The 57,076-nt window shown below is 63.8% G+C and carries 51 protein-coding genes; 32 read left to right on the top strand and 19 right to left on the bottom strand.

What is annotated here, in order from left to right:
• Positions 1-86 precede the first annotated feature (86 nt).
• The 4 genes from QHC67_RS07750 to QHC67_RS07735 are packed head-to-tail and all read right to left on the bottom strand — an operon-like array spanning position 87 to position 5,655.
• On the bottom strand, positions 87-1,607 hold the full coding sequence (locus QHC67_RS07750) for a Ppx/GppA family phosphatase (protein ID WP_319292921.1): 1,521 nt from the start codon (positions 1,605-1,607) through the stop codon (positions 87-89).
• A 3-nt stretch (positions 1,608-1,610) separates the two neighbouring features.
• Complete coding sequence (locus QHC67_RS07745) at positions 1,611-3,752, bottom strand: RNA degradosome polyphosphate kinase (protein ID WP_319292919.1); 2,142 nt, start codon at positions 3,750-3,752, stop codon at positions 1,611-1,613.
• A gap of 35 nt (positions 3,753-3,787) precedes the next feature.
• The gene (locus QHC67_RS07740; protein WP_319292917.1) at positions 3,788-4,420 is read right to left on the bottom strand and encodes an HdaA/DnaA family protein; all 633 of its coding nucleotides are present in this window, start codon (positions 4,418-4,420) and stop codon (positions 3,788-3,790) included.
• Positions 4,417-5,655, bottom strand: coding sequence for a heavy-metal-associated domain-containing protein (locus tag QHC67_RS07735; RefSeq protein WP_319292915.1), 1,239 nt, complete (start codon positions 5,653-5,655; stop codon positions 4,417-4,419). Before QHC67_RS07735 ends, QHC67_RS07740 begins: the two co-directional genes overlap by 4 nt.
• Before the next feature lie 84 nt (positions 5,656-5,739).
• On the opposite strand from QHC67_RS07735, the gene purM reads away from it, so the two are divergent.
• Together purM and purN are read left to right on the top strand one after the other, a co-directional pair.
• Complete coding sequence (gene purM / locus QHC67_RS07730; protein ID WP_319292913.1) at positions 5,740-6,834, top strand: phosphoribosylformylglycinamidine cyclo-ligase; 1,095 nt, start codon at positions 5,740-5,742, stop codon at positions 6,832-6,834.
• 27 nt (positions 6,835-6,861) lie between these two features.
• A complete protein-coding gene (gene purN, locus QHC67_RS07725; protein WP_319292911.1) occupies positions 6,862-7,815 on the top strand; it encodes a phosphoribosylglycinamide formyltransferase in 954 nt (317 codons plus the stop codon).
• Here the strand turns inward: purN and QHC67_RS07720 are convergent.
• The 4 genes from QHC67_RS07720 to QHC67_RS07705 form a co-directional block, all read right to left on the bottom strand.
• A complete protein-coding gene (locus QHC67_RS07720) occupies positions 7,812-8,351 on the bottom strand; it encodes an N-acetyltransferase (RefSeq protein WP_319292909.1) in 540 nt (179 codons plus the stop codon). The two genes, purN and QHC67_RS07720, sit on opposite strands and share 4 nt — an antisense overlap.
• Positions 8,352-8,353: 2 nt before the next feature.
• Complete coding sequence (gene ndk / locus QHC67_RS07715) at positions 8,354-8,776, bottom strand: nucleoside-diphosphate kinase (protein ID WP_319292907.1); 423 nt, start codon at positions 8,774-8,776, stop codon at positions 8,354-8,356.
• 96 nt (positions 8,777-8,872) lie between these two features.
• The gene (locus tag QHC67_RS07710) at positions 8,873-9,310 is read right to left on the bottom strand and encodes a DNA polymerase III subunit chi (protein WP_319292905.1); all 438 of its coding nucleotides are present in this window, start codon (positions 9,308-9,310) and stop codon (positions 8,873-8,875) included.
• On the bottom strand, positions 9,310-10,758 hold the full coding sequence (locus QHC67_RS07705) for a leucyl aminopeptidase (RefSeq protein ID WP_319292904.1): 1,449 nt from the start codon (positions 10,756-10,758) through the stop codon (positions 9,310-9,312). Before QHC67_RS07705 ends, QHC67_RS07710 begins: the two co-directional genes overlap by 1 nt.
• Positions 10,759-11,015: 257 nt before the next feature.
• On the opposite strand from QHC67_RS07705, the gene QHC67_RS07700 reads away from it, so the two are divergent.
• The 5 genes from QHC67_RS07700 to QHC67_RS07680 all read left to right on the top strand — a co-directional run bounded on the left by QHC67_RS07700 (position 11,016) and on the right by QHC67_RS07680 (position 17,401).
• On the top strand, positions 11,016-13,247 hold the full coding sequence (locus QHC67_RS07700; RefSeq protein ID WP_319293033.1) for an LPS-assembly protein LptD: 2,232 nt from the start codon (positions 11,016-11,018) through the stop codon (positions 13,245-13,247).
• Positions 13,248-13,380: 133 nt separating this feature from the next.
• Complete coding sequence (locus QHC67_RS07695; protein ID WP_319292902.1) at positions 13,381-14,754, top strand: peptidylprolyl isomerase; 1,374 nt, start codon at positions 13,381-13,383, stop codon at positions 14,752-14,754.
• A gap of 17 nt (positions 14,755-14,771) precedes the next feature.
• Positions 14,772-15,794, top strand: coding sequence for a 4-hydroxythreonine-4-phosphate dehydrogenase PdxA (gene pdxA, locus QHC67_RS07690; protein ID WP_319292900.1), 1,023 nt, complete (start codon positions 14,772-14,774; stop codon positions 15,792-15,794).
• A complete protein-coding gene (gene rsmA, locus QHC67_RS07685; RefSeq protein WP_319292898.1) occupies positions 15,794-16,618 on the top strand; it encodes a 16S rRNA (adenine(1518)-N(6)/adenine(1519)-N(6))-dimethyltransferase RsmA in 825 nt (274 codons plus the stop codon). Before pdxA ends, rsmA begins: the two co-directional genes overlap by 1 nt.
• A 537-nt stretch (positions 16,619-17,155) precedes the next feature.
• Positions 17,156-17,401, top strand: coding sequence for a hypothetical protein (locus QHC67_RS07680; protein ID WP_319292896.1), 246 nt, complete (start codon positions 17,156-17,158; stop codon positions 17,399-17,401).
• Between the two features lie 3 nt (positions 17,402-17,404).
• On the opposite strand, the gene QHC67_RS07675 is transcribed toward QHC67_RS07680, so the two are convergent.
• The 5 genes from QHC67_RS07675 to QHC67_RS07655 all read right to left on the bottom strand — a co-directional run bounded on the left by QHC67_RS07675 (position 17,405) and on the right by QHC67_RS07655 (position 23,668).
• Entirely contained in the window at positions 17,405-17,923 is a 519-nt protein-coding gene (locus QHC67_RS07675) for a tetratricopeptide repeat protein (RefSeq protein WP_319292894.1), read from the bottom strand.
• Positions 17,924-17,979: 56 nt separating this feature from the next.
• Positions 17,980-19,338 carry an RsmB/NOP family class I SAM-dependent RNA methyltransferase gene (locus tag QHC67_RS07670; RefSeq protein WP_319292892.1) on the bottom strand — a complete coding sequence of 453 codons (1,359 nt, stop codon included), beginning with the start codon at positions 19,336-19,338 and terminating at the stop codon, positions 17,980-17,982.
• Complete coding sequence (gene guaB / locus QHC67_RS07665) at positions 19,339-20,796, bottom strand: IMP dehydrogenase (protein ID WP_319292890.1); 1,458 nt, start codon at positions 20,794-20,796, stop codon at positions 19,339-19,341.
• 120 nt (positions 20,797-20,916) lie between these two features.
• Positions 20,917-22,884, bottom strand: coding sequence for a PAS domain S-box protein (locus tag QHC67_RS07660; protein WP_413818506.1), 1,968 nt, complete (start codon positions 22,882-22,884; stop codon positions 20,917-20,919).
• An 88-nt stretch (positions 22,885-22,972) separates the two neighbouring features.
• Positions 22,973-23,668 carry a PilZ domain-containing protein gene (locus QHC67_RS07655; RefSeq protein ID WP_319292886.1) on the bottom strand — a complete coding sequence of 232 codons (696 nt, stop codon included), beginning with the start codon at positions 23,666-23,668 and terminating at the stop codon, positions 22,973-22,975.
• A 240-nt stretch (positions 23,669-23,908) separates the two neighbouring features.
• Here QHC67_RS07655 and QHC67_RS07650 point away from each other — a divergent pair, with 240 nt between their 5' ends.
• The 10 genes from QHC67_RS07650 to QHC67_RS07605 all read left to right on the top strand — a co-directional run bounded on the left by QHC67_RS07650 (position 23,909) and on the right by QHC67_RS07605 (position 36,692).
• Positions 23,909-24,490 carry an ANTAR domain-containing response regulator gene (locus QHC67_RS07650; protein ID WP_319293031.1) on the top strand — a complete coding sequence of 194 codons (582 nt, stop codon included), beginning with the start codon at positions 23,909-23,911 and terminating at the stop codon, positions 24,488-24,490.
• Entirely contained in the window at positions 24,487-25,692 is a 1,206-nt protein-coding gene (locus QHC67_RS07645) for a CmpA/NrtA family ABC transporter substrate-binding protein (RefSeq protein WP_319292884.1), read from the top strand. Before QHC67_RS07650 ends, QHC67_RS07645 begins: the two co-directional genes overlap by 4 nt.
• Before the next feature lie 430 nt (positions 25,693-26,122).
• Positions 26,123-27,331 carry a nitrate/nitrite transporter gene (locus QHC67_RS07640; RefSeq protein WP_319292882.1) on the top strand — a complete coding sequence of 403 codons (1,209 nt, stop codon included), beginning with the start codon at positions 26,123-26,125 and terminating at the stop codon, positions 27,329-27,331.
• Positions 27,332-27,383: 52 nt separating this feature from the next.
• Positions 27,384-29,858: a nitrite reductase large subunit NirB gene (gene nirB, locus QHC67_RS07635; RefSeq protein WP_319292880.1), complete on the top strand. Its 2,475-nt coding sequence runs from the start codon at positions 27,384-27,386 to the stop codon at positions 29,856-29,858.
• A complete protein-coding gene (gene nirD / locus QHC67_RS07630) occupies positions 29,858-30,202 on the top strand; it encodes a nitrite reductase small subunit NirD (RefSeq protein ID WP_413818505.1) in 345 nt (114 codons plus the stop codon). Before nirB ends, nirD begins: the two co-directional genes overlap by 1 nt.
• Positions 30,203-30,332: 130 nt before the next feature.
• Positions 30,333-32,939: a molybdopterin-dependent oxidoreductase gene (locus QHC67_RS07625; RefSeq protein ID WP_319292876.1), complete on the top strand. Its 2,607-nt coding sequence runs from the start codon at positions 30,333-30,335 to the stop codon at positions 32,937-32,939.
• Positions 32,932-33,717, top strand: coding sequence for a uroporphyrinogen-III C-methyltransferase (cobA, locus tag QHC67_RS07620; RefSeq protein ID WP_319292874.1), 786 nt, complete (start codon positions 32,932-32,934; stop codon positions 33,715-33,717). Before QHC67_RS07625 ends, cobA begins: the two co-directional genes overlap by 8 nt.
• 36 nt (positions 33,718-33,753) lie before the next feature.
• Positions 33,754-35,250, top strand: a complete 1,497-nt coding sequence (locus QHC67_RS07615; RefSeq protein WP_319292872.1) for an integral membrane-like protein — start codon at positions 33,754-33,756, stop codon at positions 35,248-35,250.
• Positions 35,251-35,283: 33 nt separating this feature from the next.
• Positions 35,284-36,252: an SPFH domain-containing protein gene (locus QHC67_RS07610; protein WP_319292870.1), complete on the top strand. Its 969-nt coding sequence runs from the start codon at positions 35,284-35,286 to the stop codon at positions 36,250-36,252.
• Positions 36,252-36,692 carry an NfeD family protein gene (locus QHC67_RS07605; protein WP_319293029.1) on the top strand — a complete coding sequence of 147 codons (441 nt, stop codon included), beginning with the start codon at positions 36,252-36,254 and terminating at the stop codon, positions 36,690-36,692. Before QHC67_RS07610 ends, QHC67_RS07605 begins: the two co-directional genes overlap by 1 nt.
• Before the next feature lie 3 nt (positions 36,693-36,695).
• Here QHC67_RS07605 and QHC67_RS07600 read toward each other — a convergent pair whose 3' ends face one another.
• A complete protein-coding gene (locus QHC67_RS07600; protein WP_319292868.1) occupies positions 36,696-37,013 on the bottom strand; it encodes a hypothetical protein in 318 nt (105 codons plus the stop codon).
• 115 nt (positions 37,014-37,128) lie between these two features.
• On the bottom strand, positions 37,129-38,724 hold the full coding sequence (locus tag QHC67_RS07595; RefSeq protein ID WP_319292866.1) for a phosphoenolpyruvate carboxykinase: 1,596 nt from the start codon (positions 38,722-38,724) through the stop codon (positions 37,129-37,131).
• Between the two features lie 259 nt (positions 38,725-38,983).
• Here QHC67_RS07595 and QHC67_RS07590 point away from each other — a divergent pair, with 259 nt between their 5' ends.
• Genes QHC67_RS07590 through QHC67_RS07555 form a run of 8 tightly spaced genes read left to right on the top strand, consistent with a single transcriptional unit; the run spans position 38,984 to position 45,400 of the window.
• Entirely contained in the window at positions 38,984-39,700 is a 717-nt protein-coding gene (locus tag QHC67_RS07590) for a response regulator transcription factor (protein WP_319292864.1), read from the top strand.
• Positions 39,669-41,264, top strand: a complete 1,596-nt coding sequence (locus QHC67_RS07585) for a sensor histidine kinase (protein WP_319292862.1) — start codon at positions 39,669-39,671, stop codon at positions 41,262-41,264. The genes QHC67_RS07590 and QHC67_RS07585 overlap by 32 nt, the downstream gene beginning before the upstream one ends.
• Positions 41,261-41,719, top strand: coding sequence for an HPr kinase/phosphatase C-terminal domain-containing protein (locus QHC67_RS07580; RefSeq protein WP_319292860.1), 459 nt, complete (start codon positions 41,261-41,263; stop codon positions 41,717-41,719). The genes QHC67_RS07585 and QHC67_RS07580 overlap by 4 nt, the downstream gene beginning before the upstream one ends.
• Positions 41,697-42,635, top strand: coding sequence for an RNase adapter RapZ (rapZ, locus tag QHC67_RS07575; protein ID WP_319292858.1), 939 nt, complete (start codon positions 41,697-41,699; stop codon positions 42,633-42,635). Before QHC67_RS07580 ends, rapZ begins: the two co-directional genes overlap by 23 nt.
• 22 nt (positions 42,636-42,657) lie before the next feature.
• Positions 42,658-43,062: a PTS sugar transporter subunit IIA gene (locus tag QHC67_RS07570; RefSeq protein ID WP_319292856.1), complete on the top strand. Its 405-nt coding sequence runs from the start codon at positions 42,658-42,660 to the stop codon at positions 43,060-43,062.
• A complete protein-coding gene (locus tag QHC67_RS07565) occupies positions 43,059-43,331 on the top strand; it encodes an HPr family phosphocarrier protein (RefSeq protein ID WP_319292854.1) in 273 nt (90 codons plus the stop codon). The genes QHC67_RS07570 and QHC67_RS07565 overlap by 4 nt, the downstream gene beginning before the upstream one ends.
• A gap of 6 nt (positions 43,332-43,337) precedes the next feature.
• On the top strand, positions 43,338-44,138 hold the full coding sequence (locus tag QHC67_RS07560; protein ID WP_319292852.1) for an RNA methyltransferase: 801 nt from the start codon (positions 43,338-43,340) through the stop codon (positions 44,136-44,138).
• Positions 44,135-45,400: an MFS transporter gene (locus QHC67_RS07555; RefSeq protein WP_319292851.1), complete on the top strand. Its 1,266-nt coding sequence runs from the start codon at positions 44,135-44,137 to the stop codon at positions 45,398-45,400. The genes QHC67_RS07560 and QHC67_RS07555 overlap by 4 nt, the downstream gene beginning before the upstream one ends.
• Here QHC67_RS07555 and QHC67_RS07550 read toward each other — a convergent pair.
• Positions 45,397-46,062: a L,D-transpeptidase family protein gene (locus tag QHC67_RS07550; protein ID WP_319292849.1), complete on the bottom strand. Its 666-nt coding sequence runs from the start codon at positions 46,060-46,062 to the stop codon at positions 45,397-45,399. The two genes, QHC67_RS07555 and QHC67_RS07550, sit on opposite strands and share 4 nt — an antisense overlap.
• Positions 46,063-46,262: 200 nt before the next feature.
• Here QHC67_RS07550 and QHC67_RS07545 point away from each other — a divergent pair, with 200 nt between their 5' ends.
• Both QHC67_RS07545 and acs read left to right on the top strand, forming a co-directional pair.
• Positions 46,263-48,257: a TonB-dependent receptor gene (locus QHC67_RS07545; protein WP_319292847.1), complete on the top strand. Its 1,995-nt coding sequence runs from the start codon at positions 46,263-46,265 to the stop codon at positions 48,255-48,257.
• Positions 48,258-48,283: 26 nt separating this feature from the next.
• The gene (gene acs, locus QHC67_RS07540) at positions 48,284-50,233 is read left to right on the top strand and encodes an acetate--CoA ligase (protein ID WP_319292845.1); all 1,950 of its coding nucleotides are present in this window, start codon (positions 48,284-48,286) and stop codon (positions 50,231-50,233) included.
• A gap of 29 nt (positions 50,234-50,262) precedes the next feature.
• Here acs and QHC67_RS07535 read toward each other — a convergent pair whose 3' ends face one another.
• The 3 genes from QHC67_RS07535 to QHC67_RS07525 all read right to left on the bottom strand — a co-directional run bounded on the left by QHC67_RS07535 (position 50,263) and on the right by QHC67_RS07525 (position 52,602).
• The gene (locus tag QHC67_RS07535; protein ID WP_319292843.1) at positions 50,263-50,454 is read right to left on the bottom strand and encodes a hypothetical protein; all 192 of its coding nucleotides are present in this window, start codon (positions 50,452-50,454) and stop codon (positions 50,263-50,265) included.
• A gap of 131 nt (positions 50,455-50,585) precedes the next feature.
• Entirely contained in the window at positions 50,586-51,518 is a 933-nt protein-coding gene (locus QHC67_RS07530) for a rhodanese-related sulfurtransferase (RefSeq protein WP_319292840.1), read from the bottom strand.
• 31 nt (positions 51,519-51,549) lie between these two features.
• Complete coding sequence (locus QHC67_RS07525; protein WP_319292838.1) at positions 51,550-52,602, bottom strand: cellulase family glycosylhydrolase; 1,053 nt, start codon at positions 52,600-52,602, stop codon at positions 51,550-51,552.
• A 217-nt stretch (positions 52,603-52,819) separates the two neighbouring features.
• Here QHC67_RS07525 and QHC67_RS07520 point away from each other — a divergent pair, with 217 nt between their 5' ends.
• From QHC67_RS07520 to terL, 5 genes are all read left to right on the top strand, one after another.
• Positions 52,820-53,413: a hypothetical protein gene (locus tag QHC67_RS07520; RefSeq protein WP_319292836.1), complete on the top strand. Its 594-nt coding sequence runs from the start codon at positions 52,820-52,822 to the stop codon at positions 53,411-53,413.
• 455 nt (positions 53,414-53,868) lie between these two features.
• Entirely contained in the window at positions 53,869-54,519 is a 651-nt protein-coding gene (locus tag QHC67_RS07515; protein ID WP_319292834.1) for a ParB/Srx family N-terminal domain-containing protein, read from the top strand.
• A 60-nt stretch (positions 54,520-54,579) separates the two neighbouring features.
• Positions 54,580-55,254 carry a site-specific DNA-methyltransferase gene (locus QHC67_RS07510; RefSeq protein ID WP_319292832.1) on the top strand — a complete coding sequence of 225 codons (675 nt, stop codon included), beginning with the start codon at positions 54,580-54,582 and terminating at the stop codon, positions 55,252-55,254.
• Complete coding sequence (locus tag QHC67_RS07505; RefSeq protein WP_319292830.1) at positions 55,166-55,633, top strand: DUF5681 domain-containing protein; 468 nt, start codon at positions 55,166-55,168, stop codon at positions 55,631-55,633. The genes QHC67_RS07510 and QHC67_RS07505 overlap by 89 nt, the downstream gene beginning before the upstream one ends.
• On the top strand, positions 55,620-57,002 hold the full coding sequence (gene terL / locus QHC67_RS07500; protein WP_319292828.1) for a phage terminase large subunit: 1,383 nt from the start codon (positions 55,620-55,622) through the stop codon (positions 57,000-57,002). The genes QHC67_RS07505 and terL overlap by 14 nt, the downstream gene beginning before the upstream one ends.
• Positions 57,003-57,076 lie beyond the last annotated feature (74 nt).

The raw sequence follows: 57,076 nt of genomic DNA, 5'->3' as shown, positions 1-57,076 counted from the left end.
ACACCCGAAAACGCCCCAACCGGGGGGTGACGTAGTGTCACCTTTGTCACCTTCCGAGCCAAGAAAAGCTCTCAGCGCCTCGGCCGTTACGCCTCGACTTCCATCCGGTGCTTCAGCCCGAGCGCCTGAGCGAGGTTCCGCAGGCGACGCTCAACGGCCTCGCCATACAGGTTCGCATGGGGCTCGGCGAGCACCAGCGTCAGCGTCGCGCCATCCGCGTCCAGCCGCCCACCCTGCAACGGCCCCTCGACGCCGCCCGACAGCCGCTGCCCCAACCGGATCGCCATGCCCCACAAAGCCGCACGCCGCAGCGCCTCCGCCCCAGCGAGCCGCGTCAGTTCCTCGGGCACCTGCAAGCCGCCGCCGAAGTTGCTGTGCAGCGCCTGCGCCAGCATCGCCCGCCCCTCGACATCGATGCCGACCCAGTTGCCATGCAGCGCGATCTCCACACCCCGCTCCGACCGGAAGTCGGGGTTCGCGCGCCAGCCCACGTCCGCCAGCAGGCACGCCGCCCGCCTGATCCGCCGCCACTTCGCGCCATCCTCAAGGAACAGCGGCGCGATCCAGTTCTCGATGACGTCGCCATGCCCGGCAAAGCGTCCCTGCGCCTCGCCTTCCGCCTCTACCGCCGCCAGCAACGGATCTTCCTGCCGCACATCCCTGGGCAAAGCCTCGAACAGCAATCCCTCGCGCAGGCCATAGGCCGAGACGATCAACCGGCTGCTCTGCAACTGCCGCACCATCACTGACAGCAGCGCCGCCGCCCCCGGCAGCGTGGGGATGCGGCTGCCGGTGATCGCGGGCACGGCCTTCAGCGTCTCGCGGTGCATCTGGCTCGTCACGCGCACCAGATGCGCGGCCCTCGCCGCGGGCATTTCGTAGTGGTGGATCACCGGCAGCGCGAAGTGATTGAGGTGCATGTCCAGCCGCGCCAGCGACCGCCACGAGCCGCCCACCAGATAGAAAGGCAGGCCCGGCTCCACGCCGTCCCAGCCCGCCTTCTTAAGCAGCTTGGCAACATGCCGATCCAGTGCGCCACGCCCCTTGGCGCGCACCTCCGGAAGCCGCAGCACGCCGAGGGGCAGCGACGTGATCTCATGCACCTCGCCATCGCGGATGCGCACCAGCTCAAGGCTCCCGCCGCCCAGATCGCCGACGATGCCGTTCGCCTCGGGGATCGCCGACAGCACGCCATATCCCGAAGCGGCACCCTCCTGCGCGCCTGAAAGCAGCTCGACCTCCAGACCGACTGCCGCTGCCCGACGCAGCAACTCCGGTCCATTACTCGCATCCCGCACCGCTGCCGTGGCGACGCAGCGCAGCTTCGCCACGCCCATCTCCCCGCACAAATGCTTGTACCGGGCGAGCGCGGCCAATGTCCGCTTCATCGCCCCTGCCTCGATCGCGCCGGTCTTGCTCAGCGACGCGCCGAGGCCCGCCATGACCTTCTCGTTGAACAGGATGAAGGGAATGCGCTGCGGACCGTCATAGACGACCAGACGCACGCTGTTCGATCCGATGTCGATAATCGCCGAACGCGACGCGACCGCCGCCCCGGCAGCATCGCGAGTGGCTGCCGATCGCAGCAACGTAAGCATGGATGCCATGGATCAGCTACGCCGCCGCAGGCTGAGCGTCGGCACCGCATCGCTGCTCTGCATCGACGCGCCACGCCCGGAGAGCGACGGGTTGGTCATGAAGTAGCGATGCAGGTTGAACGGCCGCTCGCCGGGCTCCAGCCGATGGTAACGCCCCTCGCTGTCCAGTTCCCAGCTCTGCTCATTGTCGATCAGGTTCGCGACCATCACCTGATCGAGGATCTGGTCATGCACCGTCTCATTGTCGACCGGCAGCATATATTCGACGCGCCGATCGAAGTTACGCGGCATCCAGTCCGCCGAGCTGATGAACACCCGCGCCTCGTTATTGGGCAGCGGCTTGCCGTTCCCGAACACCGTGATGCGGCTATGCTCCAGAAAGCGGCCGACGACCGACTTCACGCGGATATTCTCCGACAGCCCCGGAACGCCCGGGCGCAGGCAGCAGATACCCCGCACCACCAGTTCGATATGCACGCCTGCATTGCTGGCGGCATACAGCTTCTCGATGATAGCGGGATCGACCAGCGAGTTCATCTTCGCCCAGATCGTGCCGGGCCGCCCCTCCCGCACATGCGCGACTTCCGCCTCGATCAGTTGGCACAGGCGGTCGCGCAGATCGCGCGGCGACATGATGAGCTTTTCCAGATGCTGCGGCTCGACATAGCCGGTGATGTAATTGAACAGCGACGCGGCATCGCGCCCCAATCGCGGATCGGCCGTGAAGAAGCTGAGATCAGTATAGATCCGCGCCGTAACCGGGTGATAATTGCCAGTGCCGAAATGGCAGTAGGTGCGGAACTGCTCGCCCTCACGCCGCACCACCATCGAAATCTTGGCGTGCGTCTTCCAGTCGATGAAGCCGTAGACGACCTGCACCCCCGCCCGCTCCAGCGCGCTTGCCCAGAGAAGGTTCTGCTCTTCGTCGAACCGGGCTTTCAGCTCGACTACCGCCGTCACCGACTTGCCCGCCTCGGCCGCATCGATCAGCGCGCGGATGACGGCGGACTGCTTGCCGGCGCGATAGAGCGTCTGCTTGATCGCCACCACGTCGGGATCGCCCGCCGCCTGCTTGAGGAAGGCGACCACCACGTCGAAGCTCTCATAAGGGTGGTGAACGACGATGTCCTTCGCCCGGATCGCCGCGAAACAATCGCCGCCATATTCGCGAATACGCTCGGGGAAGCGCGGCGCATAAGGCTCGAACTTGAGGTCGGGACGGTCTTCGTCGACGATGCCGGACAAGTCGCCGATGCCCACGAACCCGTCGATCTCGGCAATGATCGACTCGTGTCCCTGCAGCATGTCCTGCAACATATCCTCGACCGCTGCGGGAATGCCCTGCTCCACTTCCAGCCGGATCACGCGACCGCGACGCCGCCGCTTGATGGCGCTGCGGAAGTAGCGGACCAGATCCTCCGCCTCTTCCTCGATTTCGATGTCGCTGTCCCGGATGATACGGAACACGCCGCTGTCCTTGACCTTGTAGCCGGGGAACAGCTTGTCGCAGAAACGGCGGATCACTGCCTCCAGCGCCATATAGCGCGCCGGCTCGCCCGGAACGCGCACGAACCGGGCCAATGTCGCCGGGATCATCACGAGTTCGCGAATCGGCTGCTTGTCGGACAGGCGCACCAGATCGAAGACGATCGACAGGCCCTGATTGGGAATGAACGGGAAGGGATGCGCCGGGTCCAGAGCCTGCGGCGTCAATATAGGGAAGATCTGCGTCAGGAAATGGTTGGCGAGCCATTCGTCCGCCTTGGTGCCCATGCTGCCGTCGCTGCCGATGACCTCGATACCGACTTCGGCCAGTTCCTGGTTCAGCTTGTGCCAGACGCGCTGCTGCGCCGACATCAACCTGTCCGTTTCCTGCGCAATCGCGCCCAGCTGCTGCGCGGGCGTCAGCCCATCGGCAGAGCGCAGATCGACATCCTGCAGCTGTTGCCCCTTAAGGCCCGCCACTCGGACGGAAAAGAACTCATCGAGATTGGCGCCGGAAATCGACAGGAACCGCAGCCGCTCCAGCAAGGGATGCGCCGGGTTCATCGCTTCTTCCAGCACCCGCTGATTGAAGCTCAACCAGCTCAATTCGCGGTTGAAGTAGCGCTGCGGCGCTGGCGCCAGGCTTGTGGACAGATCGGCTTCGGCCACAAGGACTTCCTTTTGCGTTGCTGCAGGTTGCGGGCTCACGGTTCCGGATCGGCCCAGATTATAGGCAGAAATCCAGCATTTTGGAGAGCCTCTTTTGCGAATGGCACTGAAATCTTTCGCCCGCGTGACAATGCTGCGCTCTGCAGACAGCCGAGCACCTCGGCCACCGCGCCATAGCTCCGCTCGATCCGACGATACAGCCACTCCGGCACATCCGAAGCCCACAGCGCCCCACCTTCGACCAGTCCGCGTTCGATCAGCGCCTGAACCAGCGAGTCGTCCGGCTCTTCGATGCGAACATGCGGAACGGCGAGAAGCCGGGAGCGAAAGTCGGGAAGTGCCACCGTCCAGTCCTTCGGCGACGCCTGCGCGATCAGCAGCAGTGGCCGCCGCTCCAGCTGCGCGCGATTCCAGGCATGAAAGAGAAGCTCTTCCCCCACCCCTTCGGCGTCGTCGATGACGGTCCCACCTGACAGTTTCGCAAACTGGCGTCCCAGCGTGGACCGGCCGGATCGCGGCGGACCCGACAAGACGCTCACCTGCATCGGCCAGTCTCGCCATCCCTCAAGGTGCCTGACGGCCAGCTGATTGGCTTCACTGACGATAAAGCTGTCGCTGGCCGCGGCGCTATGGCCGCTCCAGTCGAAAGGCAGGCTGATCTGGCTCATGGCGCGGGTGCCGCAGTCGCTCCCCTGCGGCTGATCCGCAACGTGTTGCCCGCTGTGGTGACGGTATAGCCCCGGCCCTGCAGGGCGGTACGCAGAGCATCGACCGTGCCCAGATACGTCACGGACATGACGGAGGTTCCGCCAAGCGCAAGGCTGTTGGTGGCCGCGGACTGCACGCCAGGGATACCGCGCAAGGCCGCCTCGCTCTGGCTTACCGAAGCGACGTTGGGCGTGTCATATTGAACCTGGAAGGAGCCTACGCCGGGCACTGCCGGAGGCACGTCGAACGCGTCGACTGCGGCCTCGCTTCCATTCTCGATCGCAAGCGCATCTTCATCGACCGGCTCCTCGATGATCAGCGATGGATCGGGCCGCAATGTGCCTTCCAGCAGGGCCTGCGTGTAAAGGCCGTCCATGCGCTGGATCGCCTGATCGATCATCTGCGGTATCGCCGCTTCATTGGAAGCCCGAAGCGAAAAGCTGCCGATCAGTGCATTGTCCGGCCCATAGCGGGCGGTAAAGTGCCCGAGTGCAGGCCCACCGGGCCACTGCCGCTCGATACGCGCGATCGGAATCACCACGTCGGCCGCACCATATTGGTCGAGCAGCACGCGCCACCAGTTACGGCTCCGGCGGCCCGTCTGCGCCGCATTGAGCAGCAGCGGGTCTGCCGCCGTTCCTGCGACACGGACATAATCGATCGCGCTGTCCCCAGTACGAAAGCGCGCCCAGCCCTTCTGCCACTCATTGATAGTCTCATAAGACGTCGCCGTGCCGCCCTGCCACAGGATTGGGATCACCAGCAGCGGCGGCGAATGCATGGTCCGGCCCTGCACGCCCAGAATCTGCCCGGCCCTCGCGCGGTCGAACAGCACGCCCAGCGTCGCTATGTAGCGGGTAGGCCCCGCCTGTTCGGATTGCACCTCGATACCCGAGACGATGGCCTCAAGCTGCGAATCGGAGAGCGTGGGAACCCCCGTGCCGCCATTGGTGCGAGTCCAAAGCATCTTCCACGCCAGTCGCTGCGCCTGCCGCCAGCCTGCATAGCGCGCCGCATCGGCATTGGCTGCGGCAACATCGACCTTGACGCTGCTGACCTCGAAATCGCCGCCGCTCGCGATCGGCGGAACGCCCCGCTCGCCTTCGATCTGCGCCACGAGGATGGCCGCCGCCAGCCCCAGCAGCAGCACGATCACGAAATGAATGGGACGAATTTGGGGCAATGTCAGGGTCACGGCGTCCTTTTGGCGGCATTTGCCTGCGAAGCCAAGAGCCAAGTCCCTTGATAAAATCGGTGAGATCACTAGGCGCTGATGCCCATGAGCGACGACACATCCTATAGCTACGCCAAAGCAGGCGTCGATATTGCCGCGGGCAATGCCCTGGTGCGCGCGATCGCGCCGCTTGCGAAAGCGACCCGCCGCCCCGGAGCGGACGCTGAACTGGGCGGCTTCGGCGGCTTCTTCGACTTGAAGGCCGCTGGCTACAGCGATCCGTTGCTGGTCGCGGCCAATGACGGCGTGGGCACCAAGCTGAAGCTTGCCATCGATCACGACCGCCATGATGGCGTCGGGATCGACCTTGTCGCCATGTGCGCCAACGACCTCATCGTGCAGGGCGCGGAACCGCTGTTCTTCCTCGATTACTACGCCACCGGGAAGCTGGAGAGCGGCGTTGCGGAACGCGTCATCGCGGGCATAGCGGAAGGGTGCCGCATCGCCGGCTGCGCACTGATCGGCGGCGAGACCGCCGAGATGCCGGGCATGTATGCGCCGGGCGACTATGACCTCGCGGGCTTTTGTGTCGGGGCGGTCGAGCGGTCGCAGGCGCTGACGGGATCGCGGGTTGCGCCGGGCAATGTGCTGCTCGGGCTCGCGTCTTCCGGCGTGCATTCCAATGGCTTCTCGCTCGTCCGCCGCCTTGCTGCCGACAAAGGCTGGAAGCTCGACCGCCCGGCGCTGTTCGACAATGAGGTGATACTGATCGACGCGCTGATGGCGCCGACACGCATCTATGTGAAATCGCTGCTGCCGCTGGTGCGCTCGGGAAAGATCAATGCACTCGCCCATATCACTGGCGGCGGGCTGCTCGAAAACATTCCGCGCGTGTTGCCGGAAGGCAGTCATGCCGTGGTCGATGCGGATTCGTGGGCGCAATCGCGGCTGATGGCATTCCTCCAGGCGCAAGGGAATATTGAGCCCGAGGAAATGGCGCGTACCTTCAACTGCGGCATCGGCATGGTGCTCGCGGTGGATGAAGCCCAGGCAGACGCCGTCAAAGCGGAGCTCGAAGCAGAGAGCGAAACGGTACACCGGATCGGCCATATCGAGGCTGGCGAGAAGGGCTGTACCGTGCGCGGGGCAGTGGAGACGTGGAGCGCCAAGGCCGACTGGGTCGCGACGCACAAGGGCTGATCGCCTGCAAAGGGCGAGTGGGGGCACATGACCAAGGCCAAAGTTGCCATCCTGATATCCGGGCGCGGCTCCAACATGATGGCGCTGCTCTATGCCTCGCGTTTGCCGGACAGTCCCTATGAGGTCGTGCTGGTGGCGTCGAATGATCCCGATGCGCCGGGGCTTGCTCTGGCAGCAGCGGAAGGCGTCTCCACATTCGGGCATAGCCACAAAGGACTGGACCGGGCATCCTTCGATGCCATCATGGACGACCAGCTACGCGCCGCCCAAGCCGAGTATGTCGCGCTCGCAGGCTATATGCGCATCCTGTCGGCGGGGTTCGTGGCGCGATGGGAAGGCCGGATGCTCAACATCCATCCTTCGCTTCTACCCAGGTATAAGGGGCTCGACACGCACGCTCGCGCCATTGCCGCGGGTGACAGCCATGGAGGCTGCTCCGTCCATCTGGTGACGGCGGAATTGGATGATGGCCCTGTCCTCGGTCAGATACCCGTGACGATCACCCCCGGTGAAACAGCCGACAGCCTGGCCACCCGAATCATGTTCGCGGAGCATCAACTTTACCCCAAGGTTCTTGCCGAATTTGTCGGCAGGGAGCGCAATCCCGACTGGCTGTTGGGCAAGGTGCGCGAACTGGCGCTCGCGCTTCCGGATGCCGAAGAGAAGGCCTCGCATGGAAGCCCCGGTTTCTTCGTCACAGGCGGTAAGTTCTTCGCCTATTTTACTGCCAATCATCATCAGGACGGCACCATTGGGCTGTTGGTCAAGGCCAGCGGGGCGGAGGAGCAGGCGATGCTGATCGACCGTGATCCGGACCTCTATTACCGGCCCGCCTATCTCGGGCCGTTCAACTGGATCGGCATACGGCTCGACCAGGGCAACAACGACTGGGAGCATCTGGCCGAGTGGCTGAGCAAGAGCTGGCGACTCTCCGCGCCGAAGCGGCTGACGAAGATGCTGGATATAGCCGACGAGTTTTAGTCGAGTGGCCGCACCATGACCTTGTCGTGGAACAGCTGTCTGCCCACGACGAATTCGCGCTCGCCAATGATCTCGAACCCGGCTTTGCGATAGAAGGCAATGGCGCGGTGGTTCTCACCATAAACGCCAAGCAGCATCCTGCGCTTGCCCATCGCCTGCGCCGCCGCCGTGGCGACCTCCACCATGCGCCGGGCAAGGCCGCCGCCATGATAGCGCGAGAAGATGTAGATGCGCTTCAACTCGATGTCGCCCGGCTCTGCTTGCGGCAAGTCGGACGTGGTGAGCACCTGATAGCCCACCGGCGCGTCAGTCACTGGCAGTTCGGCAAGCCAGCACCGCGTCTCAGCGGTATCGGCGAGAAGCTTCTGATAATAAGCGACGCCGTGCGGCCCCTGTGCATGAGCCAGCAGATTCGCGGCATCGATGCTGTCACCAAAGGTCTCAAGAAACGTCGCGCCGCCGATCAGCGAGAGCATCGCTGCGTCGGCGGCGTTACAGGCCCTTATGCGGGGCGCGGTGTCAGTTGCGTCCAGCAAATTCAGCCGACGATTTCTTCCGGCTTGAAGAAATAAGCGATTTCAGTCGCGGCATTTTCTTCGCTGTCGGAGCCATGGACGGAATTGGCTTCGATCGATTCGGCCAGTTCCTTGCGGATCGTGCCGGGCTCGGCATTTTCCGGGTTGGTTGCGCCCATGATGTCGCGGTTGCGCTTCACGGCGTCTTCGCCTTCCAGGACCTGCACGACCACGGGGCCGGAGATCATGAAGGTCACGAGATCGTTGAAAAAGGGGCGTTCGCTATGGACGGCGTAGAAGCCCTCCGCCTGCTCCTTGGTCATCTGGATACGCTTGGAGGCGACGACGCGCAAGCCCGCTTCTTCCAGCATTTTGGTGACGGCGCCCGTCAGGTTGCGGCGCGTAGCGTCCGGCTTGATGATCGAGAAAGTACGGGTCGCGGCCATGGCGATGAAACTCCGAGAAATGCGGGAATGATAAGGTCGGCGCCCTTTAGCGGCGCAGAGCCGCCCCTGCAAGTTTGTTGATTCGAGCCAGTGAAATCAGGGTCCCTGCATCCACTTGCCGCCTTCCTGTCGCCAGAAACGCGGTTCGACATCGGGCTTGTCACGCAGCGCACGCCAGCTTTGCCGTGCGCCGTCGATGGTGAGATGGTCGAAGAAATAGAAGGCGCGGTCGAACGTCAGCGCCTCGTCCCGCCAAGTACCATCCGCGAGCGCGACAAACCGAGCATCATTGGCTGGCTTGCATTCGCCGGAAAGCAGGATCGGCTGTATCGCATCGTTCCCGACGCCAGCGAAGTCATGCGCCAGGAAACTCGCAGGATCCGTACTCCACAAGCCCTGCGAGATAGCTTCCCGCTGATCCATTTGCGCCGCAACCACCAGCAAGCGGCCGCCATTGGCGAGCACTTTTGCCGCGATGGCCGGGAGCACCCTGTCCACCGGATCGCGGCTGAGCTGGTAGAAGTCGACTTGCATCAGCCCTCGAACTTGTCCGCGACCAATCGGTCGAGCAGCCGCACGCCATAGCCGGTCGCGCCCTTGTCCCAAACCGGGCCAGGCTTGTCCGCCCAGACCATTCCGGCGATATCCAGATGCGCCCATTTCACGCCTTCGTCCACGAAGCGCTTGATGAACTGCGCCGCGGTGATCGATCCGGCAAAGCGGGGACCGATGTTCTTCATGTCGGCAATCGGGCTGTCGATCATCTTGTTATAGGCGTCGGACATCGGGAAGCGCCACAGCGTCTCGCCTGCCGCTTCACCAGCGGCGCTCAGGTCCGCCGCCAGCCCATCATCGTTCGCGAAAAGCCCGCCATGCTGATCGCCCAGCGCCACCATCATCGCGCCGGTCAGCGTTGCAAGGTCGACGATGATCTCTGGAGCGAAGGTCTTCTGCGTCCAGGTGATCACGTCGCACAACACCAGCCGACCCTCGGCATCGGTGTTCAGGACTTCGATGGTCTGCCCCGACATGGACGTCACGATATCGCCAGGACGCTGTGCATTGCCATCCGGCATGTTCTCGACAAGGCCACAGATGCCAACGACATGCGCCTTGGCTTTGCGTCCCGCCAGCGCCTTCATCGCACCCGCGACGGCGCCCGCACCGCCCATATCCCACTTCATGTCTTCCATGCCCGCGCCTGGCTTTAGCGAAATGCCGCCGGAGTCGAAGGTCACGCCTTTGCCGACGAACGCGACAGGTTTCGCCTGTGCGCCATTGGTTCCGTCCCAGCGCATCGCGATGATCCGCGGCTTGCGCGGAGAGCCCTGCGCAACGCCGAGCAGCGCACCCATGCCGAGTTCCGCCATCTGCGCTTCGTCCAGCACCGTGATTTCGACGCCGAGTTCGGTAAGGTGCTGGCACCGCTCCACGAAGCTCTCAGGGTACAGGATGTTCGCAGGCTCCGACACGAGTTCACGAGTGAACGCCACGCCATCGGCGACCGCGGCGAGCCGCTGCCATTCAGCGTTGCCTTCTCTGCTGACAACGGTGACGGCGTTCAGCGTCGGCTTGGCCTTTTCCGACTGGCGCGTGCGATAGCGATCGATCCGCCAGCCCCGCAGGCGCGCACCAAATGCCAGCCGCGCCGCCGAAATGCCGCTCGCGCCGAGAGGAAATTCCACAGCGGCATGAACGGCGCCCGAAGTCGAGAGCCGCGCGGTCAGCGCCCCGCCCGCTTTCTCCAGATCGCTTTCGCTTCCGTTGCCAGTGCCTAGCAGCACGACCCGAAGGACCGCACCCGCTTCATCCACAAAGCTTTCGAACGTCGTGCCAGCATCTCCGCTGAACCGCGCTGCCCGCGCGCCATCCACCAGCGTCCGGGACGCCGCGACGGGCAAAGTAGTCAAGCCGTCCTTGGGAATGGCGAACACCAGCGTGTCGGCGGCTGAAGGGCGAGACGGGCTGATCGCAATGTCCATAGGGATAAATCTTTCGAAGCGAACTAAGGAAGCCGGAAGCCGGCAAAAAGACAGTCCCCCTCGGGGGATTGCCTGCACAGATAGTGCGCATGATCGTCTCTGGCAAAGCGCTTCAACCAAAAATTCGGCGCTGCCGACACAGCGAAGGCGATTGCGGCGGACGCGAAGCAATGCAATAGGCTGCACTGCAGCGCCCCGGAAAGTCCGTTCTATATCGTATGAAAAGCCGTAATCGCCCTTTCGGTCCGCTGTTCGCGATGCACAGCCTGTCTTGGGCCCTCGCAATTCCGGCTGCTATCGTTCCGTTCTCCAGCGCAGTCGCGCAGACGCTCAACACCCCCGCCGCCCCTTTGGCGAGCGCCGATACTCCGACTCCGGCGAGCGATGAGGAGATCGCATTTTCGGCAGATCAGCTGGAATACAACTCGAACAGCGATGTCGTCACCGCCACGGGTAACGTCCAGATGGTTCGTGAAGGCAATCGCCTGCGCGCGGATGGCGTTACCTGGGAACGCAAGACCGGCAAGGTAGTCGCCAATGGCAGTGTTTCGATCACTGACCCTGAAGGAAACATCGCCTATGGTGACCGCGTCGATGTCACCGATACGCTGAAGGACGGTCTGGTCGATAACCTTCTGCTTGTTCTGGAAAGCGGCGGGCGGTTGGCTGCGGTCAAGGCATCGCGGGTTAACGGCGTCTACCGGCTGGATCGCGCCGCTTATACCGGTTGCTCGGTTCAAGACAGCGACGGCTGTCCCAAGGAACCAAGCTGGCAGATCAAGGCCGTCAGGGTCGTCTATGATCCCAATCGGGAGCGCGTGACGTACAAGAATGCGAAGATCGAGTTGTTCGGCCTGCCGCTTCTCCCTCTGCCGGGCTTTTCACACCCTGTCGGCGAAGGCGGAGGCAATGGCCTGCTGGTACCCGACCTTCGATATGATCGCGTGAACGGCCTTGAAGCCTCGCTGCCCTATTACATCCGGATTGCGCCGAACCGCGATTTGACGATCACGCCGCGGATATTCTCAGATGCCTTGCCGATGGTGGGCGCCAACTATCGTGCGCTGCTGGATAAGGGCGCTTATCAGATCACCGGCTACGCTACCTACGGCTCGCGCCTTCCTGCGTCGAACGTCAGCCCGACAGTCGATTCGCAAAAGGATTTGCGCGGCTATTTCGATGCGACTGGCCGGTTTCAGTTGACCCCGGAATGGAACGTGAACGGGTCGATCCGCGTCGCCAGCGATCGTACTTTCCTGCGACGCTACGACATCAGCCGCGACGACCGACTGCGCTCTACTCTGCAGGCCGAGCGTGTCGGGGAGAAAAGCTACTTCTCGCTTTCAGGCTGGGCGACGCAAACGCTCCGCGCGAATGATGATCAGGGGCAGGTGCCGATCGCGCTGCCCATTATCGACTATCGTCTTCGCCTGGCCGATCCCGTTCTTGGCGGTCGGATACAGTTGCAGGCCAACAGCCTAGCCATCACGCGCACGGACGGGCAGGACACGCAAAGAGCCTTTGCTGGCGCCGAGTGGAACCTGCGCAAGCTGACGGGCCTTGGTCAGGAAGTCACGTTTACCGGATATCTCCGCGGCGACGTCTATCACAGCGACGAGAACGCTTTGACGCAGACCGTCAGCTACAGGGGCGACTCCGGCTGGCAGGCGCGAGGCATCGCCGCAGCGGCCGTGGATGTCCGCTGGCCATTCATTGGAGAGGCTTTTGGCGGAACGCAGCGCATCACGCCGCGCGTTCAGATCGTCGCAGCGCCACGCCTCGCCAATCTTTCCGTCCCGAACGAAGACGCCCGCGCCGTCGATCTGGAAGACAGCAACCTGTTCGCTCTGAACCGCTTTTCGGGATACGACCGGTTCGAGGATTCGACGCGAATCACTTACGGCCTGGAATATCAACTCAACCGCAGCAAACTGTCGGTGAGCACCGTCATCGGGCAGAGCTATCGCCTTGATAAGCGCCCGATCCTTCTGCCGGATGGCACGGGGTTGTCGGAGAGAGTGTCCGATATCGTAGGGCGCACGACCGTTAAATTCACCGACTTCGTCAGCTTCACGCATCGTTACCGGCTGGACAAGGACAGCCTTGCAGTACGTCGCAACGAAGTCGACGCCACGGTCGGGACGCGCAAGACCTACGCGACGGTCGGCTATCTGCGATTGAACCGCAATGCTTCAGCGGCGCTTGAGGATCTGCAGGATCGACAGGAAATCCGCGTCGGCGGGCGGGTGCAGCTCACGCGGTTCTGGTCTGCGTTTGGCTCGACGGTCATCGATTTGACCGGCACGCGCGAGGACCCCATTTCCGCTGCGGACGGCTATCAGCCGGTACGGCATCGTATCGGCGTCGCCTATGCCGATGACTGCCTGGAGTTTGGCGTCACGTGGCGACGGGATTATCGTTCCACCGGCGATGCGCGTGAAGGGAACACTTTCCTGCTGCGGCTGGCTTTTCGCAATCTTGGCATATAAGGGATGAAGTGGATTTCGCCCGATCGGTGCTGCCCGGCCGCTGCATCTACTTGCTCAGGTCGTGTTAAGACGCATCATGCCATCGGAATCTTCGCCGGCATCTGCGGGTAAGAATGGAGAGTATGGTTCGCCGATGATACGTCCCGAGTTTGCCGCGCGCCGGCCCCGATCTTCCGCTCTGCGGGCCTCCGTTCTTGCCTTGGCTTTGGCGTCGGTCGGCGCATCATCTTTCGCGCAATCCGTGCCCGACGAAGGCAGTGCGCCCACGTCGACTCTGGACCTGCCGAAGGACATGACGATCTTCGGCAAGAGCGATCCTAACGTCCGCAAGGCGACGGCAGTCATCAACGGCGCGATCATCACTGGCACCGACATCGACCAGCGACTGGCTCTCATCATCACCGCCAATGGCGGCAAGGTGGCCGAAGAGGAAAAGGAACGCCTGCGCGTCCAGGTTCTGCGCAATCTGATCGACGAGACCCTGCAGATCCAGGAAGCCGCCGCCAACGACATCAAGGTGGACCGCGCCGAGATCGAACAAAGCTATGAGCGGGTTGCGGCGAACTTCCGCAAGAGCCCGAAGGATTTCGACGCCTATTTGCGCGAACAGGGCAGTTCTTCGGCCAGCATCAAGCGCCAGATCGAAGGCGAACTCGCGTGGAGCCGCCTGCTCCGCCGCAACGTACAGCCGTTCGTGAACGTCGGCGAGGACGAGGTGAAGTCGGTAGTGGATCGCCTGAACGCGGCAAAAGGCACGGACGAATTCCGGATCGGCGAAATCTACTTGTCCGCGACGCCGGAAAATGCCGAACAGATTACGGCCAACGCGCGCAACATCATCGATCAGATTCGCAAGGGCGGGTCGTTCGCCGCCTATGCGCGCCAGTTTTCGGAAGCGTCGACTGCGGCTGTCGGCGGCGACCTCGGCTGGGTACGGCCGGTTCAGTTGCCGGACGAACTCGCAAAGGCAGCGCAGGAAATGAGCGTCGGACAGATCGCCGGGCCGATCCCGGTTCCCGGCGGCATGTCGCTGCTGTACGTGATGGACAAGCGCAAGGTGCTGACCGCCGATCCGCGTGACGCTCTGCTCAGCCTCAAGCAGTTGTCGATTGCCTTCCCGAAGGGCACGACCAAGGAACAGGCTTCGGCCCGCGCGGCGGCTTTCGCTGCGGCGACGAAGTCGGTGCAGGGTTGCGGCGCGGCGAACGATGTCGGCACGAAGCTCGGCGCGGACGTGGTGGACAACGACAACGTCAAGGTACGCGACCTTCCTGCCCCTCTGCAGGAAATGCTGCTCGGCTTGCAGATCGGTCAGGCGACGCCGCCTTTCGGTTCGGTCGATGACGGCGTTCGCGTGCTGGTCCTGTGCGGTCGCGATGATGCCGCTGCTGCCGGAGAGCCATCCTATGAGCAGATCCAGGCGCAGATGGAAGAAGAGCGCGTCAACAAGCGCGCGCGCATCTACCTGCGCGATCTTCGCCGCGACGCGGTGATCGATTATAACTGATGGCTGAGGGTCAGGCGATGTCCTCCCCATCGTCAGTTCCATTCGCAATCTCGCTCGGCGATCCGGCTGGCGTGGGGCCGGAGGTCGTTGCAAAGGCGTGGACCATGCGGGAGGCGCGTGCGCTTCCCTGCTTCTTCGCCGTGGGCGATCCGGCTTCGATTGCTGCGGTGTGGAATGGCCCGTTGCGCGAGATCGCCGACCCTGAGGATGCACTAAAGGCTTTCCCCGATGCTCTTCCGTGCCTGCGCGTCACGGATGCGGGGCCCGTCACCCCCGGCGAGGCGAGCGTGGATGGCGCGCGCGCTGCGCTTCAGGCTCTGGAAGCCGTCGTGGGTCTCGCGCGATCGGGCTCCGCCGCCGGTATCGTCACGGCGCCCGTGGGAAAGACGCAGTTGTATGGCGTCGGGTTCTCGCATCCCGGCCAGACGGAGTTCATCGCCGAGCGGTGCGGCGTCTCGGCCGAAAACGCGGTGATGATGCTGGCTGGCCCTTCGCTGCGAGTCGTGCCGATCACCATCCATCTGCCGCTCGCCGATGTACCCGCAGCGCTGACGATCGACCTGATCCGCGCAAGGACGATCGCGACGGCCAGGGGCCTGCAGCGTAACTTCGGCATTGCCAAGCCGCGGCTGGTGATGACCGGCCTCAATCCTCACGCGGGCGAGCAAGGCGCGCTGGGACGCGAGGAAATCGACATCATCGCGCCTGCCATTGCCTCTCTTCGCGCCGAGGGCATAGACGTGACCGGTCCTCATGCCGCCGACGCGCTGTTCCATGCCCGCGCCCGCAAGACGTACGATGCGTGCCTGTGCATGTATCACGATCAGGCGCTGATCCCCGTCAAGACGCTGCATTTCGACGATGGCGTCAATATGACGCTGGGCCTGCCGATCATCCGCACGTCGCCCGATCACGGCACGGCCTTCGGCATCGCGGGCACCAATTCGGCCAATCCCGGCGCGATGATCGCTGCGATCCGGATGGCGGGGGACGCCGCGCTGCATCGCCGCAATCGCGACGCCGCTTCAGCCTGCGACTGATGTCTTATCCCAAACTGCCGCCGCTGCGGGAAGTGATCGCCGCGCACGGGTTGCAGGCGAGCAAGGCGCTGGGGCAGAACTTCCTGCTGGATGAGCAGTTGCTCGACCGGATCGCCGCCATACCCGGCAAGCTGGAGGGCGCGACCGCCTATGAAGTCGGACCGGGCCCCGGCGGGCTTACGCGTGCGTTGCTTCGGGCGGGAGCCCGCGTGGTGGCGGTCGAGCGGGACCGGCGGTGCCTGCCTGCTCTGGCCGAACTGGATGCGGCCTTCCCCGGACAGCTTACGGTCGTCGAGGGCGACGCGATGGCGATGGACGCCCGTGAACTGGCGGGCGAAGGGGCGCATATCGTCGCCAATCTCCCTTATAATGTCGGCACCGCACTGCTGGTCGGCTGGCTGTCGGCGGCGTGGCGGCCGTGGTGGGCCTCGCTGACGCTGATGTTCCAGCATGAAGTCGCCGAGCGGATCGTCGCGCAGCCCGATAGCGATCATTATGGCCGCCTTGCCGTGCTCAGCCAGTGGCGGTCCGCGCCCCGGATCGCGATGAAGGTCCACCGCAGCGCCTTCACCCCGCCGCCCAAGGTGATGTCGGCGGTGGTGCATATCGAGCCTGCCGATCAGCCCGAAGGCGTCGCGTTCAAACAATTGGAGCGCCTGACCGCCGCGGCTTTCGGTCAGCGGCGCAAGATGCTGCGGCAGAGCCTGAAGGGGCTTCCCGGAGGGCTGGCTGCGCTGGAAGCGGTCGGGATCGATGCGCAGCGGCGGGCGGAGACGCTCTCGGTCGCGGAGTTCGTGGCGGTCGCGCGCGTGCTCAGCGGGTGAAGTAAATCCTACGGCTTTCGGGTGTTTGGGGCTCGGAAGGTGACAAAGGTGACACTACGTCACCCCCCAGTCGGCTCCTTTTCGGCTGTTGGACCGGGTCCGCATTCTTGCTCCGATTGCGGCGAATGACGACGACCAGCTGTGCATATTGCCCTGACTTGCCGCTGCGAATGACCAAGGGAGATGTGCATGATGTCATTATCCTTGCGCCTTTCCGATACACGATCGCTCGCATGATCCGAAGCCAGCCTGATTTCTAGGCTCGGGATGTGTGTGCAGCCTCGAGGCGCTGCGGCCCGTTGTTCCTTGCCATGGTCGCCAGCGCGTCGCGGAAGCTGCGGGGCGTTCGGCTGTCCGACCGATCTGTCGCTGTCGGGCCGGGGCTGGCGGGGAATGCGTCCGGGGCTTCTTGCAGGGCGTCAGGGGTTGGACATAAGGTCATGCGTACCCGATGCGTCGCCGTGTAGGACAGGGGAAAATCGTGCCGCCAAACCCAGCCCGTGCCGCCGGGGCAATGCCATCTGCAAAGGCCAGCGCGTGAAGAGGGTTACGGCAGGGCTTTCGGCAGCGGTGATCCTGTCGATGGCCTTTGCCGAACATCATTTCCTTGGAACCCGCTATTCCGTTTTCCTGGCCGCAGGCTGCGGGTTGTGGCTGATCAGCAGGATCGACAATAGCTCAGGTGCGTTTGTCATGCTCGGCGTGCTGGTGCTGATCGCGGTCCTGGCCCTTGCCCTGTTATTGGCTGCCCTGGCGCTGGGCCACAGGCTGATGTCCGGATAAACGTCAGGGCCGTTCGGTGGGCACCACGGTTGGCGTGGGCGTGACCTCTTTCGCCGTCAGCACCGTGGGCGGCACGCCCTTCGCGATGGCGGCGGCCAGTTGCGTCGCGGCGGGGCAGTCGCTCTTGCAGAGGGTCTTCACCTGCGCGAGATTCTCCCGTGCTTTCGCCAGCGCGCCCTTTTCGACCATGGCCTGCCCTTGGCCCGCAAGCGCCTGAACATCGGTCGGATCGAGCAGCAGCGCCTCGCGATAATAGCGGATCGCCTTGCCCTGCAGGCCCTGCGCGCGGGCAACCTTGCCGAGCGAGAGATAGGCGCCACGATTGCGCGGGTCGATGGCCAGCGCCGTTTCCAGTGCGTCCGTAGCACCGTTCAGGTCGCCCGCCTGCTGCGCCGCTTCCCCCTTCTTCTGCCATTCGAGCGAGAGCGGCTCTATCTGCGCATCGGGCCGCTGGCTCACGCCCACGCTGGAGACGGTGGCGAACAGGGCAGCCAAAGCAATAGTCGCAGGCGTGAAACGCATGATAGTCTCCAGTGTCGAATGCTTAGGAGTTTCCCCGTTTCCTATATATTTGTCCATCAGCCTTTTTCCAGCACCGCCAGGAAAAAGCCGTCGGTGCCATCATGGTGCGGCGTCAGCAGCCGCCCCTGCCCCCAATTGCGCCCGGCGGGGGTGTCGACCGGAGCCGCCTTCCAGCCGGGGTGCCGCATCAGGAACGCATCGATCTGGTCGCGTCCCTCGCGGTCAGTCAGCGCACACACGGCATAGACCAGCCTTCCACCGTCTTTGACGAGCGGCGCGGCGATATCCACTATGCGGGCCTGCTCGGCGACCAGCCGCGTCAGGCGATCGGGGGTCAGCCGCCAGCGGGCCTCCGGGTTGCGCCGCCATGTCCCGGTGCCCGAACAGGGGGCGTCGACCAGCACGATGTCGGCCTTGCCTTCATAGGTGCCGAGCGTCGTGGCTTCACGGCCCTGATCGAGCAGGATTGTCTGGATGAAGCCTGCGCCTGCCCGCTCGGCGCGCGGGGTGAGGCGTTGCAGGCGCGAGCGGACGGTGTCGGCGGCGATCAGCGTGCCTTGGCCCTCCATCGCGGCGGCGAGCGCGAGGGTCTTGCCGCCAGCGCCAGCGCAGAGGTCGATCACCGTCATGCCGGGCCTTGCGGCGCAGGCGGCGGCGATGATCTGGCTTCCGGCGTCCTGGACTTCGAGGAGGCCCTGTTCCCAGGCTTGGGTTTTTTCGAGGGGGTAGCCTTCGGGGAGGCGCAGGGCGTCGGGGAGGTTCGGGATGGGGGTGATTTCCCCCTTTCCGTTCGGGCTGCCCCCTACCCCGTTCGGGCTGAGCTTGTCGAAGCCTTCTCCTGAACGAAGTGAAGGGGCTTCGGTGCTTGGTAGGGGGGCTTCGGCGGGCTCAGCCTGGCCCTTCGACAAGCTCAGGGCGAACGGGGGGAGAGAGTCGTGGTCGCCCTTTGGTATTAGAATGGGTTCTGGGCCGGAGGTGTCCAGCACCGCCTTCAGCCGATTCACGCGCGCATCCAAGGGCGCGCGTGCCAGCAGCGCGGTGCGTTCGCGGGCGTCGATCAGGTCGGAGAGGAGCGGCAATATCCAGCGGGGGACAGCGCGGGCAGGCGTAGCGGGTTCGCCTTCGCCGATCGCAGCGGGACCGTGTGGCGAACCATCGAAGGACGCCGCGAGATCCGGCTGATCCTTCACCAGCCCCAGCATCGCCGCGCGACCGCTCTCCGGGCGCTCGCCGGCGCGGCGGATCGCGTCGTAGACCAGATCGCGGACGGCGCGGCGGTCCTTCGACCCGGCATAGCGCCGCGTCTTGAAATAGCGCGCGATCAGCGTGTCGGCGGCGGGTCCGCCATCGCGCGCCGAAAGCACCACTTCGTCGAGCAAGTCGATCGCGGCCTGCACCCGCGCTGCGGGCGTCATTTACCGCGTCGGATAATTGGGGGCTTCGCGGGTGATCGTGACGTCATGGACATGGCTTTCGGAAAGGCCCGCATTGGTAATCTGCACGAAGCGGGCCCGCTCGCGAAGGTCGGGGATGGTCCGGCTGCCGGTATAGCCCATCGCGGCCTTCACCCCGCCGACAAGCTGATGGATGACGTCCTTGGCGGGTCCCTTGAAGGGCACCTGACCCTCGATGCCTTCGGGCACCAGCTTCATCTGGTCCTTGATGTCCTGCTGGAAATAGCGGTCGGCGCTGCCACGCGCCATCGCGCCGACGCTGCCCATGCCGCGATAGCTCTTGTACGCACGGCCCTGATACAGGAAGGTTTCGCCGGGGGCTTCCTCGGTGCCCGCGAGCAGCGAGCCGACCATGACGCAGCTTGCGCCCGCCGCGAGCGCCTTGGCAACGTCGCCGCTGGTGCGGACGCCGCCGTCGGCGATGACCGGGACGCCGGATTTAAACGCTTCCTCGGCGGAGTCCATGACGGCGGTAAGCTGGGGAACGCCGACGCCCGCCACTACGCGCGTGGTGCAGATCGAGCCGGGACCGATGCCTACCTTCACGCAATCCGCGCCCGCGTCGATCAGGGCGCGAGTCGCTTCGGCGGTGGCCACGTTGCCCGCGACGACCTGCACCGAGTTGGAGAGGCGCTTGATGCGTTCGACGGCGGCGGAGACCTGCTTGCTGTGGCCGTGCGCGGTGTCGAGGACGATGAGGTCGCATTCGGCGTCGATCAAGGCTTCGGTGCGTTCGAAGCCGGTGTCGCCTACCGTGGTGGCGGCGGCGACGCGCAGGCGGCCGGTGTCGTCCTTCGTCGCCTGCGGATAATTGACGGCCTTTTCCATGTCCTTGACGGTGATCAGGCCGACGCAGTGATAGTCGTTGTCCACCACCAGCAGCTTCTCGATCCGGCGCTGATGGAGCATGCGGCGGGCATCGTCCTGCGTGACGCCGGCGGGCACTACCGCGAGGTTATCCTTCGTCATCAGTTCGCTGACCGGCTGCTTGGGGTTCTCCGCAAAGCGGGTGTCGCGATGCGTGAGGATGCCGACCAGCTTGCCCGTCGCCTCGACCACCGGGATGCCGGAAATGCGGTGCCGCGCCATCAGCATCTGGGCGTCGGCCAGCGTCGCGTCGGGCGTGATGGTGATCGGGTTGACCACCATGCCGCTCTCGAAGCGCTTGACCGCGCGTACCGCCGCCGCCTGCTGCTCTATGGTGAGGTTGCGGTGGAGCACGCCGATGCCGCCAAGCTGCGCCATGACGATCGCCATGTCCGCTTCGGTGACGGTGTCCATGGCGGAGGAGAGGACCGGGATGTTGAGCTTGATGCTCTTGGTAATGTGCGTGCTGGTGTCGACCTGGCTCGGCATGACGTCCGATTCCCCCGGCTGCAGGAGAACGTCGTCGAAGGTCAGGCCAAGGCGGATATCCATGGAATAAGCCACTTTCTGTGCAAGCGCGCGGCGGGCAGGCCCACGCGCCGGGGGATCATGTGGCGGTCCATGTAACCATTAAGGGGGCAGCGGGCTAGTGCGTCGGGATATTTTGTTGCGTCAGGCGCGCCGGTCGGCAAGCACGTCCTCTATGGCACGCGAGAGCTCCTGCGCGCGGAAGGGCTTGCCGAGCTTCAGCAGGACCTTGGCGCCCTCGGGCGGCGGCTCGGCATAGCCCGACACCAGCAATACCGGCAGGTCCGGCCGCAGCTTCTGCGCCGCCTCGGCAAGCTGAAGTCCGGTCATGCCGGGCATCGCGAAGTCGGTCAGCAGCAGGTCCACCTGCTGTTCGCCGAGAACCGCGAGCGCATCGCTGCCGCAGCTGGCCTGAACTACGTGGTGGCCCAGATCCTCCAGCATTGCGGAGGTATTCGTCAGCACCAGCAAGTCGTCATCGACGGCAAGGACCCTGAGCGATCCGCAGGCCGCCACGCCATCAATGGCTTGAGCGAGAGGCGCGGCCTGCTCTGCTCCGTCCCCGGCGACGGGTATCCACAGTTCGGCCGTCGTGCCCTCGCCCGGCCTGCTCCTGAGCAGCAGCCTGCCGCCACATTGTTCGGCAAATCCGTGCACCATCGACAGACCTAGGCCCGTACCCTTGCCGACATCCTTGGTCGTGAAGAACGGTTCCATGGCGCGCGTGAGCGTGTCGCTGTCCATGCCCTCCCCCTCATCCGTCACGGAGAGACAGATGTAACGGCCAGGCGAAAGCTGCGACGCGACCTGCTGGCGGACGACTTCCTCGCGCGCCGCTATGACGATGGAACCGCCGTCAGGCATCGCATCACGGGCATTCACGGCAAGGTTCAGGATCGCAAGCTCAAGCTGGCCTGCGTCCGCATGGACACAGTCGAGCACCGGCGGAAACCGGGTGTCCACCGACACGCCCGCGCCAAGCGTGTGGTGCAGCAGTTCCGCCATGCCGCGCACCAGCAGCACAGCGTCGACGGTTTCGAGCTTCAGTTCCTGGCGGCGGGCAAAGGCGAGCATCCGTTGCGTCAGCGTCGCGCCGCGTTCCGCCGCTGTCCGTGCGTTTTCGAGGAAACGCGTGATGTCGCCCCCCTGCTCCAGCCGACGCTGTGCAAGTTCCAGGCTCCCCAGCACAACCGCCAGCAGATTGTTGAAGTCGTGGGCGACGCCGCCGGTCAGCTTGCCGATGGCATCCATCTTCTGCGACTGGAAGAATGCCTCCTGCGCCTGCTCCAGCGCTTCCTGCGCCTGCTTGCGTTCGGTGAGGTCGCGCGTGATCTTCGCATAGCCGACCAGCGTGCCGGTAGAATCGCGCACCGTGTCGATGACGACGCTGGCCCAGAACCGGCTGCCATCCTTGCGCAGGCGCCATCCTTCCGACTCGAACTTGCCCGTGCTCGTTGCCGTGGCAAGCGCGGCGCGGGGCATATTCGCGGCGCGATCCTCATCGGTGTAGAAGCGGGAGAAATGCTGGCCGATGATTTCTTCCGCCGCATAGCCCTTGAAGCGTTGCGCGCCGGGGTTCCAGCTCGCGACCTTGCCATCGAGGTCCAGCATGTAAATGGCGTAGTCGGTGACGCTCTGGACGAGCAGGCGGAACCGCTCCTCGCTCCGTCGCAGCGCCTCTTCCGTCGCCCGGCGCTGGGTGAGGTCGCGCGTGATCTTGGCGTAGCCGAGGATCGCGCCCGCGGAATCGCGAATGGGGTCGATGACGACATGCGCCCAGAATTGCGATCCGTCCTTGCGAACGCGCCACCCTTCCGACTCATAGCGTCCTTCATCAACCGCCGTCTGGAGCGCTATTGCCGGAAGGCCCCGATCGCGGTCGGCGTCGGTGTAGAACTGCGAGAAGTGGCTGCCGACTATCTCGTCCGCCGTGTACCCTTTGAACCGTTGGGCACCCGCGTTCCAGCTGGAGACGATGCCCGTCGGATCGAGCATGTAAATCGCATAGTCCGTAATGCTCTGCACAAGCAGCTCGAAGCGATTACTCACATCTGGCGCAGCCTCGTCTTGACGATCTATCAGTCCCCGCACCGTAACCGGACGTCCCCTCATCATAGCCAACCTGTTTCAACGCAGCATGAAACCCCTGGTTCCTTATCAACCTAGATTAAGTTTGCGAGCCTAATAATGATGGGTGCACTCAGTCGTTCGGCGGAGCATCCTGGCTCAACCTGTGGCGAAGATCCTGCATTCCTACCGTCCCCAATGCCGCCCTTGCGTCTTCCGCACGCAGCAAAGTGGCGAGGTGCGCGAGGGTTTGGCACGCAAGGTCGAAGTTCTGGAGCGTCGTCGGATGACCTTCCACCACGGCCGGGACCTCGCTCAGTTGACTGCCCATGTTTTCGAGCATGTCCCTGATCGCGACCAATTCCGCCGCGATCCTCCGGTCGAGCGCGCGCCGGGTCACTCTGTCGCGCGCCTGCTTTTCGGCGTCGCTTTCCGCCAGCGTTCCGGCACGTGCAGCGGCCTGTATGCTGTCGGCACGCGCCTGATCGCTCGACACCACCGGCGCGATCCAGTTACCCTCTCGCCAGCCGGCTACGGAGATCGTTCCATCGAAGCTGATGCCGCAGCGCCCGTTTTCCGACCAGACGACGCGCGCCGCCATCTCCATCTGCAGACGCCGCAGCACCAGCGGATCGCCGACAGCGGGCAATGCCGCGCCCTCCAAAAGTGCGCCGGTTTCGGAGAGGTTCCTGATCCTCACGGGCGCCTTGATGCCCGGCGCCTCTATCGTGCCCGACAAGAGCAGGTTGGTGCGGGAAGACCTGCCTTGTCGTGTCTCGCCACTGCCCTCATGGAGCGACGGATATCCTTGCGATGCTTCATGGCTCACCGGGCTGGTTCCTCACGTTGATCGTCCCTGCAGCTGCCGTCAATGAACGTCGGCCTTACTAACACACGGAAGCTGAACGGTTTCTGGCTGCGTCGGTTGCGCACGCGGAACCATTCCCCGACACATCGGGGGGAACCGGGTCGATCGCGCGCCGAGGTGATTTCGTGGCGCGCGCAATTTCGCTGGAGTTGTCGTCCGCAGGATTGTAGCTGGCTCGACGCGCTCACATGGGAGGTCCCTCTGAAGATTGCGGTGGTCGACGAAAGCCCTGCCCGCGCGGCGGTGATCGAGGAAGGGCTGCGCGATGCGGGCTATTCCGACATTCACCTGCTGCTGGAGCGCAAGGCGCTGGTCGCGCGGCTGCACGATCTGGCGCCGGACGTGGTGCTGATCAACCTTGAAAATCCGCGGCGCGACGTGCTGGAGGAAAGCTTCGCGCTGTCCCGTGCGCTCTCGCGGCCGATCGCCATGTTCGTCGATCAGTCGGACGAGCGCTCCATCTCCGAAGCGGTGGACGCGGGCATATCCGCCTATGTCGTGGACGGAATGCGCAAGGAGCGGATCAAGCCCATCCTGGAACTGGCCGTGCGCCGCTTCAATGCCTTCACGCGATTGCAGGGGGAACTGCACGAAGCCAAGTCGGCGCTGGCCGAGCGCAAGCTGATCGACCGCGCCAAGGCGCTGTTGATGAAGAAGCGGGGCATAGATGAACCCGCCGCCTATGCCCTGCTGCGCAAGCAGGCGATGGATAGCGGCCGCAGGATCGGCGAAGTCGCCGACGCGCTGGTGACGGCACAGGCATTGCTGGGAGACGATGAATGAGCCTGTTGCGGATCGGTTTCCTGCCATTGGTGGACGCGGTTCTGCCTATCGTCGCGCATGAATATGGGCTGGCAGAGAAGCAGGGCCTGAAGCTTGAGCTGCATCGCGACACCAGCTGGGCGACGGTGCGCGACCGGCTGATCTATGGGCAGACGGACGCTGCGCATCTGCTCGCGCCGCTGGCTCTGGCGACATCGCTGGGGCTGGACCGGCCCGCCGTGCCTTTGGCTGCGCCGTTCATGCTGGGGCTGAACGGGAATACGGTGAATGTCTCTTCCCGAGTCGCGGCGTTGCTGGGGGACCTTGGCGGCGACGTGGCGGAGACCGGGCGCACGCTTGCGGCGCTGGCGAAATCGGAAGCGGCGGCGGGGCGGAAGCTGCGCATCGCGGTGGTGCACCGCTACTCCAGCCACAATTACATGCTGCGCTACTGGCTCGGCGCTTCAGGCTGCAACCCCGACAGTGACGTGGACATCGTGACGGTGCCCCCGCCCTTCATTGCGGAAGCCTTTGCTTTGGGCGAGATCGATGGCTCCTGCGTCGGCGAACCTTGGAACAGCGTGGCGGCGGAGCGCGGCGATGCCGTGACCATCGCGGCGACCAGCCAGCTCTGGAATCGTGGCGTGGAAAAGCTGCTCGCCTGCCGCCTCCAGACGCTTGACGAGCGGCGGGAGGAGATGATTGCGCTGGTCCGCGCGCTTCATGCGGCGGGCAGCATCGCGGAGAGCCGCGAACATCGCGACGACGTGGCCGAGTTGCTCTCCCGCCCAGAATATGTGGGCCAGCCAGCGTCGCTGATCGCGCGGGCGCTCTCCAGCAGCATTGCCACGCGTCCGGACACGCCGCCGGTCCGTGACTTCCTCGTGCTGCACAGGGAAGCGGCGAACTTTCCGTGGCGCAGTCAGGCGATGTGGCTCTATTCGCAAATGGCGCGCTGGGGGCATGCTCCGCTGGAGGCCGAGGGCTTCGTCAAGGCGGCCGCCGTGTTCCGCCCGGACATCTACCGCGCCGCTCTCGCCGGCACGGGCGCGATCCTGCCGAACGCCAGCGCGAAGGTGGAAGGCGCAATCGCGCAGCCGCTCGGCGTGGGGTCGGCCAGCGGGCGTCTGATCATGGGGCCTGACCGCTTTTTCGACGGCCGCCTGTTCGATCCGGACAAGGCCATGGAGTATCTGGCGGAGCTGTCGCCGACCGCCAGATGATTGCAAATGTTGCAACGCAAAAAAAAGAGGCTTGCGGGGAAAGCGAATCAGTGACAGTCTGATGACATCCGGACGATGAAGTGCGGATTACATAAACAGCCCCGGCCAATGATGGTCAGGACTGCCGCCACGGCTCCGCAACGCGGATGCCAAGGCACCGAGGCAACGACGCCGCCCGAACCAGTCACCGACTGGCTTTCGAGGCGGCTTTTTTCATGTCCGAAAAGGATCGAACCGTGCGGGATCATTACGGCCACAGGAATGGAACAAGGAGTGCAATTTTGCGCGCCGGCCCCCCCTCTCCCGGTTCCCGCGCACAACGGCACATCACCAACGGCCGAGGTAAAACGCAGTGCCTGCACCCCCTGCGCCGAAAAGCGCATGCAGCCGCCGCGCCCAGCCTCTCCACTCCATCTTATCGGGGGATATCATGAACAAGGGTTTCTGGAACGCCGGCCACCGGCCGACATTATTCGCCGCATTCCTCTATTTCGACCTGGCCTTCATGGTCTGGGTGCTGCTCGGCCCGCTCGCCCCGATGATTTCGGCGGACCTGGGGCTTAACGCCGCGCAGAAGGGCTTCATGGTTGCAGTGCCGACGCTCGCGGGCGCGGTGCTGCGGCTCGTCAACGGGCTGCTGGTCGACCGGGTCGGACCCAAGCGCACCGGCGCCATCGGCCAGATCATCGTGATGGTCGGGCTGCTCAGTGCCTATATCATGGGCGTGCATAGCTTCGGTGGCACCATTGCCCTTGGCGTCATCCTCGGTTTCGCAGGCGCAAGCTTCGCCGTCGCCCTGCCGCTCGCCAGCCGCTGGTATGGCCCCGAGCATCAGGGAACCGCGATGGGCATTGCGGGCATGGGCAATTCGGGCACCGTGCTCGCCTCGCTCTTCGCGCCGCTGCTCGCCAAGGCTTTCGGCTGGAATGCGGTGCTCGGCCTCGCCGTGATCCCGCTCGCGATCACTTTCGTCATCTACATGGCGCTCGCGAAGGACGCGCCCAACCCGCCGGCGCCCAAGTCGATCTTCGCCTATCTGGAGCCGCTCAAGAAGGCCGACGCCTGGTGGTTCATGCTGTTCTACGCCGTGACGTTCGGCGGGTTCGTGGGGCTGGCCGCGTCGCTCTCGATCTACTTCACCGATCAGTTCGGCCTGACGCCAGTGATGGCAGGCTATTGCACCGCGGGCTGCGTGTTTGCCGGGTCGCTGGTCCGTCCGATGGGCGGCGCGCTGTCCGACCGCATCGGCGGGACCAAGACGCTGATGGCCGTGTACCTTATCGCCGCCGCCGCGCTGGTCGCGATCAGCACTGGCCCGGCGACCGTCGCCATGGCGCTTGGCCTCTTCGTCGTCGCCATGCTGGCGCTGGGCGCAGGCAATGGCGCGGTGTTCCAGCTGGTGCCGCAGCGGTTCAAGGAAGAGATCGGCGTCATGACGGGTCTTGTTGGCTTCGCTGGCGGCGTCGGCGGCTTCTATCTCGCCTCCTCGCTCGGCATCGCCAAGCAGCTGACCGGCAGCCCGCAGATGGGCTTCCTGATCTTCGCCGCCCTGGCGCTGATCGCCTTTGCCAGCCTCGCGGGGGTGAAGGGCCGGTGGCGCTCGACATGGCCGACGGCGCTGGCGGGCGCGCGGATTTAAGCCGCGCCTCCCCCACTCATCCGACACTCGAATACACGCTTCAAGGAGGCCAATGATGTCCCCCAGCATCTCCACCCGCGAACATCTCGTCGTCATCGGTAACGGCATGGCCGGATGCCGCGCCGTCGAGGAAATCATCGCCCGCGACCCGCACCGCTACAAGGTCACGATCTTCGGCGCGGAGCCGCATGTGAACTACAACCGGATCATGCTCTCTCCGGTGCTCGCGGGCGAAAAGAGCTTCGAGGAGATCGTGATCAACGACCGCAGCTGGTATGCCGATCATGGCATAGAGCTGATCGTCAGCGATCCGGTGAGCGTCATAGACCGGGAGGCGAAGACCGTCACGTCGAAGTCCGGCAAGGTCGTCGCCTATGACAAGCTGATCCTGGCGACCGGCTCCGACCCCTTCATCATCCCAGTGCCCGGCAAGGACCTGCCCGGCGTGGTGACGTTCCGCGACATGGCGGACGTGGATTTCATGGTTCACGCGGCATCCCTGGGGGGGGAAGCCGTCGTGATAGGCGGTGGCCTTCTTGGTCTGGAGGCGGCCCATGGGCTTACCCTCCGGGGCATGAAGGTCACTGTCCTTCATATCATGCCTACTCTTATGGAGCGCCAGCTTGACGAGTCCGCCGCCTGGCTGCTCAAATCCGCACTGGAGGCGCGGGGCCAGACGGTCCTGACCGGCGCCGATACCGCGGAAATCTTTGGAGAGGGGAAAGTCGAAGGAGTCAGGCTCAAGGACGGGAAAGAAATCCCCGCCAGCCTGGTGGTGATGGCAGTGGGCATTCGCCCCAATGTCGGACTTGGCCGGGAGGCGGGTCTAGCCGTGGGACGCGGCATCCATGTGGACGATCACATGGTCACGTCCGATCCCGACATCCTCGGCGTCGGCGAGTGCGTGGAACATGACGGCAATGTCTATGGACTTGTCGCGCCCATCTGGGACATGTGCCGCGCGCTCGCCGATGGTCTGACCGAAAAGCATTCGGGCTATCGCGGATCGGTGACGTCCACCAAGCTCAAGGTCGCGGGGCTCGACGTGTTCTCCGCAGGCGACTTCTCCGGCGGCGACGGCGCGGAGGACATCGTGATGCGCGACGCCTCGCGCGGCGTCTATAAGCGAGTCATCGTGAAGGGCGACCGCGTGGTCGGCGCGGTGCTCTATGGCGACACCGGCGATGGCGGCTGGTATTTCGATTTGCTCAAGAAGGGCGAGGACATTGCTCCCATCCGCGACGCGCTGATCTTCGGCCAAGCTTTCGCCTCCGGAGGGGGGCAAACGGACCCTAATGCGGCCGTTGCAGCACTCTCGGACGATGCCGAGATTTGCGGCTGCAACGGCGTCAGCAAGGGCAAGGTCGTCGCCTGCATCAACGCAGGATCGCAGACGCTGGACGCAGTGCGCGCCACCTGCAAGGCTTCGGCCAGCTGCGGATCGTGCACCAACATCGTCGAAAGCCTGCTTGCACTGACGCTGGGCGATGAGTTCTCGGGCGACCGCGCGGTCAAGACGATGTGCAAATGTACGAGCTTCGGCCATGACGACGTGCGGGCGTTGATCCTGGAGAAGAACCTCAAGGCCATCCCCCAGGTCATGCAGGAACTGCATTGGGCGACGCCGGATGGTTGTTCGTCCTGCCGCCCTGCCCTCAATTACTATCTGCTCTGCGCATGGCCCGGAGACTATGTTGACGATCAGCAAAGCCGCTTCGTCAACGAGCGCATGCACGCCAATATTCAGAAGGACGGCACCTATTCGGTCGTGCCGCGCATGTGGGGCGGGCTCACGAATCCGACCGAACTGCGCGCCATCGCCGATGTCGTCGAGAAATACGACGCGCCGATGGTGAAGGTGACGGGCGGCCAACGCCTCGACATCTTCGGCATCAAGAAGGAAGATCTGCCCGCGGTCTGGGCCGACCTGAATGCTGCGGGCATGGTCTCGGGCCATGCTTATGGCAAGGCGCTGCGCACGGTGAAGACCTGTGTGGGTTCGGAATGGTGCCGCTTCGGCACGCAGGATTCGACGGGCCTCGGCGTCAAGCTGGAGCGCAAGTTCTGGGGAAGCTGGATGCCCCACAAGTTCAAGATGGCGGTTTCCGGCTGCCCGCGCAATTGCGCCGAAGCGACGATCAAGGACTTCGGTGTCATCTGCGTCGACTCAGGCTATGAGTTGCATGTCGGCGGCAATGGCGGCATCCACCTGCGCGGCACGGACCTGCTGTGCAAGGTCGCGAGCGAGAAGGAAGCCATCCACATGGCTGCCGCCTATGTGCAGCTCTATCGCGAGGAAGCCCGCTATCTGGAGCGCACCGCGCCCTGGATCGAGCGGGTCGGCCTCACCTATGTCAAGGCGCGGATCGTGGATGACGTGGAAATGCGCGACGCTCTTGCGGCTCGCTTCTGGATCGCGCAAAGCTATTCGCAGGACGATCCATGGGCGGATCGGGCCGCCGGCGCGGACCGCAACCTGCACCGCCCCCTAGCCGCCGTCCGCCCGCTTGCAGGAGCCTTCGCATGATGTTCGATACGCCCCAATGGCTCGATGTCGGCGCGGTTGCGGACATTCCGCCGCGTGGCGCGCGCACCGTCGCGGTGGAGGGCGCGGACGAGATCGCCATCTTCCGCACCAGCGGCGACCGCATCTACGCGCTCGTCAATCGCTGCCCGCACAAGAAGGGGCCGCTCAGCCAGGGCATCGTCCATGGCGATAGCGTGGCGTGCCCGCTGCACAATTGGATCATCAGCCTCGCGACGGGCGAGGCGCAGGGCGAGGACAAGGGCTGCACGCCGACGATCCCGGTGAAGATCGATGCGGGGCGGATTTTGCTGTGCCGGTCCACGACGTTGCAGATGGCGGCGTAGGCGTAATGCGCGCCGCCCTTCCCCCGTTCGCCCTGAGCCTGTCGAAGGGTTCCGCTGAACGCAGTGAAGCGCCTTCGCCTTCGCTCAGTTTGGCCCTTCGAGAGGCTCAGGGCGAACGAGTGGCAGGGGAATGACCGCCATCCGCACCACTTGCGCCTATTGCGGCGTCGGCTGCGGCATCGTGGCGCAGCCGGGGGAAGATCGCGCCGTCACCATAGAGGGCGACACCCGCCACCCCGCCAATCGGGGCAAGCTCTGCTCCAAGGGTACGCATCTGGGCGAGACGGTCGGACTGGAGGGTCGCCTCCTCCATCCCGAGATCAACGGCAAGCGCGCGACATGGGATCGAGCAATCGCGCATGTCGCCAAGAAGTTCGCCGACACCATTGCTAAACACGGTCCCGACAGCGTCGCCTTCTACGTCTCCGGCCAATTGCTGACCGAGGATTATTACGTCGCCAACAAGCTGATGAAGGGCTTCATCGGATCGTCGAACATCGACACAAATTCGCGGCTCTGCATGTCGAGCGCGGTCGCGGGGCATCTGCGCGCCTTCGGTGAGGATGTCGTGCCCGCAACCTATGACGATCTCGATACGGCCGACCTCATCATTCTCGTCGGCTCCAACACCGCATGGTGCCACCCGGTCGTCTATCAGCGGATCATGGCCGCGCGCGCGGAACATGGCACCAAGCTCGTCGTCATCGACCCGCGCCGCACCGAAACCTGCGAGGATGCCGACCTCCACCTCGCCATCCGCCCCGGAACGGACGTGGCGCTGATGAACGGCCTGCTCGCCCATTGCGTCCGTGCGCGGATCATCGACCGCGATTATTGCGACCGTCATGTGGCTGTGCCCGAAGGCTTCTGGGACGCGATGGCGGACGGCGCGAACGATCTCTGGTCGACCGCGCGCACCTGCGACATCACGCCGGTTGCGCTGCAACGCTTCTACGATCTATTCACGGCCAATCCACGCACCGTCACCTTGTTCAGCCAGGGCATCAACCAATCGGTGCGCGGCACGGATCAGGTGAACGCGATCATCAACGTCCACCTCGCTACTGGCCGCATCGGAAAGCCCGGCGCGGCGCCCTTCTCCATCACTGGCCAGCCCAATGCGATGGGCGGGCGGGAAGTCGGCGGCCTTGCCTCCACGCTCGCCGCGCACATGGACTTCGCACCGGAGAACGTCGCCCGCGTCGGCCGCTTCTGGGCCGCGCCGAACATGGCGACAAAGCCGGGCCTGAAAGCCGTCGACCTGTTCCGCAACATCACCGAAGGCCGGATCAAGGCGCTATGGGTGATGGCGACCAATCCGGCCGTGTCAATGCCGGACGCCAACGCCGTGCGCGAGGCAATGTCCGCCTGCCCCTTCGTCGTCGTGTCCGACTGCATCGCCGACACGGATACTGCACGCTATGCCCATGTGAAGCTGCCCGCTGCGGCATGGGGCGAGAAGGACGGCACCGTCACCAACAGCGACCGCATCGTCAGCCGCCAGCGCGCGCTGTTCCCCCTGCCTGCCGAGGTGAAGCCCGACTGGTGGATCGTGACGCAGGTCGCCCGCGCCATGGGCTGGCGCGACCAGTTCGTCTATGACCGGCCAGCGGACATCTACCGCGAACATGCGCGTCTCTCGAGCTATCAGAACGATGGCGCGCGGCTGTTCAACCTGCGCGCAAACGCCGCGCTTTCCAACCCGGCCTATGAGGGTATGACGCCGTGGCGCTGGGGCGGCACGCCGTTCGTGGACGGGCAGTTTTCCACGCCGGACGGCAAGGCGCGGCTGGTGCCGGTGAGGCAGATGGAATTGCCCGGTCCGCTGGCGCAATGGCCGATGACGCTCAACACCGGCCGCTATCGCGACCAGTGGCACACGATGACGCGCACCGGCCTTTCGCCGAAGCTCTCCGCGCATCGGCAGGAGCCGCTCGTCGAAATCCATCCCCGCGACGCCGAATTGCTGGAGATTGCGGATGGCGATCTGGCGCGCGTATCGACGGCGCAGGGCGACAGCATCTTCCGCGTGGCCTTCAACGAAGGCCAGCGCCGGGGCGAAGTCTTCACGCCGATCCACTGGACCGACCGGCAATCCACCGGAGGACGAACCGGACTGCTCCCGCGGCCCAATGTGGACCCGCATTCAGGCCAGCCGGGCTTCAAGTCGACGCCCGTCCGGGTGGAAAAGCTCGATGTGGAATGGACCGGCTTCGTGGTCACGCGCGATGCACCGGACGCCATTGATGCCTTGTGGGCGACCCGCGTCCGCGTGCCGCAAGGCTGGCTGATCGAACTCGCGGGCACAGGCGACCCTGCCCGCCTGCTGGCTTCGCTGCTGCCCAAGGGCGACCGCATCGAAACCAGTGACGCGGCGCGCGGCCAGTATCGCAGCGCCGTGCTCACCAATGGCACGCTGATCGCCGCCGCCTATGTATCACGCACCGGCGGCCTGCCGAAGCGTGAATGGCTGGTCGCACAATTGCAGGCGGCGAGCGCTGCGTCCGCCATGGAGTTGCTGGCCGGCCGATCCGCCACGCCGCAGGAGGATCGCGGCCCGATCGTCTGCGTCTGCTTCGACATCGGCATGAAGACGATCCTCGCCGCCATCGGTGAAAAGCAGCTTTCCTCGGTCGAAGCGGTCGGGGCCGCACTCAGTGCAGGCACCAATTGCGGTTCCTGCCGCCCCGCCATCCAGCGCCTGCTCAAGGACGCGAAGGAGCCTGTCCATGCCTGACGACCGCGATCTCATCCCGCCTGGTACGGTCTGGCTCGTCGGCGCAGGTCCGGGCGATCCCGACCTCCTGACGCGGAAGGCCGAGCGCCTGATCCGCGCCGCGACCGTGGTGTTCTACGATGCGCTCGTAGGCCCCGGCGTCCTGGACCTGATCCCGGACAATGTCCGGCGCGTTCCTGTTGGAAAGCGCTCGGGCAGACATTCCAAGCATCAGAACGATATCAACACGTTACTATTGAATGCTGCGATGGCAGGCGAACGCGTGGTTCGCCTGAAAGGGGGCGATCCCAGCATCTTCGGCCGCTCTGGCGAAGAGACCGAAATGCTTTCCAGTCATCAAGTTCCCATTCTGGTTTGCCCCGGCATCACCACGGCCAGCGCCGCCGCCGCGAGCGCAGGCATCTCGCTTTCGCTCCGCGGCGTCGCCCGCCGCATCCAGTTCGTCACGGCGCACGCACAGGCAGGCGAACCGCTCGACCTCGACTGGGCGTCGCTGGCCAGTGCAGACAACAGCCTCGCCTTCTACATGGGGCGCGCCGCCGCGCCGGAGATCAGCCGCAACCTGATCGCCCACGGCCTCTCGCCCGAAACGCCCGTGGTGCTCGCCTGCGACGTTTCGCTGCCGGAGGAACAGTTGCTCCACACGCAACTCGGTCTCCTGCCTCTGGTAGCGCGCGCCATAGCCCCATCCCGCCCTGCGCTGATCCTGATCGGCGAAGCCGTGCGCCGCAGGACGATCAGCGCAGTCGCAGGCCATGTCCAGGCGGCGCTGACGTAGCGCTTTCAATCGCCGCGCCCCATGCTATGAGCAGCCATGCGGTGGTGGGCTTGGTTACTGGTGGTGGCAGCGGCAATCGTCGCGCCCAGTGTCGTTCTGGGGCCAGGCCCGTCCCATTCGGGCAATTACAACTTCGTCTGGACCAGCCAGTTCGGCGACGCGATCCGATCCGGCATATTCTATCCCCGCTGGTTGCCTCACAGCTTCGAGGGTCTGGGCAGCCCCACTTTCTTCTTCTACCCGCCGATAGCCTATTGGATCAGCGGCGGGTTCAATGCCCTTGGGCTGCCGGTGCTTCAGGCGATCAACGCTGCGGCCTTCCTGATGTTGTTCCTGTCTGGCGTGACGATGCATTGGTGGTTGAAGGAGCGCAGCGCCTATCCGCTGCTGGGCGCCATCTGCTACATGGTCGCGCCTTATCATCTGCTCGATTTCGGCGTGCGCGGCGCCTTGGCGGAGTTCGCTTCATTCATTTGGTTGCCGCTGATCGCCATGGGAATCGAATGGCTGCCGCGGCGCAAAGGTGTGCTGCTTCTAGGGTTGTCGTTCGCAGCCTTGATCCTGACGCATCTGCCCATGGCGACGCTGGCCGGCGTCTTCCTGATCGCGCCGCTGGTGTTGTGGCGCGCTCGAACGGAGCGGGTCATCCTGATCCCGGCGATTGGCGCGGGGCTGCTCGCAATGGGGTTGGCCGCGTTCTATCTTCTGCCGGCAATGACGCTTCAGCGCTATATCTGGGCGGACGCATTGTGGCGGCCTTATTTCAATCCGGCGCAGTGGAACTTCTTCTGGCGGCCCGATCCGACGCTGGGCAATCTCCAACTCCTTGGCCTTGGCCTGATCGCCCTGGCCATTCCCGCCCGGTCGCGATGGACCACGATAACCGCCTGCACATCCATTGCAGCCATCGGCGTCGTTCCCTTCCTCTGGCTCCTACCGCCACTCGATAAGGTGCAATTCCCGTGGCGGCTGCTGGGCGTCACGGAATTTGCCGCCGTCACGGCACTGTTCACCAGCCGTTTCAAAGTCCGGCCGATATTCCTGGCCGTGGGACTGGCGATGCTCGCCGTTCCTTATGTGCTCCTGGTTCAACAAGTCGCCCGCCAGTTGAAGGAAAAGCCTGACTATAGCTTGCTCGCCACGCACATGCCGGAACCGCTCGAGTATCTGCCCGGCGGCTACTTCGACTCCTCGCTGGTCAACCGGGAAAGCCACGTGTTGAACCTTGAGGCGTTCAAGACATTGCCGCGTGGAAGGATCGTCAAAGTCGACAGGCCCGGCATCGTCACACTTGGCCGCTGGGCTTTCCCGATCTGGGGCGTAGAGCGTGACGGCAAAGCTGTTCCCTCCACTGGCCCGCTCATCCATTTCCGCGCGGAGCCGGGCACTTATCGTGTGGTTCGGATATGGCTTTGGCCGGAAATAGTGGGTGCAGCGTTAAGTGCGGCGGCCCTTCTTGTGGCGCTATCGCTCCTCTGGCGCAGGCGCGACGCTGTTCAAATGACTTCCCCGGTTAACGCTTTGGGAGCATAACGGCGTCTATCGGTCTGCGGGGAGGCTCAATTCATGCTCACGACATTTGCTCTGGCGGCGGCGCTGCTCGTCTTCATCTACCTCGCCGCAAGCATCAAGATCGTCCGGCAGGGCTATCAATATACGATCGAGCGCTTTGGCCGCTTCACCGAAGTCGCCCGCCCCGGCCTCAATTTCTACCCCGCCTTCTTCTATAATGTTGGCCGCAAGATCAACATGATGGAGCAGGTTGTCGACATTCCAGGGCAGGAGATCATCACCAAGGACAATGCCATGGTGTCGGTCGACGGCGTGGTGTTCTTTCAGGTGCTGGACGCGGCCAAGGCGGCTTACGAAGTCTCCGAACTCTATGTCGCGATCATGCAGCTGGCGACGACAAACCTGCGCACCGTCATGGGGTCGATGGATCTCGACGAAACCCTGTCCAAGCGCGACGAGATCAATGCGCGGCTGCTGTCCGTTGTGGATCATGCGACGGGAAGCTGGGGCGTGAAGATCACGCGTGTCGAGCTGAAGGACATCCGCCCGCCCGCCGATATCGTCAACGCCATGGGTCGACAGATGAAGGCGGAGCGTGAGAAGCGCGCCAACATCCTAGATGCCGAAGGTGCCCGGGCGTCGGAAATCCTGCGCGCCGAGGGCGAAAAAGCGGGCCAGATCCTGCAAGCCGAAGGCCGTCGCGAAGCCGCGTTCCGCGACGCCGAAGCGCGTGAACGAGAGGCGGAGGCGGAAGCCAAGGCGACACAGATGGTGTCGGAGGCTATATCCGCGGGCAATCCGCAGGCCCTCAACTACTTCATCGCGCAGAAATATGTGGAGGCGGTTTCGGGATTCGCGACATCGCCCAACGCCAAGACGATCCTGTTCCCGGTCGAGGCGACGCAGCTTATCGGCACTTTGGGCGGCATCGGCGAGCTGGCGCGGGCGACGTTCGGCGATGTGCCGACCGTCACCGACCCGACGCCGCCACGACGGCGCGGGCCATTCGAGCAGGGCGCGTGATGATCGACATGCAGGCGCTTGAGCCGCATTGGATCTGGCTGATCCTGGCGGTGATCTTCGGCATCGGCGAGATCGTGCTGCCCGGTGTGTTCCTGCTGTGGATCGCTATCGCGGCGGCGCTGACGGGCGGTGTTACCATGATGCTCGGGATCGGTGTCCCGGCGCAGGTGATCCTGTTCGCGATCCTGTGCCTGGTCGCCACTTACGCTGGGCGGCGCTGGTACAGGAACAATCCAGTGGAATCGCAGGATCCGCTGCTCAATGACCGCGCAGCGCGGCTGATCGGCGAGACGGTGACAGTCGTGGAGGCGATCCGTGGCGGCCATGGTCGCGTAAAGGTGGGCGACGGCGTGTGGTCCTGCCGCGGCGCGGACGCGACTGAGGGCTCGCTGGTGCGGGTCGTCGGCATCTCCGGCAACGACCTGCTCGTGGAGCCCTGAGCCTTAGCCGAACAGCCCTTTTGCAAGGCCGCTCAGCTCGTTCAACGGATTGCCATCGCCATCCCTGTCCAGAAACCCCGTGGCGCTGCCCAGAATACCCGCCGGTCCACCCAGACCGGCGAGCGCCTCCTGCAGCGCGTCGGCGGATACGCCGTGCGCAGCAGCAGTTTCGGCAAGTGCCGTGACGCCAGGCTTGCCCGATCCGATATCGGCGGCGAGTTGCTCCAGCAATGCAGGGATCGACTCTGCGGGCATGCCAAGCTTGGCTGCGAGTTCGTCGAGACTGCCGAGATTACCCAAGATGCCGTCGAACATAGCCATGATCCGATACTCCGTTGATCGATCAGCAATAGCAGCTTTGACGTGCCGCGTAACGAAAAAGGCGGGCCGGCATGTCCTGCCGGCCCGCCTTTCAGGCATCAGGTTTCGGGGGCGATCAGGCCGCGGTTAGCGCTGCCTGCCGCACGGACGCATCGACATGCTCCTCGAATTGCGCGAAGTTGTCGACGAACTGCTTGACCAGCTTGGCGGCGGTTGCGTCATATTCTGCGCCGTCCGCCCAGGTCTGACGCGGATCGAGGATCTTGGCATCGACGCCAGCCACTGCGACCGGCACTTCGAAGCCGAAGTTCGGGTCAGCGCGGAACGCCACATCATTGAGGCTGCCGTCCAGCGCTGCGTTCAGCAGTGCGCGGGTGACGCGGATCGGCATACGGCTGCCGACGCCGTATTTCCCGCCGGTCCAGCCGGTGTTGACCAGCCAGCAGGTGACTCCGCCCTTGGCGATGCGATCCTTCAGCAGGTTGCCGTAGATCGAAGGATGACGCGGCATGAACGGGGCGCCGAAGCAGGTCGAGAAGGTCGCGGTCGGCTCGGTGACGCCAATCTCGGTGCCTGCAACGCGCGCAGTGTAGCCCGAGAGGAAGTGATACATTGCCTGCTCGGGCGTCAGCCGCGAGATCGGAGGGAGTACGCCATAAGCGTCCGCGGTCAGGAAGATGATCGTCTTTGGGACAGGCCCAAGATTGTCCTTCGACGCATTGGGAATGAAGTCGATCGGGTAGGAACCGCGGCTGTTTTCCGCGAGACTGTTGTCGTTGAAGTCGAGTTCGCGAGTCTCCTTGTCGATCACCACATTCTCAAGCACGGTGCCGAAGCGCTTCGTCGTCGCGAAGATTTCCGGCTCGGCTTCGGGCGAGAGATTGATCATCTTGGCATAGCAGCCGCCCTCGAAATTGAAGACCGCCGTGTCCGACCAGCCATGCTCATCGTCGCCGATCAGCGTGCGGCTGGCATCGGCCGAAAGCGTCGTCTTGCCAGTGCCGGACAGGCCGAAGAACACCGCCGTATCGCCGTTCGGGCCGATATTGGCGGAGCAGTGCATCGGCATCACGCCCTTCACCGGGAGCAGATAGTTGAGGATGCCGAACACCGACTTCTTCATCTCGCCCGCATAAGCGGTGCCGCCGATCAGGATCAGCTTTTCGCTGAAGTTGACTGCGACCACGGTTTCGGTGCGGCTGCCATGACGCGCAGGATCGGCGCGGAAGCTCGGCAAGTCGATGATGGTATATTCCGGCGTGAACCCCGTCAGTTCCTCAGCCGTAGGCCGAACGAGCAGCGTCCGGATGAAGAGGTTGTGCCAGGCGAATTCGTTGATGATGCGCACGTTTACGCGATGCTCGGGCTGCGATCCGCCGAAGAGGTCAGCGACGTACAGCTTGTCCTTCTCACCCAATGCAGCGAAGAAATCCGCCTTCAATGCGGCGAAATGCTCCGGCGTCATGGGAACGTTGGTGCTGCCCCACCACACGGTGCTTTCGGTCTCGGCGTCGCGGACGATGAACTTGTCCTTGGCGGAACGGCCGGTGTGCTTGCCGGTTTCGACAACCAGCGGGCCGTCCTTGGCCAATATGCCTTCGCCATTGGCGAGCGCTGCTTCTACGAGGGGTGCGGTGCCCAGATTCCAATATTGGTCAGCACGAGTTTGGATGCCCTGATTTTCCAGGGTGAACGAGGATATCGCCTGCACGCGCTTGCTCCTAAAATGTCAATGTTCAGCCTTAAAGGCTGTGGCTTTGGAAATGCGGGTCATTGATACGCCCACGTTATCTTCTGCCGGCCGAATCCGCATAAGCGTTTGACCATTGGGCGTCAAATCCGGGTACGGAAGCTTGATCCATGTTGATACATTCTTTCAGGGAGGCATCGGGTGCCTCTGTCGACTTCCTTGCTCAGCCACATTGCATCGGCTAGGTCGATCGAGTGATACAGCAGCCGGAACGCAAAAGATGAGCGCGAGCCACACCCCGACGATCGCGCTGGTGGACGATGATCGCAACATTTTAACCTCGGTATCGATAGCCTTGCAGTCCGAAGGGTTCGTAACGAGGCTCTACTCCGATCCGGAAGTCGCGCTGAAGGCGCTGATCGAGAACCCGGCGGACCTGGCCGTGTGCGACATCAAGATGCCTAAGATGGATGGCATAGAGCTTCTGCGCCGGCTGCGCGAAAAAAGTGCAATGCCCGTCATCTTCCTGACCAGCAAAAGCGACGAACTGGACGAAGCGCTCGGCCTGGCGATGGGCGCGGACGATTATATCTCCAAGCCGTTTTCGCAGCGGCTGCTGATTGCGCGGATCCGGGCGATCCTGCGCCGTTCGGAACTCACGCAACCCTCGGCGGACAATAACGAGCCGGCAGCGGAGCCCATCGTGCGCGGCCGGCTGGAAATGGACCCCGCCCGCCATCGCGTGAAGTGGAAGGGGCAGGATGTGACGCTAACCGTCACCGAATTCCTCATCCTGGAGACATTGGCGGCCCGCCCCGGTGTGGTGAAGAACCGCAATCAGCTGATGGATGCGGCCTATCAGGACGACGTGTATGTCGATGACCGCACCATCGACAGCCACATCAAGCGCCTGCGCCGCAAGTTCCGGGAGACCGATCCCGATTTCAACGCAATCGACACGTTATATGGCGCCGGATACCGATTCTCCGAGGAGTGAGGAAAGCGACGTCGCGCTCCGCTGGTCGGGGCGCCTGTCGCTTACGCGCCGCATTCTGGCGGTCAATATCTTTGCGCTCGCGCTGCTGGCCGGCGGGTTCTTCTATCTCGACAGCTACCGGACTCGGGTCGTCGACGCGCGGCTGGAAGGCTCATTGCGAGAGCTTCAGTTGCTCGGCATCGCGCTGGAAAGCACGCCCGAGAGCCAGCACAACGGACTGATCGCAGCCTTCGCACGCAAGACCGGAAGCCGCATCCGGCAATATGACGGCGATGGCCGCCTGCGCACCGACAGCTTCGCAGTGACCGGACCCAGCTACATCCTGCGCGATCCGGCGACCGAGGAATGGGAGCGGCATGTCGCGCGGTTCCTCGATCGCGTGGTCGATCGCATCGTGTTTGCGCCGCCGACGCCCCGGTTTGCAGAGCCCGCGGTGGACGGCGCCCAAGCCTGGCCGGAAGTGATCGCGGCAAGGCACAGCGGACGAGGCGAAGTGATGAACCGCTATGCGCCCGATCGCACCCCAGTCGTTTCCGCCGCAATGCCTCTGCGCAATGGAGAGGCGTTGCTGGCCACGGAAAATGCGCGGGACATCACGCGCGTCGTGCGGGCTGAGCGCCTCAGGCTTGGACTGGTGTTGGCCGTGGCGTTGCTAGGATCGACTCTGCTGTCCCTGTTCCTGGCTCGCACGATCGTTTTGCCGCTCAGGAGACTGGCGCGAGCGGCGGTACGGGTGCGACTGGGGCGCGCGCGCGAAGTCATGGTGCCGCGCCTGCCCGAGAGGCGCGACGAGATAGGCATGCTGGCGCGTGCCCTGTCGGACATGAGCCACGCGCTGCGCAAGCGGATCGATGCGACCGACGCCTTTGCGGCGGATGTCAGCCACGAGTTGAAGAACCCGATCGCGTCGCTGCGGTCCGCGCTGGACGGGCTGGAAACGGTGGAAAAGCCGGCGTTTCGCACACAGTTGCTTGCCATTGCCAAGGACGATGTGCGGCGGCTGGACCGGCTGGTCACGGACATCGCCGAAGCCTCGCGAGTCGATGCGCAGCTTTCCCGCACCCGCTTCGAGCCGATAGATCTGGGGCATCTGATCGAAGAGCTGATCGTCGCCCGCGAAGCGCGAGGGATTGAGCGCGACGTTCGTATTGCGTTCGCGCGCCCGCGGAAGGACGTTGCGGTCGTGCTCGGCGAAAAGCAGCGGCTGGCGCGCGTGCTGGAGAACCTGCTCGACAATGCGATTTCCTTCTCGCCCCCCGGTGGGCTGGTGCAGATCGTGGCGACCGTCGCGGACGGCGAAGTGCTGGTCAGCGTCGAGGATGAAGGCCCCGGCGTGCCGCCGACCGAGCGCGAGACCGTATTCCGCCGCTTCCACAGCGTCCGCCCCGAAGGCGAGCAGTTCGGCAAGCACAGCGGTCTCGGCCTCGCCATCGCACGCAGCATATTGGAAGCCCATCAGGGCCGCATCAGCATCGGCGATCGCGATGACGCGCGGTCGGGCGCAAGCTTCATCGTCCGCCTGCCGATGGCGCATCTCGCCGATCCCGGCATGACATCGGAATGAACGGCCAGAGCGAGACGCTTCATGGCACGACTGTAGCGCTCGACGGACGCGCCGTGCTGCTCATCGGCCCGAGCGGCAGCGGAAAATCCGACCTTGCGCTCAGGCTGACCGACCGGGGCGCCGATCTCGTTAGCGACGATTATACGGTGATCCTACGCAAAGGAGACACCCTGATCGCATCCGCTCCGGAAAACATTGCCGGAAAGATGGAGGTGCGCGGCATCGGGATCGTGGAAATGCCGGCCGTACGGGATGCGCCGCTGGCATTGATCCTCGACCTTGCGGCCCCTGTCCAACGCTATCCTGACGTGCCCGCCACGAAGGAAATAGCGGGGATCAGCGTCCCTCTCCTGCCCCTCTCCCCCTTCGAGGCCAGTGCGCCGATCAAAGTCGCGCTTGCGTTGAGGGCCTATGGACTGGCAACACGTGCCGATGACCTCCCCGCAGCATCCTAAGCACATCCTGCTCGTGTCCGGACTTTCCGGCGCGGGGAAGACGACGGCGCTCAAGACGCTGGAGGATATGGGCTGGGAAGTGGTGGACAATCTGCCGCTGCTGTTGCTCGACCGGCTGCTGCAGACGCCGCTCCCGGCCGGTCATGCCGAAGAAGAACGACCGCTCGCCATCGGCATCGATGCGCGGACGCGCGGGTTCGACGCCAATGGAATCGTCCAGCGCATCAAGGCGCTGCGCGAGAAATATGATCATGACATAGAGACGCTGTTCCTCGATTGCAGCGGTGCTGAGCTGGAGCGGCGATTCTCCGAGACGCGCAGGCGGCATCCGCTGGCGCAGGACCGCCAGGCGGCGGATGGCATAGCCCGCGAGCGCGAATTGCTGGAGCCGCTGCGCCGCTGGTCGACGAACGTGCTCGATACGACCACATTCAACAGCAACAGCCTGCAGCAGGAAATCCGCAACCGATATAGCCGCGAGCGCCTGTCGGATCCGGTCCTCACGATCCTGTCCTTCGGCTTTTCCCGCGGCTTGCCGCGCAACGCCGATCTCGTGTTCGACATGCGGTTCCTGCGCAATCCGCATTGGGACGACCGGCTACGTCCCCGTACCGGGCAGGACGCCGAAGTCGCCGCCTATATCGCCGAAGACCCGGCCTATGAGACTGCGGTTTCCCAGATCGAGCAGTTGCTAATGACGCTGCTTCCGCGCTACACGGAGGAAGGCAAAGCCTATGTCACCGTGGCATTTGGCTGTACCGGCGGGAGACATCGCTCGGTTCATGTCGCCGAGCGGGTCGCCTCAGCCTTGCGTAACGCCGGATTTTCCCCCACGGTCTCGCACCGCAACATGGAATCGGCACCCCAGGACGCTCTGGAGAAGCGCCGGGCCGGAGGGCCGGAACCTAAGCAATGACGCAAATGGGCTGCATTATTTTATGATCGGACTGGTTCTGGTAACGCATGGTCGACTGGCGGCGGAGTTCGTCGTGGCCATGGAACATGTCGTGGGGCCGCAGCAGGCGATCGAACCGATCTGCATCGGTCCCGAAGACGACATGGAATTGCGCCGGGCCGACATTTCCGCGGCTGTCGATCGCGTGAATGATGGCAGCGGCGTCATCCTGCTGACCGACCTCTTCGGGGGCACGCCCTCCAATCTCGCCATTTCGCTGCTGAAGGCAGGAGAAATCGAAGTCATCGCTGGAGTCAATTTGCCTATGCTCATTCGCCTGGAAAGCGCGCGCAAGGCGATGGACGTGCGCATGGCCGTCGCCGCTGCGCGGGAAGCGGGTCAGAAATATATCAGCGTCGCTTCCGAGCTGCTGGGAAGCGCTTCATGAGCGACATCAGGCGCGAAGTCCGCATCACCAACCGCCGCGGCCTGCATGCGCGCGCCAGTGCCAAGTTCGTGACCATCGCCAGCGGCCTGCCCGCACAGATCACCGTCGCCAAGGACGGATCGGAAGTGACCGGCACGTCGATCATGGGCCTGATGATGCTGGGTGCGGCGATGGGAGACAGTATCGTCATCACCGCCGCCGGCGACGAAGCCGAAGAATCGCTGGGCAAGCTCGTGAGCCTTGTCGAGGACAAGTTCGGCGAAGAGTGACCGTAGGTGGCGCGTGAAATCACCGGCTTTTCCAACCCGCTGGTGAAGCGGGTGCGGTCGCTGCGGGAAAAGAAGTTCCGCAAGGCCGAGGGGCTGTTCCTGGCCGAAGGACTGCGTATCCTGACCGAAGCCCGGGAGGCGAGCATGCTACCCGAGATGCTGTTTCATGCCGGGGCCGATCACCCCCTCGCCCGCGACCTGATCGACGCGATGGAAGCGGCTGGCGGGGACGTCATCGAGACATCGGCGGATATCCTGTCCAAGATCAGCGGGAAGGACAATCCGCAGGCAGTGGTCGGCGTGTATCGCGACCGGCTGACACCGCTGGAGCAAGTCGACCGGGGAAGCGCCGACATCTGGATCGTGGCGCAGTCCCTGCGCGATCCGGGGAATTTGGGCACGATCCTGCGGACAGGCGATGCAGTCGGCGCGGGCGGGCTGATCCTGATCGACGATTGCGTCGACCCCTTTTCGGTGGAGGCCGTGCGGGCCTCCATGGGCGCATTGTTCACGCAGAAGATCGTCGCGGCGCGGTGGGAAGAGTTCATCGACTGGCTGCGGCAGGGCGCGGGGCAGTTGGTCGGCACGAGCCTCAACACGACGAAAGACTATCAGGAAGTGGAGTATCGGGAGCCGGTGTTCCTGCTTGTTGGAAATGAGGCGCAGGGGCTGCCCGAAGCCTATGAGGCGGCGTGCGACATGCTGGTCAAGATCCCGATGCTGGGCAAGGCGGACAGCCTGAACGTCGCGGTGGCAACGGCGGTGATGGCCTATGAAGTGCTGAACCAGAGGCGTCGGCGCGCATGAGCGGCATGGAAGCGATGTGGCGCCACAAGCGCGTGCTGTCCGCGAGCGTGATCGGCACGGCGGTCGAGTTCTACGACTTCTACATCTACGCGACGGCCGCGAGCCTCGTGTTCGGGCCGCTGTTCTTTCCCGCCACCTCGCCTTCCGCGCAGTTGTTGGCGGCATATGCAAGCTTTGCGCTCGCGTTCGTCGCGCGGCCTTTGGGCGCGGCGGTGTTCGGCCATTATGGCGACCGGATCGGGCGCAAGTCCACGCTCGTCTATTCGCTGATGCTGATGGGCGGATCGACTCTGCTGATCGCGTTCCTGCCGACCTATCAGTCGATCGGCTGGATCGCGCCGCTGCTGCTGTGTGTGCTGCGCTTCGGACAGGGCTTCGGCCTTGGCGGAGAATGGGGCGGCGCAGCGCTGCTGGCGGTCGAAAATGCGCCGCAGGGCTGGAGGGCGCGGTTCGGCATGTTCCCGCAGCTGGGCGCGCCTGTCGGGTTCATCGCGGCGAACGGCTTGTTCCTGTTGCTGGGCGCATTCCTCAGCGAAGAGCAGTTCCTGGAATGGGGCTGGCGTCTGCCGTTCCTGGCCAGCGCGATCCTCGTCATCCTTGGCCTGTGGGTGCGGCTGAAGCTGACCGAAACGCCCGAGTTTGCCGCCGCCATGGAGGAAGCGCCGCCCCCTGCCCTTCCGATTGCCGACTTGCTGCGCGGGCATCTGCGCGCAGCGCTCGCGGGGACGTTCGCGGTCGTGGCGTGCTTTGCGATCTTCTACATCGCGACGGCCTTCGCGCTGGGCTATGGCACTGCGACGCTGAAGATAGGGCGCGAGACGTTCCTCGGCCTGCAACTCGGCGCGATCCTGTTCATGGCGCTCGGCATCGTTCTTTCCGGCTGGTGGGCGGACAAGACGAGCCCCCGCCGCGTGCTGATCATCGGCTGCCTGGGCACTGTGCCGATGGGAATGATCTTCGGCACGGCGATGGGCAGCGGATCGTTGCTGGCGATCTTCCTGATCCTCGCGCTCGCGCTGTTCCTGATGGGCTTCGTCTACGGGCCGCTCGGCGCATTCCTGCCCGCCCTGTTCCCGACACAGTTGCGTTACACCGGCGCGTCGTTCGGCTTCAATCTGGGCGGGATCATCGGCGGGGCGCTGGCGCCCATCGTCGCGCAATATCTGGTGGCGACGCAGGGCATTGAGTTGGTCGGCCTCTATATGTCCGCCGCGGCGGCCCTGAGCCTGATGGGGTTGTGGCGACCGCGCTCCGCCGGCTAAGCCTTCGGTGCCGCCGCACCAAGATCCATCATCTTGCCATCGGTGATGATCACCTTGTCACCCAATTTCACTTGCCCGAACAGCAGCTTGGCGAAGGCCGTTGGCACGCCGATGCAACCATGGGTGGCGTTGCCCCATTGCACGTCGCTGCCATGGATCGCGACACCATCGCCCGTCAGGCGCAGCATGTAGGGCATCGGCGCGTCATAGAGCGTCGAGACATGATCGGCGTCCTTCTCGCTAATGGGGAAGGTGCCGACCGGCGATGGCTTGTCGTTCGCGCCATAGATCACGACCGCCGCGCCGATCTCATATCCATTGCGGAAGACCGAGAGCGTCTGCGCCTTGAGGTCCACGGTGATGACGACCGGCCCCGCCGGAACGCCCTCGTCGTCCCAGACATAGTCGCCATGACGAAAAGGTCCGTCGATCTGGAGCACCCTTTTCACGGTGAAGGGGCTTTCCACGGGTTCGGGCACAGGCTGGGCAGCAGGCTTGTTTGGCAGAGCCGATTTCGCGGGGGTTGCGGCGCTCGATGCCGGTTTGAAGATGCCGTTGGGCATTCCCGCGACCTGCATCGCCGTCGCCACCAGCGCTACGCCGAGGCCGCCACGGATGACCTGGCGCACGGTAACGGCTTTGATTTTGTCTACGATCTTCATGGCTTGGGATTCTCCAGGCCCTGTGCTTAGCCAATCACGCGAGGAAGACCAGATGGCCATTTCCGCTGTGCCGCATCGGGACGCCCCACGGATGAAGGCTTAAAGGCATGACAATAAGTCGGCGCTTGACCGCGCTCCGTCACGCTAACATTAGGCATGGGCGTTATCGTCCCGATCAAGGGCACAGCGAAGGAACATCGATGCGTCGTGCCGCTCTGCTACTCCTGCCTGCTGCCCTCTCTGCTCCGGCCTTTGCGCAGACGCAGGACCCGCCGCCGATCGTCGTCCGTGGACAGGGCCTGCCCCTGCCGCCCGGTACGCCGGCCTATGGTTCGGTGATCATCACGCGCGAGCGGCTGGAGACGGTGGCGTCGGGCAGGCTGGAAAGCGCGCTGGGCGATGTGGCAGGGTTCCAGCAATTCCGCCGTTCCGACAGCCGCTCGGCCAATCCCTCCGCGCAAGGGGCTACGTTGCGGGCGCTGGGGGGCAACGCGTCGAGCCGGACGCTTGTGTTGCTGGACGGGGTGCCGATGGCCGATCCGTTCTTCGGCTATATCCCTTTCAGCGCCATCGTGCCGGAGCGGCTGGCGGGCATCCGTGTCACGCGAGGCGGCGGCGTCGGTGCGTTCGGAGCGGGCGCGGTGGCCGGAACCATCGAACTGGAAAGCGCCACCCGCGCAGACCTCCCGCAGATGAGCGGTGCCGCGGCCTATGGCAGCCGGGATGCGACCGAGCTTTCCGCCAGCGTCTCGCCCGATCTTGGTTCGGGCTATGTGTCGCTGTCGGGGCGGTGGGATCGCGGCGACGGCTTCTACACGTCGCCCGAGACGCAGCGCACCATTGCCGATGTTCCGGCGCGATATGATGGCTGGTCCGCGAATCTGCGCGCGGTCGCGCCGGTAAGCGACACGGTGGAACTTCAGGCGCGTGCCCTGGTCTTCGACGACGACCGGACGTTGCGCTTCGCCGGGGCGGACAGCAACAGCGAGGGGCAGGACGCGAGCATCCGGCTGGTGGCGCGGGGAGCATGGCAAGTCGACGCGCTGGCCTATGTGCAGGCGCGCAACTTCAGCAATGTCGTCATCAGTTCGACCAGCTTTCGCAAGACGCTGGATCAGCGCAACACGCCATCGACCGGCATCGGCGGCAAGGTCGAAGTGCGGCCGCCGGTCGGCCCGGATCATGTGCTGCGGCTGGGAGCGGACACGCGCATTTCCAGCGGCAACATGTTCGAGGACGCCTATAATGCCACCAGTGGTGTTGTAACAGCGCGGCGTCATGCCTTTGGGCGGCAGAGCACATCCGGCTTGTTCGTGGAAGACGACTGGACGCTGGGCAAGCTGATCCTGACCGGCGGCGCGCGCGTGGATCGCTGGACGATCAGCGACGGGCAGTTCGAGATTCGCAACGCAGCGGGTGGGCTGACGTCGGAAACGATCTATCCGGATCGCGACGGGTGGAAGTTCAGCGGCCGGGCTGGCGCTCTTTTCTACGCAAGCGATGCGATTGCGCTCAGGGCGGCGGGCTATACGGGGTTCCGGTTGCCGACGTTGAATGAGTTGTATCGGCCGTTCGCGGTATTCCCGGTGACGACGCAAGCCAATGCGGCGCTCGGCCTTGAAAAACTCAAGGGGGCCGAAGTTGGGGCAGACCTGACGCCGGTCGCGGGCGTGACGCTGAGCGCCACCGCCTTCTACAACCGGCTCGGCAATGCGGTTGCCAATGTGACGATCGGAACGAACCTGCGGCAGCGGCAGAATGTCGCGGCGATCATCGCCAAGGGCTTTGAACTGACTGCCGATATGCGGACCGGGCAATGGTCGCTCCTCGCCTCCTATGCCTATAGCCATGCTGAAGTGGAGGCACCCGGCAAAGCTTTCGACGGCCTGACACCCGCGCAGAGCCCCCGCCACGCGGCCAGCGCGACGGTGGCATGGCAGCCCGCCAAGGGGGCCACGCTATCCTCCACCTTACGCTATGTTTCGCGGCAATATGAGGACGACCTGCAAACCGACGCGCTGCCCGGCGCCGTCACCGTCGACGCATTTGCACGCTTGCCAATCGGCGCACGACTGGCGATCATCGGGCGGGCTGAGAACATCTTTGACAAGGACGTGGTCACTCGTAACGCGGGTGGATCGATCGACCTTGGCACGCCCCGGACGTTCTGGATCGGCATCCGGTTCGCGGGATAAGAACGAAGAGAAGAGGACAATCGCCAGTGACCGAAGACCTGTTTCCGGTTCCTTCCAACTGGGCCGCGAGCGCCCTGCGCAATGCAGAAAGCCGCGCGGCGGAACATGCACGATCATTGACCGATTCTACGGCTTACTGGCTGGAGCAGGCGAAGCGGCTGGACTGGATCACGCCGCCCACGCTTGCGGACGAGAGCAGCTTTGCGGAAGGCGATTTCGGCGTGCGCTGGTTTGGCGACGGGGTGCTGAACGTCTCGGTCAACTGCATCGACCGCCATCTGGCCGATCAGGCGGACGCGACAGCAATCATCTGGGAATCCGACGATCCCAAGGAAGAGCCGCGCCGCTACACCTATGCGCAATTGCATGAGCAAGTGTGCCGCTTTGCCAATGTGCTGAAGAGCGCGGGTGCGAAGAAGGGCGACCGGGTGACCGTCTACATGCCGATGATCCCGGAAGCGGCGTTCGCGTTGCTGGCCTGCGCGCGCATCGGGGCCGTCCATAGCGTCGTCTTCGGCGGCTTTTCACCCGAGGCGCTGGCGGGCCGCATCACAGATTGCGACTCCAATATCGTCATCACCGCAGACGAAGGCCGCCGCGGCGGCAAGCCGGTCGCGCTGAAGGCCAATGTCGACAAGGCGCTGGAGATCACTCGCAGCGCGAAGACAGTCATCGTGGTAAAGGCGACCGGCGGCGACGTGGCGATGCAGCCGGGCCGCGACATCTGGTATCATGAAGCCGCGTCGTCGGTAGCGGCCGATTGCCCGCCCGAGCCGATGGACGCGGAGGACCCGCTGTTCATCCTCTACACTTCCGGATCGACGGGCAAGCCAAAGGGCGTGCTGCACACCACCGGCGGCTATCTGCTTTGGGTCAGCCTGACGCACGAGCTGTGCTTCGACTATCGGAAAGGCAGCATCTACTGGTGCGCTGCCGATATCGGCTGGGTGACGGGGCACAGCTATATCGTCTACGGGCCGCTCGCCAATGGCGCGACAACGCTGATGTACGAAGGGCTGCCCAACTGGCCGACGCCCTCGCGCATCTGGGAAGTCATCGACCGGCATCAGGTGGAGACGGTATTTACCGCGCCGACCGTGCTGCGTGCGCTGATGAAGGAAGGTGACGGCTATGTCACCGCGACCAGCCGTGCTTCACTCCGGTTGCTGGGCACGGTGGGCGAGCCGATCAACCCCGAGGCGTGGCGCTGGTATCATAGCGTCGTCGGCGAAGGCCGCTGCCCGATCATAGACACATGGTGGCAGACCGAGACGGGCGGCGCGATGATCGCGCCGATGCCGGGCGCTACGGACCTAAAGCCCGGCTCGGCCACGCTTCCGATGCCCGGCGTCGAGCCGCAGATCGTCGACGCGGAAGGCAATGTGCTGGAGGGCGCGTGCGAAGGCAATCTGCTCATCGCCCGCTCCTGGCCGGGACAGATGCGAACGGTGTGGGGCGACCATGAGCGCTTCTTCCAGACCTACTTCACCACCTATCCCGGCAAATATACGACCGGCGATGGCGCGCGGCGGGACGAGGACGGCTATTACTGGATCACGGGCCGCGTGGACGACGTCATCAACGTCTCGGGCCACCGCATGGGCACCGCGGAAGTCGAAAGCGCGCTGGTGCTGCACCCCAAGGTCGCCGAAGCCGCTGTCGTCGGCATGCCGCACGATATCAAGGGACAGGGCATCTACGCCTATATCACGCTGAACGCTGGCGAGGAGCCTTCGGACGATCTGCGCAAGGATCTGGTGAAATGGGTCCGCACCGAAATCGGCCCGATCGCCACGCCCGACGCCATACAGTTCGCGCCGGGCCTGCCCAAGACACGCTCGGGCAAGATCATGCGCCGCATCCTGCGCAAGATCGCGGAGGGCGAAGTATCGGCGCAGGCACTTGGCGACACGTCAACTTTGGCGGAGCCTGCCGTGGTGGACAACCTCGTCGCGAACCGCATCCCTCCGGGGTGATCGGACGCACGGGCTTGAGCGCCGCCGGGTTAGTCTTTCGCGTCTGACACGTTCGCGCCAAGCTTCCTTGCCATTTCGGCGACTTCCTCGTCGCTGGGTGGGTCGGGCAAGTCTCTGCCGGGGGTCAGCGCCTCGTCGGGAATACCGGGTGCGGTGCCAGCGACAGGTTCGCTCGCAGCGCGCTCGTTCGGCCCATCGGTGATTTTCTCTCTATCAGCCATAACAGCCTCCAAAAGCAGCCGGATTTCAACGCGCTGTGCAGCAAAAGGCTCATGGGCAGAGCGTCCCCGTGGTGCTCGGCTGGACGCATATTTGGGGCAGGTCGAGGCCGCTTGGCCGCAATCGAGCGGCTCTACTTCGGCGGCGCTCCGATATGCGGTTCGCCCCGCGCCTTGCTGAGTTGTTCCTGCCGGTGCCGCTCCGCATAGCTGGCACGCTGCGCATCGGTGCGCTCGGCGTGACAGAAGCCGCAGCTAACGCCTTCTACATACAGTGGGGACGCGAGATCTTCTGCCCCCAAAGGGAGGCGGCAGGCATGGCAGATCGTGTGCGTTCCCGGCGCCAAACCGTGACCGACCGCGACGCGCTGATCGAACACAAAGCATTCGCCTTCCCACAGGCTTTCCTCGGCTGGCACCGTCTCAAGATATTTGAGGATGCCGCCCTGCAGGTGATAGACGTCTTCCAAGCCCTCGGACTTGAGGAACGCAGTCGACTTCTCGCAGCGAATGCCTCCTGTGCAGAACATCGCGACCTTGGGTGGCGTGTCAGTTCCCAGCAGGCGCTCGCGCTGTTCGCGAAACCATGTGGGGAAATCCCGGAAGGTCGCCGTCTGCGGATTGATCGCGCCGGCAAAAGTGCCGATCTTGACCTCATAGTCGTTGCGCGTGTCGATGACGATCGTGCCGGGATCGGAGATCAGCGCGTTCCAATCCTCCGGCGCGACATAGTGCCCGGCATCTTGCAGCGGGTCGATGTCGGGCTGGCCCATCGTCACGATCTCGGGCTTGATCCGCACCTTCATGCGGTGGAATGGGAGGGTATCGGCCTGCGAGAGTTTGACGTCTACATCCGCGCAGCCCGGCAGGGCGCGGATATGCGCCAGCACCGCCTCCATCGCCTCGTGCGAACCCGCGATGGTGCCGTTTATGCCTTCGTGCGCCAGTAGCAGCGTGCCCTTGATTTCCTGCCCGCGGCACACGCTTTCCAGCCCTGCCTTAATCGCCGCACAATCATCCAGTGGCGTGAATTTATAGAGCGCGGCGACGCAGATCGGCATTCCCATGTCTGTAACCCTGCAGAAACGTTGTCCGCTCTTAGCGTGCAGTAAGAGCGGACAGAAGCTCTACTTCGGCAGGATCGTGAGGCACGCCCATTTCGTCGAAGATGTCGTGGAACCAAGTATCGGCGGAAACGTCGGGCAGCGGGCAGTCCCAGTTCTCCCACGGCAGATGCGTCTGCGTCTTGCCCTTGACGAGGCCCCAGCAGAATGCGCCGACATTATGCTCCTTGGCGGGAGGAAGGATCGCCTGGAACGTGCTGCCTGCCGGGCGGGCCATGAACTCGGTGCAGAGCAGCGGGCGTCCCATCGCCTTCAGCCACTTTACGCGCGTGACGAAGTCCTCCGCCGTGCCGTAATTGTGGAAGGAGATCACGTCCGACTGGCTGGTCTGCTCGCGCTGGATCGGGCTGAACAGATCGGGCGCGGACCAGTCGCCAAGCCAGATGCCGCTGGTCAAGGGCTGAATGGGGTCGCACGACCGCGCCCAACCAAAGGCGCTGATCATCAGCGGCACTACCAGTTGCGCCTTGGCCCTCAGCATGATCGGGTCGCACAAAGCGACTTCCGGCCCGTTGTCGGGTTCGTTCCAGATGTCCCAGGCAAGCACGCGCGGGTCCTGGCCAAACCTGCCGACCACACCCTTCACATAATTTTCCAGCCGACCATGCTCGCCGCCATCGGCCAGCACCGGCATCCCCGGCGACTGAACCCAGCCCGAATTGTGAACACCATCGCGTGGGGCGCGCTGCGGACCCAATGCCGGTTCGGGGTCCCAGCAGGAATCGAACAGCACGAGCATGGCGCGAATGCCATGCCGGTCGGCGATCTCCAGGAACTGATCGACGCGATCGAGGAAGCCGGGCGCATCCTGCACCCAGAGCAGGTCATGCAGATATACGCGAACGGCGTTCATGCCGATCGATGCGGCGAGCCGAAGTTCCGATTCGATCAGGTCGGGGCGGAAGGTCTCCGGCTGCCACATCTCGAGCTGATTAATGGCGTAGGAAGGCGTAAAATTACATCCTACCAGCCATGGCTGTGCATCAAACCAGGCATGTGCCGCTTCGGGTGTCCAACGTTCAGTCATGATAAAGTCCGCTACCGTAGAATCGGAGCGTCACATAATCTAGATTAATAACTCATTAAAGGTGTTGCCGAAGATTTTCTTGCCGCTTCAACGCTTTGCGGCTTGCGACTACTAACGCTCAGCGTTGCTCCTGCGGAACAAACATGCGGCTCCGCCCGTTCGAATGACGCTGACCGGAAGATGACGGCAGCGGTTCGCGTTCGCAGGAGAGTATGCCGTGATCACACTCAACCCGCTGGAGCTTGGCCTGGCCCTATTGGTGATCGTTCTGGTCATCGCGCTGATCATCATTATGCTGCGCAAGCGACGCGATACCGCAGATCTGAAGAACAGGTTCGGCCAGGAATTTTCCCGCACGCTGCAGGACGTGGGGGACGAGCGGAAAGCTGCTGCCGTGTTGCACGAGCGGGAGAAGCGAGTCTCCCAATTCGATATACGGCCGGTCTCGCCCGAGGATCGCGAACGGTTCTCGACCGCATGGACGAAGGTTCAGGCGCAGTTCGTCGACGATCCTGCAGGTGCGGTCTCGCGTGCCGACGTCTTGCTGGGCGAAATCATGGAGACGCGCGGCTATCCGGTAACGGATTTCAACCAGAGGTCGGCCGATCTGTCAGTCGACCACCCCACCGTGGTCCAGAATTATCGCGCGGCCCATGATATAGCAACGAACCACGCCAGAGGCGCCGCAGGGACTGAAGATCTGCGGCAGGCAATGATCCATTACCGCTCCCTGTTCGATGATCTGGTGAACGATCGGGCAAGTTCCGATATAGCGTCCGGTCCGACTAACGGGATCAGAACGCGGGGGTAATCGGCGTCGTCTGATTTATGGTGCAGCAACCAGTCCGGAGCGAACCCGTCTGGCGTACAGTCTCGCCTGTTATCGGCCGATTTACAGGTTATTTGGGCGATTAACAGGGGCTCGGGCGGTGCGGCGGCTCGCATAACGCCGATACGGCGGCGGTTTAACGCGCATCTGCCAACTTTTTTAACAGGCACGTAACAGGCAACTAACAGGTGAAAGATCGCGGCTTCGCGCATCTTTCATGAGATTTGCTCCACCCCCCCTTGCGGCTGATATTGTGCAGGCGTATTGAAGTGTCGTTCACGAACATTGGCGGTTGCAAGGTCGCCGGTAACTAGCGGGCACTCGAGAAGAAGAGGCATGGGCTTACGCCCCCTCTGGCTAACTACAGTGGCGACACTGAGCGGGCCGGATCCAATCGCCAGCATGGCGACATCGATCATTCTTCTTGGAGCTTAGCAATGAACACATCCCGTCGCCTAAAGACCGTCCGCAGCAATTTCACTGGCATTCCGCTTGCCGTGGAGCATGTCGAGATCGCGCGTCTGAAAACCCGCGAGCGCAAGTTGCGCAAGCGCACCGACACGAAATTGAAAGCGCTCGCGCGCAGCATCAGTGACTTTGGCTTTGTGGTGCCTGTGCTTGTGGACTGCGACTATGTCGTCGTGGCTGGCGAGGGCAGACTGGCTGCGGCCCAGATGCTTGGGCTCACCACCGTCCCGGTCATTCGAATAGAGCATCTGACCCCAGGACAGCTGCGGCTTCTCGCCATTGCCGACAACCGATTACCGCAGGGCGTCGAGTGGGACAATGACGCGCTGATCATCGAGCTTAACGAGATTTCGATGGAGGCACCCGAACTGGACCTAAGTTCCAGCGGCTGGACCATCCCTGAAATCGACATCATGGACGGCAAGGCGCGCGCAGGCGCCTTCGCGGATGCCGATGAGCCACCTGAAACGCACCTAAAGGCGCTGGCGATTAATCGTCTGGGTGATCGCTGGCAGCTTGGCCGTCACTTGCTCGCCTGCGGCGATGCCCGCGATCGGGAGCTGCTTGAGCAACTGCTGCAGGGACAGCTGGCAACGGTCGCGCTGGAAGACCCACCCTGAAACCTCAAGATCGAGGGGCTGGTCTCCGGCAAGGGAAAGCACAAGCACGAAGACTTCGTAATGGCCGCCGGCGAGATGTCGGGTGACGAGTTTCAGCATTTCCTTGATGATGTCTATGGCGTGCTGCCCGCGTTCCTGAAGGACGGCGCGCTGGTCTACAGCTTCATGGACTGGCGCAATATCGATGTGCTGACCGCTGCGGCCAGGGCCGCCGGGATGGTGCAAAAGAATTTGCTCGTCTGGGCCAAAGAAACGCCGCGACTTGGATCGATGTACCGCTCCCAGCATGAGCTGATCGGTCTCTACAAGCATGGCAAGGCACCGCACATCAACAATAATGAGATGGGGCGCTACGGCCGCAATCGCGCGAACGTGCTGTTCTATCCGGGCGTCAGTGGCTTTTCCAAAGGCAAAAGCCGAACGCTTGACGTTCACCCCACCGCCAAGACGGTCGGCATGCTTGCCGATATCCTGCTCGATTGCACCAACCGAGATGACCTTGTCCTCGATCGCTTCGGCGGATCGGGTTCCACCCTGATCGCAGCGGAAAAGGTCGAGCGTACGGCTATCACGGTCGAACTGGACCCGCACTATGCCGATGCCATCATCCGCCGCTTCGAAGCCTCTACCGGAGTAATGGCCGTGCATGTTGATAGTGGCCGCGGCTTTGCTGAGGTCGCTGCAGAACGTGTCGGCATTGCCGACGAGCAGGAGGCTGACGATGTCAGCCAGTGACGATGAGCAGGGCAAGCCGAAGCGACGCTCCGACGGCACCTTCGAGAAAGGCCACACGGCCAATCGCAAAGGGCGCCCCAGAGGGTCGCAGAACCTGATGACGCTTTTTGAAAATATGCGCGATGAGAAGATCCCTGTTTCGATGGGGGGAACTACAAAGCGCATAAGCCGCGGCGAAATCTTCATGAAGAAGCTTTGGAACAACGCGATGCAGCTCGAACCGAAAGCAACCGCAGCGGTGCTCTCAATCATGCGCAACAGCGGCCAGCTTGATCGTCCCCCTGCCGAGGGTGAAGCATTAGGCGACGACGATGCTGCCGCACTTGCTGGGTTCTTTACCCGCTTTGCGCCCAGGGAGACGCCTGATGAACCCGAGTGAAAGCAGGCAACTCTTGCGCTTGGCCTTGCGTGAAGACCTAAGCACATTCATTCACCGGACGTTCCGCGAAGTCTCGCCGGGCGGTGAGTTTGTGCACGCCTGGTATGTCGATGCCATAGCGCATGTGCTGACCCTGTGCGCGCAGCGAAAGATCACCCGGCTGATCATCAACATGCCACCGCGCTATGGTAAGTCGATCTGCACGTCTGTTGCCTTCGCCGCCTGGATACTCGGCCGCAACCCCAAAGAGCGCATCATCTGTGCGAGCTATGGCGACGAACTATCCGGCGAATTCGCACGCGACACCCGCAAGGTGCTGCAAGCGCCCTGGTATCAGTCGGCATTTCCTTCGGCACGCATCGGCAAAAGAGCCGCTGCCCATGACGTGCGTACGACGATGGGCGGCGGTCGTTATGCAACGTCGGTCGGTGGAACGCTAACCGGGATCGGCGGCAGCATCATCATCGTCGATGATCCCAACAAGGCCGAAGACGCCACGTCAGAAGCCGGGCGCGAGCGAGTGCGCGAATGGTTTAGATCGACGCTGATCACCCGCCTCAACGACCGCAGCACAGGCGTCATCATCATTGTCCAGCAGCGTCTGCATGTCGAGGACCTGTCAGGCTACCTGATGGAAAGTGGCGAGGATTGGCTGCAACTTTCACTTCCCGCCATTGCCGAAGAGGACCAAAAGATCGCTGTAGGCCCTGGCAGGACTTATCATCGTCCTGTCGGTGAGCTTCTACATCCCCAGCGTGACACGATCGAAGCGTTGATGGCGCAGAAGCGGGCGATGGGCAGTCACCCGTTTTCGGCGCAGTATCAGCAGGAGCCCGTTCCGCTGGATGGCGAAATAGTCAAATGGGGCTGGTTTCAGACCTATGATGATGCTCCATTCCTAAAGGCCGATCACAAATATGTGCAAAGCTGGGACACGGCTATGAAGTCTGGTGAGTTGAACGACCATTCGGTCGGCACGACTTGGCTGATCCAGGACGGCAACTTCTATTTACTCGATGTCGTCAGGCTCCGGTTGCAATTTCCTGATCTAAAGCGCGCCGTGATCGCTGCGGCGCAACGTTGGGAGCCTTCTACCTTGCTGATTGAAGACAAGGCATCGGGAACGTCGCTGATAGACGTTTTGATCGAGGAACAACCGCAATGCGTTCCCCGGCCCATCCGCCGCGAGCCCAAAGCCGATAAGATCACCCGGATGTATGCCCAGGCCAATGCGATAGAACAAGGACGTGTGTTTCTGCCGCGAGAGGCACCATGGCTCGCTGTGCTCAAGACCGAGCTTCTGCAGTTTCCTAACGGTCGTCACGATGATCAGGTCGACAGCATCAGCCAGTTCCTCGAATGGGCGTGACCGGCCCCCACTGAGTGGTCCGTGCTGATTGTTAGTGCATTATCGCCTCCGTTGCCATTGCCGCCTGGAGGTGG

This window comes from Sphingobium sp. (assembly GCF_033795625.1).
In the GTDB taxonomy this organism is placed as follows: domain Bacteria; phylum Pseudomonadota; class Alphaproteobacteria; order Sphingomonadales; family Sphingomonadaceae; genus Sphingobium.
The sequence above is the reverse complement of the archived record's forward strand: the minus strand, read 5'-3'. Positions and strand labels throughout refer to the sequence as shown.

Excerpts from the sequence above, each read along its gene's own strand:
- QHC67_RS07750 (WP_319292921.1), bottom strand. The coding sequence starts at position 1,607 with ATGGCATCCATGCTTACGTTGCTGCGATCGGCAGCCACTCGCGATGCT.
- QHC67_RS07740 (WP_319292917.1), bottom strand. The coding sequence starts at position 4,420 with ATGAGCCAGATCAGCCTGCCTTTCGACTGGAGCGGCCATAGCGCCGCG.
- purM (WP_319292913.1), top strand. The coding sequence starts at position 5,740 with ATGAGCGACGACACATCCTATAGCTACGCCAAAGCAGGCGTCGATATT.
- purN (WP_319292911.1), top strand. The coding sequence starts at position 6,862 with ATGACCAAGGCCAAAGTTGCCATCCTGATATCCGGGCGCGGCTCCAAC.
- ndk (WP_319292907.1), bottom strand. The coding sequence starts at position 8,776 with ATGGCCGCGACCCGTACTTTCTCGATCATCAAGCCGGACGCTACGCGC.
- QHC67_RS07710 (WP_319292905.1), bottom strand. The coding sequence starts at position 9,310 with ATGCAAGTCGACTTCTACCAGCTCAGCCGCGATCCGGTGGACAGGGTG.
- QHC67_RS07705 (WP_319292904.1), bottom strand. The coding sequence starts at position 10,758 with ATGGACATTGCGATCAGCCCGTCTCGCCCTTCAGCCGCCGACACGCTG.
- QHC67_RS07700 (WP_319293033.1), top strand. The coding sequence starts at position 11,016 with ATGCACAGCCTGTCTTGGGCCCTCGCAATTCCGGCTGCTATCGTTCCG.
- QHC67_RS07695 (WP_319292902.1), top strand. The coding sequence starts at position 13,381 with ATGATACGTCCCGAGTTTGCCGCGCGCCGGCCCCGATCTTCCGCTCTG.
- pdxA (WP_319292900.1), top strand. The coding sequence starts at position 14,772 with ATGTCCTCCCCATCGTCAGTTCCATTCGCAATCTCGCTCGGCGATCCG.
- rsmA (WP_319292898.1), top strand. The coding sequence starts at position 15,794 with ATGTCTTATCCCAAACTGCCGCCGCTGCGGGAAGTGATCGCCGCGCAC.
- QHC67_RS07675 (WP_319292894.1), bottom strand. The coding sequence starts at position 17,923 with ATGCGTTTCACGCCTGCGACTATTGCTTTGGCTGCCCTGTTCGCCACC.
- QHC67_RS07670 (WP_319292892.1), bottom strand. The coding sequence starts at position 19,338 with ATGACGCCCGCAGCGCGGGTGCAGGCCGCGATCGACTTGCTCGACGAA.
- guaB (WP_319292890.1), bottom strand. The coding sequence starts at position 20,796 with ATGGATATCCGCCTTGGCCTGACCTTCGACGACGTTCTCCTGCAGCCG.
- QHC67_RS07660 (WP_413818506.1), bottom strand. The coding sequence starts at position 22,884 with ATGAGGGGACGTCCGGTTACGGTGCGGGGACTGATAGATCGTCAAGAC.
- QHC67_RS07645 (WP_319292884.1), top strand. The coding sequence starts at position 24,487 with ATGAGCCTGTTGCGGATCGGTTTCCTGCCATTGGTGGACGCGGTTCTG.
- QHC67_RS07640 (WP_319292882.1), top strand. The coding sequence starts at position 26,123 with ATGAACAAGGGTTTCTGGAACGCCGGCCACCGGCCGACATTATTCGCC.
- nirB (WP_319292880.1), top strand. The coding sequence starts at position 27,384 with ATGATGTCCCCCAGCATCTCCACCCGCGAACATCTCGTCGTCATCGGT.
- nirD (WP_413818505.1), top strand. The coding sequence starts at position 29,858 with ATGTTCGATACGCCCCAATGGCTCGATGTCGGCGCGGTTGCGGACATT.
- QHC67_RS07625 (WP_319292876.1), top strand. The coding sequence starts at position 30,333 with ATGACCGCCATCCGCACCACTTGCGCCTATTGCGGCGTCGGCTGCGGC.
- cobA (WP_319292874.1), top strand. The coding sequence starts at position 32,932 with ATGCCTGACGACCGCGATCTCATCCCGCCTGGTACGGTCTGGCTCGTC.
- QHC67_RS07615 (WP_319292872.1), top strand. The coding sequence starts at position 33,754 with ATGCGGTGGTGGGCTTGGTTACTGGTGGTGGCAGCGGCAATCGTCGCG.
- QHC67_RS07610 (WP_319292870.1), top strand. The coding sequence starts at position 35,284 with ATGCTCACGACATTTGCTCTGGCGGCGGCGCTGCTCGTCTTCATCTAC.
- QHC67_RS07605 (WP_319293029.1), top strand. The coding sequence starts at position 36,252 with ATGATCGACATGCAGGCGCTTGAGCCGCATTGGATCTGGCTGATCCTG.
- QHC67_RS07600 (WP_319292868.1), bottom strand. The coding sequence starts at position 37,013 with ATGGCTATGTTCGACGGCATCTTGGGTAATCTCGGCAGTCTCGACGAA.
- QHC67_RS07590 (WP_319292864.1), top strand. The coding sequence starts at position 38,984 with ATGAGCGCGAGCCACACCCCGACGATCGCGCTGGTGGACGATGATCGC.
- QHC67_RS07585 (WP_319292862.1), top strand. The coding sequence starts at position 39,669 with ATGGCGCCGGATACCGATTCTCCGAGGAGTGAGGAAAGCGACGTCGCG.
- QHC67_RS07580 (WP_319292860.1), top strand. The coding sequence starts at position 41,261 with ATGAACGGCCAGAGCGAGACGCTTCATGGCACGACTGTAGCGCTCGAC.
- rapZ (WP_319292858.1), top strand. The coding sequence starts at position 41,697 with ATGACCTCCCCGCAGCATCCTAAGCACATCCTGCTCGTGTCCGGACTT.
- QHC67_RS07570 (WP_319292856.1), top strand. The coding sequence starts at position 42,658 with ATGATCGGACTGGTTCTGGTAACGCATGGTCGACTGGCGGCGGAGTTC.
- QHC67_RS07565 (WP_319292854.1), top strand. The coding sequence starts at position 43,059 with ATGAGCGACATCAGGCGCGAAGTCCGCATCACCAACCGCCGCGGCCTG.
- QHC67_RS07555 (WP_319292851.1), top strand. The coding sequence starts at position 44,135 with ATGAGCGGCATGGAAGCGATGTGGCGCCACAAGCGCGTGCTGTCCGCG.
- QHC67_RS07550 (WP_319292849.1), bottom strand. The coding sequence starts at position 46,062 with ATGAAGATCGTAGACAAAATCAAAGCCGTTACCGTGCGCCAGGTCATC.
- QHC67_RS07545 (WP_319292847.1), top strand. The coding sequence starts at position 46,263 with ATGCGTCGTGCCGCTCTGCTACTCCTGCCTGCTGCCCTCTCTGCTCCG.
- QHC67_RS07535 (WP_319292843.1), bottom strand. The coding sequence starts at position 50,454 with ATGGCTGATAGAGAGAAAATCACCGATGGGCCGAACGAGCGCGCTGCG.
- QHC67_RS07530 (WP_319292840.1), bottom strand. The coding sequence starts at position 51,518 with ATGGGAATGCCGATCTGCGTCGCCGCGCTCTATAAATTCACGCCACTG.
- QHC67_RS07525 (WP_319292838.1), bottom strand. The coding sequence starts at position 52,602 with ATGACTGAACGTTGGACACCCGAAGCGGCACATGCCTGGTTTGATGCA.
- QHC67_RS07515 (WP_319292834.1), top strand. The coding sequence starts at position 53,869 with ATGAACACATCCCGTCGCCTAAAGACCGTCCGCAGCAATTTCACTGGC.
- QHC67_RS07510 (WP_319292832.1), top strand. The coding sequence starts at position 54,580 with ATGGCCGCCGGCGAGATGTCGGGTGACGAGTTTCAGCATTTCCTTGAT.
- QHC67_RS07505 (WP_319292830.1), top strand. The coding sequence starts at position 55,166 with ATGTTGATAGTGGCCGCGGCTTTGCTGAGGTCGCTGCAGAACGTGTCG.
- terL (WP_319292828.1), top strand. The coding sequence starts at position 55,620 with ATGAACCCGAGTGAAAGCAGGCAACTCTTGCGCTTGGCCTTGCGTGAA.